A 50,416-nucleotide genomic window follows, 5' to 3' on the forward strand; every position below is an offset into this window, starting at 1 on the left:
GGCAACGTGGCGGGGTGCGGGGGTGCGGCGTGGGGTGCGGGGGTGCGACGCGGGGCGCGGGGGTGCGACACGGGGCGCGTCGGCTTCGCGGCCCGGCCCCCGGAATCGGGCCGGGCCGGCGCTCCCGGACGCCCCGGCCGGACGCCCCGGCCGGACGCACAACCGGCGTGCGGCGGAAGCCGGTACGGGTCCCACGGGCGCCGTCTTGAAGGGAAGTGACGGACCCTGTCGGGCAAATGCGACGAGGCCTTTTCAATATGATCACCAAGGCTCGTATAGTGACCGTCAGTTGAGCAGCACCACGTGTCACCTTGTCACCAGCCAGACCCTGTCCGAGGAACAGACCGAGGGCCGCCCTTCGACCGAACGGCGGCCGCCCGAGGATCCGATTGATGACCGCGCCCACGCCTCGCGGCGAGCGACCCACCGTCCGCACTCTCGCCCCCCTTCCCGCGCTCACCGCCGTCGTGTCCGTCGCCGCGGTCGCGGGCGCGGTCGCGGCGGCGCCCGCCTCGGTGCGCGCCCCGCTCGCCTGGGGCGGCGGCCTCGCGGCCGTCGTCCTGGTCGTCGCCGTCCTGTGGGCCGTACGCGCGGCGCAGTCGGCCCGGATCGCCCGGCGCGCCCTGGACGCGTCGGCACAGGACGCCGGGCTCCGGCTCCAGGAGGCCGACCGGCTGCTGCGCGAAGCGCACCGCGAGCGGCAGCACCTGATCGACGAACTCGCCCGGCAGCGCGCGGAGTTCGCCGCGGCGCTGGCCGAGGAGCGGGCCCGTATCGAGGCCGAGGACGCGGCCGGGCGCGAGCGCCTCACCGCCGAGAACGCCCGCCTGGCCGGGGAGTTGGAGCGCGCCACCCGCGCCCGGGACGCGGCGATCTCGGCGACGGCGAACGCGGCCGGCCGGATGCAGGCGCTGACCACCGCCATGCTCGCCGACCTGCGCGCCATGGAGGAGCGGCACACGGACGAGGAGGTCCTGGCGGACCTGCTCCACCTGGACCACCGCACCGCGCAGGCCGGCCGGCTCGCCGACTCGGTCGCCGTGCTCACCGGCTCGCGTTCGGGCCGCCGTTGGGCGCGCCCCATCGCGATGGAGTCCATCCTGCGCGGCGCGATGGGCCGGATCAGCGCCTACCGCCGGGTGCGGGTGCACGCGACGAGCGAGAGCGCGGTCGCCGGGCACGCCGCCGAGGGCGTGATGCACGCGCTGGCCGAACTCCTGGACAACGCCGCCAACTTCTCGCCGCCCACCTCCGAAGTGCACGTCTACGTCGAGGAGGTGCCGGCCGGCGTCATCGTGTCCGTGGAGGACAGCGGCCTCGTCATGGGCGAGGTGCAGCTGCGCCGCGCCGAGCAGGCCGTCTCCGGCGACATCTCCGAACTCGGCGGTCTCACCGGCACCCGGCTCGGGCTCGCGGTCGTCGGCCGGCTGGCCCGCAAGTACGGTCTGAAGGTGTCCTTCCGGCCGTCCGCGCGGGGCGGCACGGGCGTGCTGATGCTGATCCCGCAGGAGATCCTCACCGCCCCGGCCGCCGCCTCCGCGGGGCCGGCCGGACCGCCTCCGAAGGACGACGACCGCGCCGCGGCGCACCAGGCCCCCGCCCGGGCCGCGCTGCCCGCCGCCGAGCGCGCCGGGTCCGCCGGGGAGGCCCCGCCCGCGCACACGAGCACCCCCGACGGCTCGGACGGCGACACCGCCGAGCGCCCCGCCACCGGGCTGCCCCGGCGGCGCCGGGGCCGCACCCTGGCCCAGGCCGAGCGCTCCCGCGCCGCGGCCCGCACCCCCGAGCCGCGCGAGCCGGCCGGCGCCGACGAGGCGAAGACCCGCGCCGCCCGCTTCGGCAGCTTCCGCCAGGCCGTACGCGCCGCCGGACCCGACCACGCGGCCGCGCCGGACGAGCGGGGCGACGGCCCCGACCGCACGGCGCCGGCCGACCGGGCCGCCCACCGGCCCCCGGCCGGCAGCGGCGGCGACAGCGCGGCCGCCCCGGCCGACCCCCAGCCCCACCCGTACGCGCACCCGGAAGGCGACACCACTTCATGACCGGCCAGACCACCGCCGACGACAAGCTCACCTGGCTCCTGGAGGGCCTGCTGGAGCGGACCCCGGGCGCGCGGCACGCGCTCGTGCTGTCCCGCGACGGACTGAAGCTGTGCCGCACCCCGGAGCTGACCGTCGACCAGGCCGACCAGCTCGCCGCGATCGCCGCCGGCATCCAGTCGCTCTCGCACGGCGCGTCCGCCGAGTTCGGCGACGGCAGCGGCGGGGTGCGCTCGGCGATGACCGAGTTCTACGGCGGCGTGCTGTTCATCGTGGAGGCCGGCCAGGGCGCGCACCTGGCCGTGATCACCACGGAGGACGCGGACGCCGGGCTCGTCGGGCACAACATGAGCGAGCTGGTGGAACAGCTCGGCGAGTATCTGACCGCCCAGCCCCGTACGTCATGAGCCGCCCCGGCAGGGACGATTCCCCCGACCGCCTGTACACCATCACCGGCGGGCGCACCGGAACCGGCCCCGACAACCCGTTCGACCTGGTCACCCTGGTCGTGGCGGAGTCGGAGCCGGCGCCCGGCATGCAGTCGGAGCACGCCGCGATCCTGCGGCTGGCCGCCGCGCCCACGGCCGTGGTGGAGATCGCCGCCGAGCTGCGCCTGCCCGTGAGCATCGTCAAGGTGCTGCTGTGCGACCTGCTCGCGGCCGGCCGGGTCAGCGCCCGCCATCCGCGCAAGGCAGCCGTTTACGACCCCGACATCCTGGAGCAGGTGCTCGTTGGACTCCGCAACCTCTGACGCCCGCACCCCGTTGGGTGCCTCCGCCGACAACGGCCTGAAGATCGTGGTCGTGGGCGGCTTCGGCGTCGGCAAGACCACGCTGGTCCGTTCGGTCAGCGAGATCCGTCCCCTCAACACCGAGGAGACGATGACCCAGGCCGGCGAGGACGTCGACGACGTCAGCGGCGTGCGCGGCAAGACCGCCACGACCGTCGCCTTCGACTTCGGCCGCATCACGCTGGACGCGCACAACGTGCTGTACCTGTTCGGCGCGCCGGGGCAGGAGCGGTTCTGGTTCCTGTGGGACCGGCTGTTCGCCGGCACGCTCGGGGCGGTCGTCCTGGTCGACACGCGCCGGATCGACGACTCCTGGTACGCCATCGACCGGCTGGAGCACCACGGCACGCCGTTCATCGTGGCCCGCAACGACTTCGGCGGCCCGGCGCACACCCACGCCGAGATCCGCGACGCCCTCGACCTGGACCCGCGGGTGCCGCTGGTGGACTGCGACGCCCGCTCGCGCGAGTCCAGCAAGCAGGTCCTGATCACGCTGGTGCGGCATCTGCAGGACCAGTACACCGGCCGCAGTGCCGAAGTGCCCGCGCCCCGACAGGAGTTCGTGTGACCACCGACGCGGTGCCGCTGAGCGGCCCCCGGTTCCAGACCGAACCCGCCGTGCTGTACCGGGAGATGCGGCGCGAGCACGGCGCCGTCACCCCGGTGCTGCTGGACGGGGACGTCCCGGCCTGGCTGGTGCTCGGCTACCGCGAGCTGCACCAGGTCACCGGCGACCCGGTGCTGTTCAGCCGGGACTCGGACCTGTGGAACCAGTGGGAGAACATCCCCGACGACTGGCCGCTGCTGCCCATGATCGGCCGCAAGCAGCCGTCCATCCTCTACACGGTCGGCGAGCGGCACCGCGAGCGGGCCGCGATGATCTCGAACGCCCTGGAGGCGGTCGAGCCGTCCGAACTGCGTCGCCACGCCGAGCGGTTCGCCGACGAGCTGATCGACGCGGTGTGCGGGGAGGGCGCGGCCGACCTGGTCGGCGACTACGCGATGCTGCTGCCGGTGCGGGTGCTGGCCCGGCTCTACGGGGTCCCCGACGAGGAGGGCCCGGCGCTGGTCACCGCCCTCAACGACATGATCGACGGCCGGGAGCGGGCGATCGCGGGCCAGCGGCATCTGGCGTCCGCCATCGCCCAGTTGCTCGCCGAGCGGCGGGCGCGGCCCGCCGACGACGTGGCCTCGCGGATGCTGGCCGACCCGGGCGGCTTCACCGACGAGGAGATCGCCCAGGACCTGATGGTGATGATGGCGGCCGGGCACCAGCCGACCGCCGACTGGATCGGCAACTCGCTGCGGCTGATGCTGACCGACGAGCGGTTCGCGGCCTCCCTGTTCGGCGGACGCAACAGCGTCGCGGACGCCATGAACGAGGTGCTGTGGGAGGACACGCCCACACAGAACGTGGCCGGGCGGTGGGCGTCGCGCGACACCCACCTCGGCGGCCGCCGCATCCGCCAGGGCGACCTGGTGCTGCTCGGCCTGCAGGGCGCCAACTCCGATCCGCAGGTGCGGGTCCACGGCTCGGCCCTGACCGGCGGCAACAACGCCCACTTCTCCTTCGGCCACGGCGAGCACCGCTGCCCGTTCCCCGCGCAGGAGGTCGCCGAGGTGATCGCGCGGACGGGCATCGAGGTGGTGCTGGACCGGCTGCCCGACATCGATCTCGCGGTGCCGGCCGAGTCCCTGACCCGCCGTCCCTCGCCCTGGCTGCGGGGCCTGACCCGGCTGCCCGTCCGGTTCACCCCCGTACCCGCGCTCTGATCGCGCGTCCCGTGAGCCCGGCCCGTCCGCGGGCCGGGCTCCGGGGCGCCCCGGCTCGGCCCCGTATCCCGACCCCCGCCCTGGGAGGCATGTCACGATGACGACCGGCATCGACGAATCGACCGGCACCGAGAGCACCCGTATCGCCCTCGATCCCTTCGTCACCGACCTGGACGGCGAGAGCGCCCGGCTGCGCGCGGCCGGCCCGCTGGCGGCCGTGGAGCTGCCCGGCGGCGTCCCGGTGTGGGCGGTCACCCACCACGCCGAGGCCCGGGCGCTGCTCACGGACCCGCGGCTGGTGAAGGACATCGACGTGTGGGGCGCCTGGCGGCGCGGCGAGATCCCCGCCGACTGGCCGCTGATCGGGCTCGCCAACCCGGGCCGCTCGATGCTCACCGTGGACGGCGCCGAGCACCGCCGGCTGCGCACGCTGGTGGCGCAGGCGCTCACCCCGCGCCGGGTGGAGCGGATGCGCGAGCGCATCGAGGGGCTCACCCAGGACCTGCTGGACGCCCTCCCGGCCGACGGCGGCGTGGTCGATCTGAAGGCGGCCTTCGCCTACCCGCTGCCCATGTACGTCGTCGCCGACCTCATGGGCATCGACACCGGCCGGCTGCCCCGGCTGAAGGTGCTGTTCGAGAAGTTCTTCTCCACCCAGACCCCGCCCGAGGAGGTCGTCGCCACCCTGACGGAGCTGGCGCAGATCATGGGCGAGACGGTGGCCGCCAAGCGGCGGGCGCCCGGCGACGACCTGACCAGCGCGCTGATCCTGGCCTCCGAGGACGGCGACCACCTCACCGACCAGGAGATCGTCTCCACCCTGCAGCTGATGGTCGCCGCCGGCCACGAGACGACGATCTCGCTGATCGTGAACGCGGTGGTCAACCTGTCCACCCACCCCGACCAGCGCGACCTGGTGCTCTCCGGCGCGGCCGACTGGTCGGCGGTGATCGAGGAGACGCTGCGCTTCTCCACGCCGACCTCGCACGTCCTGATCCGGTTCGCCACCGAGGACGTCCCGGTCGGCGACAAGGTGATCCCGGCGGGCGACGCGCTGATCGTCTCCTTTGGCGCGATCGGCCGCGACGAGAACGCGCACGGCCCCACCGCGGGCGACTTCGACATCACCCGCGAGTCGAAGAACCGGCACATCTCCTTCGGGCACGGCCCGCACGTCTGCCCGGGCGCGGCCCTGTCCCGGCTGGAGGCGGGGGTCGCGCTGCCGGCGCTGTACGCCCGCTTCCCCCGGCTGGACCTGGCGGTGCCGGCCGATCAGCTGCGCAACAAGCCGGTGGTGACGCAGAACGACCTGTTCGAACTGCCGGTCCGGCTGGAGCCGTAGCCCATCCGCGGCCGATTCAGAAGCGGCGCCGCTGAATCCGATGGAAGACGGCGGTTGGACTTCGGGATCATGCCGGAGCAAGGTAGGAGCGTCCCGCCGCACCCGGCGGGACGCCCCACCGCACCACCCGGAGAACACCCGATGACCTACGTCGCGGACCCCGCCCGCTACGACGGCGCCATGCGCTACCGGCGCACCGGGCGCTCGGGACTCGACCTGCCCGTCCTGTCCCTGGGCTACTGGCACAACTTCGGCGACGACCGCCCCTTCGAGACCCAGCGCGAGATCGCGCTGCGCGCCTTCGACCTCGGCATCACCCACCACGACCTGGCCAACAACTACGGCCCGCCGTACGGCTCGGCGGAGACCAACTTCGGGCGGCTGATGCGCCAGGACCTGGCGCCGTACCGGGACGAGCTGGTGATCTCCACCAAGGCCGGCTGGGACATGTGGCCCGGCCCCTACGGGCAGGGCGGCGGCTCCCGCAAGTACCTGCTCGCCTCCCTGGACCAGTCGCTGAAGCGGATGGGCCTGGAGTACGTCGACATCTTCTACTCCCACCGGCTGGACGCGTCCACGCCGCTGGAGGAGACGATGGGCGCGCTGGACACGGCGGTGCGCCAGGGCAAGGCCCTCTACGTCGGCATCTCCTCCTACGACGCCGAGCGCACCCGGCGGGCCGCGGCGATCCTGCGCGATCTCGGCACCCCGCTGCTGATCCACCAGCCGTCGTACAGCATGGTCAACCGGTGGATCGAGACCGAGGGCCTGCTGGACGCCGCGCGGGACGAGGGCTTCGGCGTCATCGGCTTCACCGCCTTGGCCCAGGGGCTGCTGACCGGGCGTTATCTGAACGGCGTCCCGCAGGACTCGCGGGCCGCGCGGGGCACGTCGTTCGACGCCTCGTGGCTGACGCCGGACATGCTGGAGCGGCTGCGCGCCCTCGACGCCGTCGCCGGGCGCCGCGGGCAGACCCTCGCGCAGATGGCGCTGGCGTGGGCGCTGCGCGACGAGCGCGTCACCTCGCTGGTGATCGGCGCCTCGCGCGTGGAGCAGCTGGACCAGAACGTGGCCGCGCTGGACAACCTGGAGTTCACGGCCGAGGAGCTGGCCGAGATCGACGCGTACGCCACCGACGGCGGCGTGGACCTGTGGCGCGAGGCGCGCACCGGGAACCTCTGAGCCGCGCAACCCTGACACGCCTCGGCCCCCCACCCGAACGGAAGAAGCCGGGTGGGGGGCCGAGGCGTCGCGAGCGTTGGGCAGGCCTTGCACCTGCATCTCCCCACGGGAAGCGGGGTGTCTTTCCTTGGACCACCAACGCACGGCCGGAGACCGGGAGTTGGCTTCCGGTGCGTCCTGCTGTGCCTCCACCGTAGCCCGCGTGCGGCGCAGCCGCCCGGCGGGACCCGCGCGGTGTCACCCGAACGCCCCGGCGGCGCAGGTCAGGACCGCCGGCGGGGCCGGGCGCCGTCCAGCGTCAGATCGACCAGCCGCTCCGCATAGGCCGGGCCGACGGGGGCGTCGCTGAGCAGGACGCGGCTGAACAGCGGTCCGCTGACCGCCTCCACCAGCAGCCCGGGGTCGGCGTCGGCGGCGAGTTCGCCGCGCTCGATGCCGCGCTGGACCATCGCGGCGGCGCGGTCCAGGCGCTCGCTCCAGTAGGGGCCGCGGCGGTCCTCGAGCGTGTCGTCGCGCTCGACGCTGAGGCGCAGCAGGGCCCGCCCCTGGGCGGTGTCCAGCAGGTGGGCCAGCGCGGTGAAGAAGCGCACCAGGTCCTCGCGGACGCGCCCGGTGTCCGGGATCGGCAGGGCGGTGTCGAGCCGGCTGGTCAGCGCGTCCAGGATCAGGTTCTCGCGGCTGCCCCAGCGCCGGTAGACCGAGGTCTCGTGCACGCCCGCCGCGCGGGCGACGGCGGCGACGGTCGCGCCGGACAGCCCCTCGGCGGACAGCAGGTCCAGCGCCGCGGCGAGCACCGCCTGCCGCATGCGCTCGCCCCGGCGGCGCAGGGGCGGCACGGGATTCTCCTCCGGGCCCGCTGGGGTGGTTTCCGTCATGCCCCGATGCTAATGCAAGTCGCCTTGCGTTGCCCGCCGCGGCGTCGTACGGTGCAAAGCAAGGCGACCTGCGATAAAGCGCGCGGCCGCCGTCACACCGAGGAGGTCGCCCCCATGGACCGGATGCTCGCCGCCCGGCTGCACGTACCCAGCCGCACCCTGCGCCTGGAGGAGGTGCCAAGGCCCCAGCCGGGCCCCGGGGAGGTGCTGGTCAAGGTGGCGGCGGCCGGGGTCTGCCTGTCCGACGTCCATCTGATCGACGGCACCCTGACGCCGCTGCTGCTGGAGGGCGACACGGTCACCCTCGGCCACGAGGTGGCGGGCACGATCGCCGAGGTCGGGGCGGGCGTCACCGCCTGGACCGAGGGACAGCGGGTGGTGCTGTACGCGGGCGAGACGCGCGGCGGCGTCACCTACACGCGCGGCGTCGACTACGACGGCGGCTGGGCCGAGTACGCCCTGTCCTCCGCCGCCGCCCTCACCGCGCTGCCGGACGGGATCCCCTTCGAGCAGGGCTCGATCATCCCGGACGCGGTGTCCACGCCGTGGGGCGCGGTCACCGTCACCGGCGCAGTGCGGCCCGCCGAGGCGGTCGGCGTGTGGGGCGCGGGCGGCCTCGGGGTGCACGCCGTGCAGTTGCTGCGCACGGTGGGCGCCTGCCCGATCGTGGCCGTCGACCCCAACCCGGTGGCCCGGGAACGCGCCCTGGCCGCCGGGGCCGACCTGGCGCTGGACCCGGCCGACCCCGAACTGCGCGCCCGCGTCGGCGCGGCGACCGCGGGGGCCGGACTGGCGGCGGCGTTCGACTTCGCCGGGGTGCCGGCCGTGCGGGCGCAGGCCCTGTCGGTGCTGGCGCCCAAGGGCCGGCTGGTCCTGGTCGGGCTGACCGACCAGCCGCTGAGCGTCGCGGACGGCACCCGCTTCAGCTACCTCCAGCAGCAGATCCTCGGCCACTACGGCTCCGACATGCCGGTGGCCCTGCCGCAGTTGCTGCGACTGATCGAAGGCGGGCGCGTGGACTTCTCCGCCTCCATCAGCGGCGTCCTGCCGCTCGCGGAGGCGGCGCAGGCGGTGGAGCGCCTGGAGAAGAAGGAGGGCAACCCCGTCCGCCTGATCCTGCGCCCCTGATCACCCGCCTGATCCTGCGCCCTCGATCACCCCGCCTGATCCTGCGCCCGCGTCCCTGATCACCCGCGCCGCCCCGGCGTCCGGCCGCCCTAGCGCTTCCCCGGCCAGTGGCCGACCGTCGGGCCGCCGGGCCGGCCGGTCGGGGGCACCAGGACCGGGGAGGCGAGATCGTGGACGGTGTTCAGGGTCGTCGGGACGGGGCCGCCGTCGCCCGGTCCCGCCGGGCCCGTCTCGGCCGCCTGCGCGGGCAGGAGCGGGCCGAGCAGGAGACCGCCTCCCAGCGCCAGAACCGCCACGACCTGCCGGCCGCCGATGCGTCCGATGTGCCCGGACAAACGCCCACCTCCCTGCGCGGGGCGCACCGTGCGCCCGGCACCAGGGAGGCTGGCAGATCCGGGGGCCGCCGCGGCGGCCGTTCGACCGCGATCCCCACGGAAGAGCGAGATCCGGACGGACGGATGACGAACACCCGTTCCGTGGCTCCGGCGCCCACCCAGCCGCTCCGGCGGACGGCGCCGTCGAGCCGAAGGACGCGGGCGAGCAAGGGGCCAGGCACCGGCCTTCTCCGGATCACGACAGCGGTACGGGTTCGAAAGTTTCGGTCCTTTTTCGGGAAGCCGCCGGGGTCACGTTAGGGGTGCCGCGCGAGTGCGTCAACCGAAGCGACCCGGGCTCAACCGGCTTACGCGGCCTGGGGGTCACCCTTTCGGCCATCCGCCCGCCGACTCTGTGCGAACCGTTGACCGGCCCCGCATCCGTTCGTAATCTGCGCGTCACATTCGATCTCGTCAGCGAAACTTTCGAGACAAGGAGCTGACATGCGCACGCTTAAAGGGGCCAGACCGGCGGTGGGGGCGCTGACCTCCGTGCTGCTCGCCGCGGCCACCGTCACGGCCCTCTCGCACAGCGCCTCGGCCGCCGACTCGCTGGCCTCCGCCGCGGCCGGGAAGGGCCGCTACTTCGGTACGGCGGTGGCGGCGAACCACCTCGGCGAAGCCGCCTACGCCACCACGCTGGACCAGGAGTTCGGGGCGGTGACGCCGGAGAACGAGATGAAGTGGGACGCCACCGAACCCACCCGCGGCACCTTCACCTTCTCCGCCGCCGACCAGATCGTCACCCACGCGCAGAGCAAGGCGATGAAGATCCGCGGGCACACGCTGGTGTGGCACTCGCAGCTGCCCTCCTGGGTCTCCGGGCTGGGCGCGGCCGATCTGCGCACGGCCATGAACAACCACATCACCCAGGTCATGCAGCACTACAAGGGCAAGATCTACGCCTGGGACGTGGTCAACGAGGCGTTCCAGGACGGCTCCAGCGGCGCCCGGCGCAGCTCGCCGTTCCAGGACAAGCTCGGCGACGGCTTCATCGAGGAGGCCTTCCGCACCGCCCGGTCCGTCGATCCCGGCGCGAAGCTCTGCTACAACGACTACAACACCGACGGCGTCAACGCGAAGAGCACCGCCGTCTACAACATGGTCAAAGACTTCAAGTCCCGTGGCGTGCCGATCGACTGCGTGGGCTTCCAGTCCCACTTCAACAGCGCCTCCCCGGTCCCGTCCGACTACCAGGCCAACCTCCAGCGCTTCGCCGACCTCGGCGTCGACGTGCAGATCACCGAGCTGGACATCGAGGGCTCCGGCAGCGCGCAGGCCACCAGCTACGGCAACGTCGTCAAGGCCTGCCTCGCGGTCACCCGCTGCACCGGCATGACCGTGTGGGGCATCACCGACAAGTACTCCTGGCGCTCCAGCGGCACCCCGCTGCTGTTCGACTCGAACTACGCCAGGAAGCCCGCCTACGACGCCGTCCTCGCCGCGCTCGGCGGTTCGGCCGGCGGCGGGGACGGTGGCGGTGGCGGCGACAACGGCGGGGGCGGCGGCACCGGCGCCACGTGCACCGTCACCTTCGCCCGGACCGCCGACTGGAACGACGGGTACAACGGCGAGGTCACCGTGAAGGCGGGCTCCTCCCCCATCACCGGCTGGAGCGTGCCGGTCACCTTCCCCGCCCCGCAGAAGGTGACCGCGCTGTGGAACGGCAGCCCGAGCTGGGACGCCGGCGGCACCGTCGCCACGGTGCGGCCGACCTACAACGGCAGCCTGGCGGCCGGCGCCTCGACCAGTTTCGGTTTCACCGTCGCGAAGAACGGCAGCTCCGCCCTGCCGGCCGTCGGGGCCTGCACGGCGTCCTGACGGCACGGACGCGCCGTGCGGACCCGGCCTGGTACCGGGCCTGGTCCGCACGGCTCACCCGCACGGGCGGCGGCTGCGGCGGCGCGCCGTCAGCCGGTCGTGCCGAAGCCCTGCCGGGTGTAGGCGCACTCGGTGTAGACGTAGCCGGAGCGCAGCTTCGCGGTGTCGGACGCCGGCGCCGAGGAGCTGCCGCCCCGCGGCTTGTGCAGGAAGTACGTGGTGCCGGCCGGCAGCGAGATGGTCCGCTGCGGATAGTCCTTGCCGCTGTCACCGCACGGCCGGAAGCCGCTCAGCAGGGTGGACGAGAGGGGGTAGGCGCTGCAGCCGGAACAGGCCTTGACGGTGAGGCTGCCGGTCACCGGGCCGGTGTAGAGGACGGTGATGTCGTCGGGGCTGTCGTTCTTGATCGTCACCGAGATGCTCCCGCCCGTGTCGAGGGTGGGCAGGCGCTTGCCGGCGGCGGGGACCGTCTCGGCGATCTCCGCCGCTATGGCGATCTTCTCGGCGCGCGCCCGGTTGCGGGCGTGCGGGTTCTTCTTGGTGAACTCGTTCATGGTCGCCAGGGCCGCGTCGAAGTCGCCGCCGCGGTACTGCGCGACGCCGCAGTCGTACGTCCCCGAGTCGGCGGCCCCGCTCGCCCGGTCGGCGTCCTTGCCGAGGGCGGTGGTGATCTCGGGGGCGCCGCCCGTGACGCCGGCGATCTGCGTCCCCAGGGCGCGCAGGCGGTTCACCGCCGTGCAGGGGTCGCTGCCGCCCACGTCCTCGACCGCCCGGTCCACGGCGGCCCGGACGTCCGGCTCCACCCGGGGCGCGAGCGCGGAGCCGGGGAAGGAGACGAGCAGTTGGCCGAGGTGCAGCGTCCACTGCGTGTCGCCGCCGGTCAGTTCGCTCGAACCGCAGGCGTACAGGGACTGGGCCAGCCGGTCGTCGGGCCAGGTGGCCAGGGTGCCGAGGTCCTTGGCCGGGATCGTCTTCGGCACCGTGCGCAGATAGGTGAGCGGGGCGACGGCGTCGCAGTACTTCTTCTGCCCGTAGGCGGCGCCGACCGTGGCGTAGTAGGCGGTCAGCCGGTCCGGGACGCGCTCGGCGGCCCGTGAGCCGGGGTGGTCGCGGCGCAGGGCGGCGTAGTCGGCGAGCGCCTTGCGGAACCCCGGCTCGGCGGTGGCGAAGGGCTGGCCCGCGCCCGCCCGCACCAGGTCGTCCGCGTCCTGGAGGCGGTCGAGGAGGAGCCTCTCGGTGGCCTCGTCGCGCGCCCGGTCGTAGAGCACGCCGCCGCCGGCCGGCACGGCGAGCAGGACCAGGCCGAGCAGGGCGGCGAGCGGTGCGCTTCCCGGCCACGCCAGGGGCCGGCGCAGGGCCGCCGCGGCGCCGTGCGCGGCGGCGAGGACGAGGACGACGGCGTAGGCGACGAGGACGCCGCCCGGCACGCCGTCCGGGTCGGGCGGCAGCGCGACGATCAGCAGCAGTGCGGTGGCCGCCCAGCACACGGCGGCGGGCAGCCACCGGCGCAGCAGCGCGTAACCGAGGCCGAGGCCGGTCAGGTTGAGCAGGGCGACCGCGAGCGCCCGCACGGCGTCGGGCGCGGCCTGCGGCGGCGCGGGCGGCGGCCCGGCCTGCGGTGGCCCGGGCGGCATCGCGGGCATCGGCGGTCTGGGCGGCGTCGGCGGCCCGAAGGCTCCCTGACCGCTCCCGTAGGCATCACCGGACATGTCGGCTCCCCCCGTCACCCATGCCCCTGCGCGGATGCTGCGCAGTGTACGGAAAATGACGGCACACGGACAGAGAGTGCACAGCATGCGGACAGCGTGCGGAGCCGGTTCCGGCCGCCCTCGGCGGACGTGCGGGGCGGCGGGCGGCGCGCGGAGACCGGCTCCGTCGGCGGCCAGAGCGACCGGCCGGGACATGCATGCGCCTGGTGCATGGTTGCGGAGCGCGGCAGGCATTGGACGCATGCGTCGTCGCGGCCCGACCATGGAGGGGCGTCCCTCCGGCCTGCCGGGGCACGCGACCAGGAACCCACCACACACCTTCGAGGAGTCGAACTGTTCATGCAGGCAACGCGCGGCGTCCGTCTCACCCCGGTGCCCCTCGCGGCGGCGGCCAGGGGAGCCGTCGCGCTCGCCGTACCGCTGCTGATCGGCGTCCTGACCGGCGCCGTGGTCCCCGCGGTGCTCGCGGGCATCGGCGCGCTGTGGGGGGTGGGCCAGGACGGCTCGGACCCCTACCGGCTGCGGCTGCGACGGCTGGTCCGCATGGGTCTGGCCGCCGCTTGCGGGCTGCTCGCCGGCGGGCTGGCCCTGCGCAGCGGGCACCCGGTGGCGGTGCCGGGCTGTCTGGTCGCCGCCGCCCTGCTCGGCGGCGCGGTCAGCCTGCGCGGCCCGCTGGCCTCCGTGGCCGGCATGCATCTGCTGCTCGGCGCCACCGTCGGCGCCGGCGTCCCCGTACCGGGACCCTGGTGGCAGCCGCCGCTCGCGCTGCTGGCCGGGGTGGCCCTGGTGACCGCTCTGTCCGCGACGCCGTGGCTGTGGCGGCGGCACGCCATCGAACGGGACGCCGTCCTCGCCGTGTACCGGGCCGCCGCCGAGGCCCTGTCGGCGGCGGGCTCGGCCGGGGCGGAGGCGGCGCGCCGGCGGCTGACCGCCGCGCTCGACCACGCCCACCGGGCCATGGGCCGTCATCTGTCCCGGCGCGTCCGCTCCGGTACGGAGCTGAGCGCGCTGCGCGACGCCTTCGACACGGCGCTGCGGCTGGGCGAGGTGACCTCCGCGCTGGTGTGGGAGGGGCGGGTGCTGCCCGCGCACGTACGGGACGTGCCGCTGACGCTGGCCGCGCGCCTGCTGCCGGCCGCGGGCGCTGCCGCCGCGGCGGGGCCGAACGCGCCCACGGCCGGTACCTCGTCCAAGGCCACCGCGCGCCCCGTGCCCGGGCGCACCGCTCCCCCGGCCGCCGGGACCGCCGGCGCGCCGGACCCCGCAGCCGCCGCCGGAACCGCCCCGCCCCCGGCGGGCACGCCCGCCGCCCCCGGTACGGCCGCATCCGACGGCGACCCGGCCGAAGCGCCCGCCACTCCGCACTCCGTGTCCACCCCGCAGACCGTCACGCCCCCGGCAGGCACACCCACCGCCCCCGGCGTCGCCCCGGCCGAAACGCCCGCCACTCCTGATCCCGCGCCCGCCGCCGGGGCCGCCCCGCGCCCGGCGGGCGCTCCCGCCGCCTCCGGTGCGCCCGCGCCCGGCGCCGTACCGGCCGAGTGGCCCGCCGCTCCGGACTCCCCCGCCCTGCGGGCGCTCGCCGAGCTGGCCGGCCGGTCCGGGCGGGTGCGGCCGGACGAGGCGGCGGTGCGGCTGCCCGCGCTGCCCTGGCACGGCCGGGCGGCGCAGGTGCGCTACGCCGTGCTGCTCGCGGCCTGTGTGCTGGTCGCGCAGCTGTGCGCCGGACTGCTGCACGGCCCGCGCGGCTACTGGCTGCCCATGACGGTGGCCTTCGTCTACAAGCCCGACTTCGGTCCGGTGCTGCGCCGCGCCCTGCACCGCTGCGCCGGCACGCTCGTGGGGGTGGCCGCGATCGGCGCGGTGACCCTGCTGACGACCGACGCCTACGTCCTGATCGGCGCCGTCGCCGCGTTCGGCGCGGTGATGGCCGTGGGCGTGCGCCACCACTACGCGCTGGCCACGACGGGTCTGACGGCTGTCGTGTTCGTCCTGGTGGACATGCTCGGCGACCACCGGGCGCTGTACTCGGCGCGCATCCTGGACACCGCGCTGGCCGCAGCGATCGTGCTCGTCGCGCACTTCGCGCTGTGGCCGGCCTCGGCGGCCGAGCGGGCCGCCGCGCAGACCGGGGCGGCGCTCGCCGCCGCCCGCCGCTACCGGGACCTGCCGGCGGATGCCGCGCCGGGCCGTCGGCACGCGCTGCGCCGGACCGCCTACCACCGGCTCGCCGAGGCCCGCCGGGCCGTCGCCCACGCCGACGCCGAGCCGGGCCGTCCCGGCCGGGACCTGGCGGCGCTGGAGGCCGCCGTCACCGCCACGGAACGGCTCTGCGACGCCGTCAGCGCGCGCAACCTGGGCGGCGGCGCGGCACCGGCCTCCCCCGGCCCGCAACCGGCCGACGGACCGGACTCCCCCGCCTCCCCGGGCTCCTCGAACTCCCCCGCCTTCCCGGCCTCCCCGGCCTCCCCGGGCACCCCGACCTCCCCGGGCGCCCCTGGCCCCGCGCACCCAGGCCCGGGGTCCCCGGCCGCCCGGTGCGACGGGTTCTGTCCGGTGGGAGGATGAGCGCGATGGATCTTCAGGTGCTGCGCTCCTTCCAGGCGGTCGCCGAGGGCATGACGGTGACGGAGGCCGCCGCTCAGGCCCGCATCACCCAGCCCGCCCTGTCGCGCGCGCTGCGCCGGCTGGAGGAGGAGGTGGGCGCGGAGCTGCTCCAGCGGGTCGGCCGCCTGCTGCGCCCCACCCCGGCGGGACGGGTGTTCAAGGAGTACGTCGACGCGGCCCTCGACAGCTACGACCGCGGGCGGCGGGCGGTCGCCGAGGTCGTCGACCCGGAGGCGGGCGTGGTGTCGCTGGCCTTCCTGCACACGCTCGGCACCTGGCTCGTCCCCAAGCTGGTGACCGGCTTCCGCCGAACGCTGCCGCACGTGCGGTTCGAGCTGCACCAGCACGAGGAGAACGGCCTGGTGCAGCACCTGCTGGACGCCACCGCGGACCTGGTGATCACCAGTGGCGATCCCGGCCATCCGCTGATCACCTGGCGGCGGCTGCTGGTGGAGCCGTTGTGGCTGGCGGTGCCGACCGGGCACCGGCTGGCCGGGCGCGGCCGGGTCCGGCTGGCCGAGGTCGCCGAGGAGCCGTTCATCCTGCTCAAGCCCGGCTACGGGCTGCGCAGCGTCACCGAGACGCTGTGCCGCGAGGCCGGGTTCACGCCGCTGGTCGGCTTCGAGGGCGAGGAGGTGCACACGCTGCGCGGCCTGGTCGCGGCCGGTCTGGGCGTCTCCCTGATCCCGTCGTCGCCGGACACCGCGGCCACCCCCGACTTCCCCATCCGCTATCTGGAGATCACCGATGTGCGCGGCGCCCGGGACATCGGCATCGCCCGGCTCACCGGGCGCACCCTGCCGCCGGTCTCCCGGCGCTTCATGGACCACGCGCTCAGGGCGACGGCCGCGCCGGCGGCGGAGCCGGGGTGACGGCCGTCCACGGCGGCGGGGCGGCGCCGTCGCTCCACGCCCGCAGGTCCTCGCCGTCGACGCAGACGATGCCGCACTGCGCGGCGTACTCGACGGCCGGCGCGGTGAAGTCGCTGGTGGTGACGAAGAGCGCGACGTCGGCCTCGTGCACGGTGTAGCAGGTGCCGCCGAAGCGCTGGAGGTCCTCGGAGCCGACCCGGTTGGTGGCGCAGTAGCGCTTGCACTGGACGACCACGCGCCGCCCGTCCGGGGCGACGGCCAGCACGTCCGCGCCGAGGTCCCCGGCCCCGCCCGCGACCTCCACGTCCGTGCAGCCGTCCCGCTCGCACAGCGCCGCCACCGCCTGCTCGAACTCGTCCGGGTCGAGCAGGTCGTAGTCGACCGCCGGCTCCGCCAGGACCACGGTGTCCTCGGCGAGCGGCGCACTGCGGCCGCCGGGACCGGCCTGGGCCGGCACGACGACGGCCGGGGCCCGCTCGGGCGGCGTCTCCAGGGCGTCCAGCGCCGTCCGCGTCCCCTCCCGCAGCGCGGCGGCGGCCCGGTGCGCGGTGCGCTGCGCGAGATGCCCGCGGCGGCGCCGGCGGCGTACGGCGAGGACGGCGGCGGCTGTGCCGGACAGGCACAGCACGGCGGTCCAGGCCGGGCGCCGTTCGGCGGCGTCGAGCGCCGCGCGGGCGGTGTACGCCCCGGCGACCAGCAGGATCGCCAGCAGTGCGAAGAACAGCGCGGTGGCCCGCAGGTCGAAGGCGCGCCTGCGGCCGCCGCGGCGTAGGCTGCGTTGGGGCACGGTCACGACGGCGGGTCCCCCTCCTCGGTGACGGTCGAAGATCACTCCCGCCGTATGCCCGGGATCGCCTGCTTCACCGGCCGGGCGGACATGCCCTTGCCTGGAGCAATGAAGCGGTCGCGGCGGCGGGCCGCCGCAGGCTGGAGGTCTGATCAAGTCCGCCGGGAGTTCCTGTGAACAGGCCGCCTGAGTGTTTCCGCCGCGACGACCGTCGCACCGAGCCGGTCCGCACGCCCCCGTCTCCGTCCCGCCCGTGGCCGGCGACGGCGCGCCGGACGGCGGCCGGGCGCGGCCGGAGCGAGCGATGAGGCGGGCGGCGCCGCACGCGGACGGCAGGCCGCCCGCGGCGGCGGGGATCCCCTCGTCCCGGGTGCCCGCCCCGCCGAAGTGGCTGCGCTGGCTGCCCTTCCTGTACGTGGCCGGGGTCCTGGCCCTGGAGCCGCTGACCCCGGTGGCCTGGCCGGTCAGCTTCCTGCTCATCGCGCTGCCGCTGGTCGCCGCCTACGCCTACGGTCCGGTGGCGGTGGCCGCCTTCACCGTGTTCGCCATCGTGTTCGAGGGGGTGCTGGCGGGCACCCCGTGCTGCGCGGGGCGTTCCGTCGGCTACCTCTGGGACCGCCACTACGTCGCCAACTACGTGTGCACCAGCCTGGTCGGGATCCTCGGCACGATCCTGGCCGTGCACCGGATCCGCCGGGAGCGCACGCTCGCCACCGTGCGGTCCGTCGCCGAGACCGCGCAGCGGGTTTTACTGCGCCCGGTGCCCCGCCGGCTCGGCCAGGTCTCGGTGGAGACGCTGTACCTCTCCGCCGCCGCGGAGGCCCGGATCGGCGGCGACCTGTACGAGGCGGTGCCGACGGCCTACGGCGTACGGCTGCTCGTCGGCGACGTGCGCGGCAAGGGGCTGGTGGCCGTGGAGACCGCCGCGACGATACTGGGGGCGTTCCGGGAGGCCGCCCACGACGAGCCCGATCTGACCGGTGTGGCGCGCCGCATGGAGCGGAGCATGAGCCGTCATGCCGCGCAGTTGCCCGGCGGCGAGGCGGCGGAGCGGTTCGTCACGGCGGTGTTCGCGGAGATCCCCGACGACGAGCACATGGTGCGCATCGTCAACTGCGGTCATCCGCCGCCCCTGCTCATCCACTCCGGCCGGGTCACCGAGCTGCACGCGAGCGCCCCCTCGCCGCCGATCAACCTGGGGGCGCTGGTCGGCAACGGCTACCACGTGGACGTGGTGTCCTTCCGGCCGGGCGACCAGCTGCTGCTGTACACCGACGGCGTCACCGAGACCCGGGGCCCCGGCGGGATCTTCTATCCGCTGGCCGAGCGGATGGGGCCGTTGGCGCTGCTGCCGCCGCGCGAGCTGCTGGACCGGCTGCACGAGGACCTGCTCGACTACAGCGGCGGGCAACTGGACGACGACATCGCCGCGCTCGCCGCGTACCGGATGCCCGGCCGTCCCGGCGAGGACCGGGCCTGACGGGATCGCCCCGGTGCGGCCTGGTTCGCGCGTACGGGCCTGACGGGACCGCCCCCGTGCGGCCTGCTTCGCGTACGGCCCTGGTACGGCTCCCGGCGGCCGTACACCCACCGGTCCCGGCGGTCAGCGGCCCGGTGTCCCGGTGCTCAGCGGTCCGGCGGTCCCGGCGGTCAGCGCCCCGCCCGTGTACGGCGGACCAGCGGCTCGGCGGCGGTGTGCGGCGGGTCAGCGGTCCGGTGTGCGGCGGCCCGTGCGGTCGCGGGCGGCCAGGGCCCGCTGGGCCCGGTGCAGGCCGGGCGGCAGCCGGCGGCGCAGCGCGGCGCGGGCCGCGTTGGCGCCGGGCGCGCCGTGCACGCCGCCGCCCGGGTGGGCGCCCGCGGAGGCCAGGAAGAGACCGGCGACCGGGGTCTCGGGGCGGCCGGTGCCGGGGACCGGGCGGAACACGAGCTGCTGGTGGACGGCCGTGGTGCCGCCGTTGATGGCCCCGGTGTCGAGGTTGCGGTCCAGCGACTGGAGGGTGCCGGGGGCGAGGACGCGCCGGGCGAGGATACGGCCGCGGAAGCCGGGGGCGAACCGTTCGACCTGCCGTTCCATCCGGTCGGCCATGATCTCCTGCTCGCCGGGGCTCCAGGCGCCGGTCAGGCCCTCCTCGCCCGCGTCGCCGGTGATCTCGCGGGGGACGTGGGTGTAGGCCCAGGCCGATTCCGTGCCGAGCGGCGAGCGGGTGGCGTCGGCCGTGGTCATCTGGCCGAACACGGTGAAGGGGCGGTCGGGCACCTGGCGCATGGCGATCTGCGCGGTGAAGCGGGTGAGCTCGTCGAAGCCGTCGGCGAGGTGGACGGTGCCCGCCCCGACAGGGCCCTCGGTGCGCCAGGGCACGGGTCCGTCCAGCGCCCAGTCCACCTTGAAGGTGGCGAAGTCCCACTGGAAGCGGCGCAGATCGGCCAGGAGCTGGTCGGGCAGCTCGGCCGGGTCCACGAGGCGGCCGTACAGGTCGGGCGCCGAGACGTCGGCGAGGACGGCGCGCCGGGCGGGCACCAGGGTGCCGCCGGCCGTCCGGACGCCGACGGCCCGCCCGTCGCGCACGACGACCTGGTCGACGCGCTCGCCGCAGCGCAGGACGCCGCCGCGGCCACGCAGCCGCCGGGTCAGGGCGGCGGTGAGGGCGCCGGAGCCGCCGACCGGCACGGGGAAGCCGTGGCTCTGGCCGAGCATGGACATCAGCCAGCCGAAGCCGCCGCTGCCGGCGGACTCGGGCGCAAGGTCGGCGTGCAGGGCGTTGCCGGCCAGCAGGAGCCGGCCGCCCTCGCCGTGGAACTCCTCCTCGCCCATGCGGCGCACCGGCAGCAGCATGGTGCGGGCCACCCGCAGCCCGCCGGCCCCGCGCAGCCGGGCGAGCAGCCGGACCCCCGCCCTGACGGGCGGGAACGGTGCGAACAGGGCGTCCATGAGGTCCCCGCCGAGGCGTTCCCACAGCTCGTGCAGCCGGCGCCAGGCGGCGCCGTCGCCGGCCGCGAAGGCGTCGAGCGAGGCGGCGGTGATGTCGACGCCGCGGTCCAGGACGGCGCACCGGCCGTCGGTGAGGGGGTGGGCCAGCACGTGCGGGGCGTGGCTCCAGCGCAGGCCGTGGTCCTGGAGGCGCAGGGCGGCCAGGACGGGCGAGGCGACGGCGAGGGGGTAGAACGAGCTGAACAGGTCGTTGACGTAGTCGGGGTGCACGCCCCGGTCGTGGCGGACGGCGCCGCCGGGTTCGGGCTGTTCCTCCAGGACCTCCACGCTCCAGCCGGCGTCGGCGAGCAGGTTGGCCGCCACCAGGCCGTTGGGGCCGGCGCCGATCACCACGGCGTCAGGCATGTCCGCCTCCCGGCTGCGGCGTACCGGCGCCCTGCCGGGCCCGCTCCTCGCGGCGGCCGCCCTCGGCGTCGGTCTCGCAGACCTTGGCGAGCCGGGCGAGCATGGCGCGGTGGCGGAGCTGGATCAGCGTCTCCACGGCCATGTTGTGGACCACGCCGCCCGCCCCCTGGAGGGGGTGCTCGTCCACGATGACCAGGCAGAATTCGCCCCAGGGGCGTACCTCGATGGCGATGCGCGCGGTGCCGAGAACGCCCGCGTGGGCCTCCAGTTCGAGGAGCGAGCCCTCCTCGCAGTTGCGCACGATGGTCTGGTTGGTGAGCCGTACGGGGCCGAGGCGGACCTGGTACTCGATGGCCGAGTCCAGGTGCGGCCACTGTCCGCGCACCGGGTGCGACTCGGCGGTGCCGACCACCCATTCGGCGTAGCGGCTGCCGTCGGCCAGAACGGTCCACACCGCCTCGGGGCTGGTCCTGATCAGCCGGTGACGTACTGCCACGGGTGCCTCCGCGGGTCGGTGGGGCGCGAGGGGCGATGCGCTTACCAGGCTCTCCGGTCGGCCGGGGGGCTGCAATTCGTGCCCGGCGCGCGGGCGGGGTCAGCGGGCGCGGCCCTCGGTGTGCTCGGGTGCGGCGCGGTCCTCGCCGTGGTCCGGTGCGGCGCGGTCCTCGCCGTGGTCCGGTGCGCCGTCGGGCGCGGGCGGCAGCGCCAGATGGGCGAGGTCCCCGGGCCTCGGGCTGCTCACCGGCCACAGCGGCGCGGGGGTGCCGTCGGCGACGGCGGCCGGGGCGTCGGTGAGATTCATGCGCTCGCGCAGCCGGCCGTAGAAGTCCATCGGGCCGAGCCGGGCGGCCCGCAGCCGGCGCGGGGCGGCGTAGACGCCGATCCAGTCGCCCGGGTCGAGGACGCCGCGCAACTGGCCGTCGATGCTGACGGCGGCCTGGCCGGAGCGGTCGAGCAGGCGCAGGGCGACGGGTTCGTCGGGGGCGGCCACGACCGAGCGGTTGAACGCCATGTGCGGGGCGACGGGGGTGAACACCAGGGCGTCGGCGCGCGGGGAGACGACGGGGCCGCCGGCGGCGAAGCTGTAGGCGGTCGAGCCGGTCGGCGTGGCGACGAGCAGCGCGTCGGCGGAGTAGGAGGCGAGCAGCCGGCCGGCGAGGTAGACGCCGGCCGACACCTGCCGGTCGCGGGCGAGTTTCTCGACGGCGATCTCGTTGAGGGCGGTGACGTTGAGGGCCACGCCCCAGTCGCCGCCGGACTCGCAGTCGCCGCGCACCCGGGGCGGGGGCAGCATGGGGCGGCGGCCGTAGCGCATCAGTTCCTCGATGCCGGCGGGGATCTCCAGGCGGCGGGAGGCGCGCAGGGTCAGCAGCATGCGGCTCTCGACCGTGAGCCGGTCCTCCAGTACGGCGTCGAGCGCGGTGCGCACCCGGGTGACGGGGACTTCGGTGAGGAAGCCGACGCGGCCGAGGTCGACGCCGAGAAGGAGGGCGTCGTTCTCGGCGGCGAGCCGGGCGCCGCGCAGGAAGGTGCCGTCGCCGCCGAGGGTGACGATGAGGTCGGGGTCGCCGGCGGCCTCGACCTCCGCGCGGGCGTTGCGCCGTCCGCCGTCGTGCCACACGTCGATGTCGGTGCACCGCACGGCGCGCTCGTCGCACCAGGCGTGCACGACCCGCTGAGCGGCCTGGGCCTCCGGGCGTCCGCCGTGGACGACCAGGCCGATCCGGCGCACCGTCACAGCGCCCTCGGGTTCCCCTCACAGCCTCTTGGAAACATCGAAGAGTGTGCGCGTTTTCCTGGGAATCGAGGGCATTCGGTGGAGCGGAGGTTGATAATCATGGTTCCTTTGCTGCTCGTTCTGCTGCTCGCCCTGATCCTCTTCGGCGCCGGCTTCGCGCTGAAGATCCTGTGGTGGGTCGCGCTCATCGTGATCGTGCTGTGGCTGCTCGGCTTCATCGTGCGGCCGGCCGGCGGTGGCGGCCGGAGGGGTCGCTGGTACCGCTGGTGACGGCCGCCGCCGGCGGGACGGCGGTCGCCGTCCGCGGCAGTGCCCGTAGACGTACGCCCGGCTCCGTGCCGGGCGTACGGCGTTTTCCGAGGGGGAATCAGGAGGCCGGGCGGACCGGGCAGTTGCCCGGCAAGGCCTGAGTTCAAGGTAAAGGGATCGCATGGTCTAGTCCAAAGAATCACCTGGTCCAGACCAATCCATTGACGTGCTCGCAACAGGGTCAGGAAGCTTGGGGCCACTTCCCCACCCCCACCCCTGGAGGCACGCAGTGAGACGTCTTCGCGCATGTCTGGGCGCGGCCGCCGCCGTCGCCGTCGCCGCCGGCACCACCGCCCTGGTCGCCGGCAGCGCCTCGGGCGCGACCAGCACGGCGGACGCGCTGAGCAACCGCTGGTACGCCGCGGCCCCGTATCTGATGCCGCTCGACAACGACCCGCCGAGCGCGAGCGCCATCATGGACGCCACCGGCCTCAAGGCCTTCCAGCTCGCGTTCATCCTCGCGCCCAACGGCGGCGGGTGCTCGCCCACTTGGGACGGCACGGCCGCGGTCTCCTCGGACACCGCCGTGAAGTCGGTGATCGACGCGATCCGCGCCAAGGGCGGCGACGTCTCCGTCTCCATCGGCGGCTACGGCGGCACCAAGCTCGGCCAGGCCTGCTCGGACGCGGCCTCCACCGCGGCGGCCTACCAGCAGGTCATCACCAAGTACGGCCTGCACGCCATCGACTTCGACCTGGAGGAGCCGGAGTACGAGAACACGGCCGCCATCAAGAACGAGATCGGCGCCGCCAGGATCCTCCAGCAGAACAACCCCGGCCTCTACGTCTCCGTCACCACCGCGGGAACCGCCGACGGCACCGGCTGGTTCGGCAAGCAGATGCTGCTGGAGGCCAAGGCGCAGGGCTTCACCCCGAACAACTTCTCCATCATGCCCTTCGACGGCGGCTTCAACGGGGCGGCCTCGCAGACCAGCGCGCTGACCAACTTCAACAAGATCCTGCAGTCCACCTTCGGCTGGAGCGAGGCCACCGCCTACGCCCACGAGGGCTTCTCCGGGATGAACGGCCGCAGCGACACCGGCGAGATCTTCACCCAGGCCGACTTCCAGACCGTGCTGGACTACGCCACGAGCCACAACATGGACCGCTTCACGTTCTGGTCGCTCAACCGGGACCGGCAGTGCACCCCGGCCGACAACGGCGGCCGTACGTCGGGCACGTGCTCCAGCGTGGCGCAGAACTCCTGGGACTTCGCCAAGTACTCGGTGAAGTTCGCCGGCGTCACCCCGCCCACCACTCCCCCGACCTCCCCGCCGCCCAGCAGCCCCACCCCGCCGCCGAGCACCCAGTGCAAGACGGCCTGGAGCGCGAGCACCGCGTACACCGGGGGCAGCGAGGTGTCGTACAACGGCCACAACTGGAAGGCCAAGTGGTGGACCCAGAACGAGACGCCCGGCGCCTCGCAGTGGGGTCCGTGGGAGGACGAGGGCGCCTGCTGACGCCCGCGCTCCCTCCCCGCTAGCCGGAGGACTCGTCCCGGCCGGGCCGGCGCACCACCGTGAGGAGGTCGTCGTGCCCGGCCAGCGCGTCGAGGGACAGGGTGCGGTAGCCGGCCTCCTCGAACAGGACGGTGATGCGGTCGCCGTCCTGGCTGAGCACCGTGCCCGCGCCCCACTGCCCGTGCCGCACCTCGGCGCCCACCGGATAGCGCCCCGCAGCGGGATGGGCGGGCCGCCGGCCGGCGGCGGCCGCCTCCGGGTCGGCCTCCGCCGCCGTGCAGCGGTCGCAGTTCCCGCACGGCGGCTCGTAGGCCTCGCCGAAGTAGCCGAGCAGGAAGTGCCGCCGGCAGCCGATGGTCTCGGCGTAGGCGCGGGCCATCTCGACACGGGAGCGGTCGGTGCGGCGGTGCGCCTCGGCGGTGCGCTCCGCCTCCTGCGCCGCCTCGCCGGGCGCAGTGCCGGGGACGGGGCGCACCTCGCCCTCCTCGCCGGTGGTGACGGCGCCGGCCTCCTCCAGCAGGTTCACGGCCGTGGTCACCCGGGGGCGGGACAGGCCGGTGTCCTCCCGGAGTCCGGCCAGGTCGGCGGGGTCGTCGCGGTGGTCGTGCACGGCGTCGGCGACCTCGTCCAGGGTGTCCCGGCCGGTGGTGCGGGAGGCGAAGTAGGCCTGCATCCCGGTGTCCTCGGGCCGGTAGTGCAGCACGGCGAGGGCCGCCTCGCCGTCCCGGCCCGCGCGGCCGATCTCCTGGTAGTAGGCGTCCAGCGAGCCGGGCAGCGCCGCGTGCAGCACGAACCGCACGTCCTCCTTGTCGATGCCCATGCCGAAGGCGGAGGTCGCGACGACGACGTCGGCCGCCCCGGAGTGGAACGCCGCGTGGATACGGCGGCGTTCGGCGGCGCGCAGTCCCGCGTGGTAGGCCTCGGCGGCCAGTCCGAGGTCGGCCAGTTCCCGCGCGCACCGCTCGGTGTCCTTGCGGGTGGCCGCGTAGACGAGGCCGGGTTTCGGTTCGGCTGCGGCCCGTTCGACCACGGCGCGCCGCCGCTCGTCCTCGTCCTGGAAACGGCGCGCCTCCAGCCGGATGTTCGGCCGGTCGAACCCGGTGACCAGGACCCGGGGCCGCTCCAAGCCGAGCCGTTCGACGATCTCCCGGCGCACCGGCGGGGCCGCGGTGGCGGTCAGCGCCAGCAGCGGCGGGCGGCCCAGCCGGCGTACGGCCTGCGCCAGGCGGAGGTAGTCGGGGCGGAAGTCGTGGCCCCAGGAGGAGACGCACTGCGCCTCGTCCACCGCGAACAGGGCGGGCCGCGCCCCGGCCAGCCGCTCCACGACCTCGTCCTTGGCCAGTTGCTCGGGGGCGAGGTAGAGGAAGCGGGCGGCGCCCTCCTCCACCGCCCGCCAGGCGGCCTGTTCCCCGGCGGCGGTGAGGGCGGAGTTCAGGGCGACGGCCCGCGGCGCCTGCTCGGGCAGCCCGGCGATCTGGTCGCGCTGCAGGGCGATGAGCGGCGAGACCACCACGACCGGTCCGGGCAGCAGCAGGGCGGGGACCTGGAAGATCGCGGACTTGCCGGAGCCGGTCGGCATCACCACCAGGGCGTCGTCGCCGGCGAGCACCCACTCCATGGCGGTCAGCTGCCCGGGTCTGAGCGTGTCCCAGCCGAACACGTCGGCGGCGGCCGCGCGCAGCCGCCGGGCCGGTTCGCCTCGCTCGTCCCGTCGGTCCGTGTCGGTCATGTCCGGCTCCCGGCCGCTTCCGGCATCGCCGTCAGGGCTTCTTGGCGACGGTGAGCAGGGCCGCGGCGTCCTCGACGGCCTCCAGGCTGTGCCGGGCCTCGGGGACGACGAGCAGGTCGCCGGCCCGGCCGTCCCAGGAGTCCTCGCCGCTCAGCAGCCGGACCCGGCCGCGCAGCACGAGGACGGTGGCCTCGCCGGGGTTCTCGTGCTCGGTGAGGGAGGTGCCGGCGCGCAGGGTGATGAGGGTCTGGCGCAGGACGTGCTCGTGGCCGCCGTAGACGGTCTCGGCGCTGCGGCCGGTGCTCGCCGCCGCGGCGCGTTCCAGGTGCTCACGGGCCCGGGCGTCGAGGGAGATCTTCTGCATGGCTTCGGCTCCTCGGTCGGTGCGGTGGCGACGGCGTCAGTAGCGGACGCCGATACGGCGCCAGCGGCGTCCGCTGGTGCCCGGCTCGGCGGGGTGGGCGGGGACCCTGCTGCGGTAGAGGACGTAGGGACGCCACAGGTACCACAGCGGCACGCTCCAGGCGTGCACGAGCCGGGTGAAGGGCCAGACGGCGAGGATGGCCCAGGCGGCGGTGGCGTGGACCTGGTAGATCAGCGGCGCGTGCGAGATCGCGGCGACGTCCGGGTTCCCGGCGAACAGGCCCCGGAACCACAGGGAGACGCTGCGCCGGTAGTCGTAGCCCTCGCCGAGGAGGTTGACGCCGATGGTCGGGGTGATGCCGAGCACGATCACGATCGCGAGCAGGATCAGGGCGAGCCAGTCGACGGGGCTGGTGGCGGCGCGCACCCGGGGCACGGTGGTGCGGCGGAAGGCGAGCACGGCGACTCCGGCGATCACCGCGAGCGCGGCGACGGTGCCGCCGACGGAGGAGAACCAGCGGTAGACGTCCTCCGGGATGCCGAGCCAACGGGTGAAAGACTCCGGGACGAGGATGCCGAGGACGTGTCCGGCGATGGCGGCGAAGGCGCCGTAGTGGAAGAGGGGTCCGCCCCATTTGAGCAGGCGGCCCTCCTGGAGCTGGGTGGAGCGGCTGGTCCAGCCGAACTGGTCGTACCGCCAGCGCCAGATGTGGCCGACGACGAAAATGACGAGGGCGAGGTAGGGCAGGATGACCCACCACCACAGGTCCCAGGAGCTCATCGGTCCTCCCCGGAAGCGGTCGCGGCGGGCGGCGTCGGTACGGGCGTCATGAGCACGGGTGCCGACGGTGCGGGTCCCGTGGGTACGGGTGCCGTCCGTTCGGGCGTCATCTGCGCGGAGGTCAGGTATTCCGGCGGGGCGAAGGGCTCGGTGCCCGCGCGCTGCGCGCCCACGTGTTCGCTCGGGGGTCCTTCGGCGGCCAGCCGCCGCCAGGTGTCGCGTTCGCGGCGGCCCGGCCGGGGCAGGCGTCCGCAGACCGCGTCCAGCACGGGCGCGTACGGGTCGCGGCGCTCGGCCAGCGACTGCCGCAGGAGTTCGAGCCCGGCCCGGCACTGGAGCAGGACGCGGTGGCCGGGTTCGGGGGCGAGCGCGGCGAACTCCAGGACCAGCGGCAGGAAGTCGGGCAGTTCGTCCTCGGGGGGCTCGTGTCCGGCCTGCCGGTAGGTGTGTTTGAGGGCGAGCAGCGCCATGCCGCGGGCGCGGGTGTCGCCGTGCCGGTAGTAGGTCAGGTGCAGGCAGTGGCGGCGGGTGTGGTCGAAGACGGCGACGTAGCGTTCGGCGGCCTCCCCCGGCGGCAGGGCGCGCAGGTGTGCCGTGACGGCGGCGAGCCGGGCCCGGTCGGCGGCGTCGCGGACGGCGGGCAGCGCGGCGGTCACGTCGTCGAGGGCGGCGAGCACCGCCGCATCGGGGTAGCGCAGCAGGACGGCGGCGATGCGGTGCAGGGCGGGGGTGTCGGGGGCGGGGCGGCGGTTCACGGGGCGCTCCCCTCGGCGCCGAAGAGGCCGGGGGCGTCTTCGCTGCCGTTCCAGCCGAGGAGGTTGAAGCGGACCTGTCCGTCGCTGTCGCGGAAGTGGCTGCCGCCGCCCGGTGCGGTCAGGCCCGGCAACGCGGGCGGCGCGGGGTCCACCGCGTCGTGGGAGGCGAGGTCGGCGACCCCGCCGGGGCGGTCCAGGGAGCAGTGCTGGGCCATCAGGGCGCCGGAGCCCTCGGCGTGCGCCTTGGGGACGACGTAACGCTCGTCGTACTTGGCGACGGCGAGCAGCCGGTAGAGGTCCTCGACGCCGTCGGCGGTCGTGCCGGCCCGCTCCAGCAGGTGCGGGTCGACCGGGTCGCCGAGCTGTTTCGCCCGCATGTGGCCGCGCATCGCGGTGAGCGTGCGCAGGACGCGCTCGACCACGGCGGTGTCGCCCGCGGTGAACAGGTTCGCCAGGTACTCCACGGGGATGCGCAGCGCGTCGATGGCGGCGAAGATCCGGTCGGGGTCGTCGTCGTGGTAGCCGGTGGCGTGCACGGCGTCGGCGACCGGGGAGAGCGGCGGCACGTACCAGACCATGGGCAGGGTGCGGTACTCCGGGTGCAGGGGCAGCGCCACCCGGTGCTCCTTGATCAGGGCGTACACGGGCGAGCGGCGGGCGGCCTCGATCCAGTCGTGGGCGATGCCGTCGCGGGCGGCGGCCTCGCGCACCCCTTCCTCGTGCGGGTCGAGGAAGACGGACAGCTGGGCCTCGTAGAGGTCCTTGTCGTCCTTGACGGAGGCGGCGTCGAGGACGGCGTCGGCGTCGTAGAGCATGACGCCGAGGTGGCGCAGCCGACCGACGCAGGTCTCCGAGCAGATGGTGGGCTGGCCGGCCTCGATGCGCGGGTAGCAGAAGGTGCACTTCTCGGCCTTGCCGGTGCGGTGGTTGAAGTAGACCTTCTTGTACGGGCAGCCGGAGACGCAGAACCGCCAGCCGCGGCAGCGGTCCTCGTCGACGAGGACGATGCCGTCCTCCTCCCGCTTGTACATCGCGCCCGAGGGGCAGGAGGCGACGCAGGACGGGTTGAGGCAGTGCTCGCAGATGCGCGGCAGATAGAACATGAAGGTGTGCTCGAACTCCAGGCGCACCCGCTCGGCCAGGCCCTTGAGATTGGGGTCCGTGGCGGCGTACTCGGCGGCCCCGGCGAGGTCGTCGTCCCAGTTGGGGCCGTGCACGGGCCGCATGTCCCGGCCGGTGAGCTGCGACTTGGGGCGGGCGCTGGGGAAGGTGTCGGACAGCGGGGCCGTGGTCAGGCTCTGGTAGTCGTACGTCCACGGCTCGTAGAAGTCGTCCAGCGAGGGCAGGTCGGGGTTGTGGAAGAGGGTGAGGAGTTTGCGCAGCCGGCCGCCGGCCCTCAGCTTGAGCCGGCCCCGGCGGTCGAGGGTCCAGCCGCCCTTCCACGTGTCCTGGTCCTCGTAGCGGCGCGGGTAGCCGGCGCCGGGTTTCGTCTCGACGTTGTTGAACCACACGTATTCCGTGCCGGGCCGGTTGGTCCAGGTCTGTTTGCAGGTCACCGAGCAGGTGTGGCACCCGATGCACTTGTCGAGGTTCATCACCATGGCCACCTGGGCCATCACCTTCACTGGAAGTCGACCTCCTGTGCGCGGCGGCGGACGACGGTGATCTCGTCGCGTTGGTTGCCGGTGGGACCGATGTAGTTGAAGGCGTAGCTGAACTGGGCGTAGCCGCCGATGAGATGGGTGGGCTTGATCAGCAGGCGGGTCAGGGAGTTGTCGCCGCCGCCGTGCAGTCCGGAGGTCTCGGTGCGCGGCACGTTCAGGTGCCGGTCCATGGTGTGGTACATGAACACGGTGCCCTCGGGCATGCGGTGGGTGACCACGGCCCGGCAGGCGACCACGCCGTTGCGGTTGTACGCCTCGATCCAGTCGTTGTCGGCGACCCCGATCTTCTCCGCGTCCAGCGGGCTCATCCAGATGCCGGGCCCGCCGCGGAAGAGGGTGAGCATGTGCAGGTTCTCCTGGTACTCGGAGTGGATGGACCACTTCGAGTGCGGGGTGAGGTAGCGCACCACCAGCTCGGGGTGTCCGGCCGGGTTGCGGCGGGGGTCGCCGACATGGGCGAGCATGTTCAACGGCGGCCGGTAGACGGGGAGTTGTTCGCCGAACTCGGCCATCCAGTCATGGTCGAGGAAGAAGTGCTGGCGGCCGGTGAGGGTGTGCCAGGGTTTGAGGCGTTCGACGTTGACGGTGAACGGCGAGTAGCGGCGACCGCCGGACTCGGTACCGGACCACTCGGCCGAGGTGATCACGGCGCGGGGCTGGGTGCGGGTGTCCTCGAAGGTGATGCGGTCGCCGGAGCGTTCCTCGGCGAGGTCGGCGAGGCGAAGGCCGGTGCGTTTCTCCAGAGCGCGCAGCGACTCGACGGCCAGGCGGCCGTTGGTGGTGCCGGACAGGGCGAGGACGGCCTCGCAGAACTGGTCGTCACGGGCGATGGAGGGCCGCCCGTCGGCGACGCCGCCGCGCACGACGCCGTTGCGGGCGCGCAGGTCGTCGATCTCCTCGCCCGGGTGCCAGGAGACGCCCTTGGTGGCGGTGCCGAGGGTGTCGAGCAGCGGTCCGACGGCGGCCATCTTCTCGGCGACCTTGGTGTAGTCGCGTTCCACGACGGTCAGTCTGGGCATGGTGCGGCCGGGGACGGGCTCGCACTCGCCGGCCTTCCAGTCGCGTACGACGCCGTGCGGCTGGGCGAGTTCGTCGGGTGTGTCGTGGGCGAGCGGGGCGGCGATGACGTCGCGGCGCACCCCGAGGCGGCCGGCGGCCAGGCGGGAGAACTCGGCGGCGAGGGTGTGGAAGACGTCGAAGTCGCTGCGGGTCTGCCAGGGCGGTGCGATGGCCGGGTTGAAGGCGTGCACGAAGGGGTGCATGTCGGTGGAGGACAGGTCGAACTTCTCGTACCAGGTGGCGGCGGGCAGCACCACGTCGGAGAACAGGCAGGTGCTGGTCATCCGGAAGTCGACGGCGACGGAGAGGTCGAGCTTGCCGACGGGCGCCGGGTCGCGCCAGGTGACATCCTTCGGCCGCAGGTGGGGCGGGGTCTCGGGGGCGGTCGTCGCGTCGTCGGTGCCGAGCAGGTGCCGGAGCATGTACTCGTGGCCCTTCATCGACGACGCGAACAGGTTGGCGCGCCAGATGAGCAGCACCCGGGGGAAGTTGGCCGGGTCGTCGGGGTCCTCGGCGGCGAACCGCAGACGCCCCGCCTTGAGTTCGTCCACGATGTGGTCGGCGACGTCCTTGCCGGCCCGCTGCGCGTCGTCGCAGATGTCCAGCGGGTTGCGGTCGAAGGTCGGGTGGGAGGGCATCCAGCCCAGGCGCGCGGCGAGCGCGTTGAGGTCGGGCAGGGTGCGCCCGGCGAGCCGGCCCCGGCCGAGCGGGCTGGCGAGCACGTCGGCGGGGAACGCCTCGTAGCGCCACTGGTCGGTGGCGAGCCAGAACAGCGGGGTGCCCACCATGTGCCGGGTGGGCCGCTGCCAGTCCAGGCCGAAGGCGAGGTGGAACCAGCCGGTGATGGGGCGCACCTTCTCCTGGCCGACGTAGTGCGCCCAGCCGCCGCCGTTGACGCCCTGGCTGCCGGTGAGCATGGTCAGGGAGAGGAAGGCGCGGTAGATCTGGTCGGAGTGGAACCAGTGGTTGGTGCCCGCGCCCATCGCGATCATGGAGCGGCCGTCGGTGCGTTCGGCGTTGCGCGCGAACTCGCGGGCGACCCGGGCGGCGGCCCGCGCGGGCACCGAGGTGACGGCCTCCTGCCAGGCGGGTGTGCAGGGCTCGTCCGCGTCGTCGTAGCCGGTGGGCCACCGGCCGGGCAGGCCTTCGCGGCCCACCGCGTACTGGGCCATGACCAGGTCGAACACCGTCGTCACCAGGTGGCCGCCGATCCGGGTGGCCGGCACGCCGCGCCGCACGGCGCCGCCGGACTCCTCCGGTCCGGCGTCGAAGCGCGGCAGGTCCACCGCCACGGCCTCGCCGCCCGGGCGGCCGTACAGGCTCAGCAGCGGGTCGACGCCGTCCAGCCTCAGGTTCCAGCGGGGGCCGTCCTCGGGCTCGGTCCAGCGGAAACCGAGCGAGCCGCCGGGGACGACCGGTTCGCCGGTGGCCGCGTCCAGCAGCACCGTCTTGAACTCGGCCGCCTCCTCGGCGGCGCCGGGCAGGTCGGCGGCGGTGAGGAACTTGTCCGGCACGTACGCCCCGTCGCCTCCGTCCCGCTCGCGCAGCCGGACCAGGAACGGCAGGTCGGTGTAGGTCTTGGCGTACTCGGTGAAGCGGGGCACCTGCCGGTCGCGGTAGAACTCGGTGAGGATGACGTGGCCCATGGCCATGGCGAGCGCGCCGTCGGTGCCGGGGGCGGCGGCGAGCCAGTCGTCGGCGAACTTGGTGTGGTCGCCGTAGTCCGGGGAGACCACGACGACCTTCTGTCCCCGGTAGCGGGCCTCGGTCATGAAGTGGGCGTCGGGGGTGCGGGTGATGGGCAGGTTGGTGCCCCACACGATGAGATACCCGGCGTTCCACCAGTCGGCGGACTCCGGTACGTCGGTCTGGTCGCCGAACACCTGCGGGGAGGCCATCGGCAGGTCGGCGTACCAGTCGTAGAAGGAGGAGATGGTCCCGCCGATCATCGACAGGTAGCGGGTGCCCGCCGAGTACGAGGCGATCGACATCGCCGGGATCGGGGAGAAGCCGACGATGCGGTCGGGGCCGTACCGCTCGACCGTGTCCACCTGGGCGGCCGCGATCAGCTCCATGACCTCCTGCCAGGTGGAGCGCACGAAGCCGCCCTTGCCGCGGGCCCGCTTGTAGGCGGCGCACCGCTCCGGGTCGGAGGTCAGCCACCGCCAGGCCTCGACCGGGTCGTCGGTGCGGGCGCGGGCCTGCCGCCACAGCTGGAGCAGGGGGCGGCGGACGTAGGGGTAGCGGATGCGGGTGGGCGAGTAGGTGTACCAGGAGAACGACGCGCCGCGCGGGCAGCCCCGGGGCTCGTACTCGGGCGAGTCGGGGCCCACGCTCGGGTAGTCGGTCGCCTGGGTCTCCCAGGTGATGATGCCGTCCTTGACGAACACCCGCCAGGAGCAGGAGCCGGTGCAGTTCACTCCGTGGGTGGAGCGGACCTCGCGGTCGTGCCGCCACCGCTCCCGGTAGAACTCCTCCGCCGCCCGGCCACCCTCCCGGTACAGCACCCGCCGGTCGGGCGACTGCTCGCCGGGGAAGAAGTACTGGGCCGCGCGCATCAGCCGGTCCAGGGCCTCACCGGAGCGGTCGGTGCTCGTGCTCACACCCTCGCCTCTCTTGCGCGTGAGACGCGCGGTGCCGCAGCGGATGGACGGAACGGTTGTTCGGGACGCGGTCGCGGAAGGGGCAGCCCCCGCCCGGGGGACCGTCCCGGCGCGGGGGACCGTCCCGGCGCGGGGGACGGCCGGGTCCGGCGTGCTCGCGGGAGGCCGGGGGCGGAAACGACCATGGCCAGTCTTGGCCGCGGGGCGGAGGGCCGCAAGGGGCCAATCGTGCGAATCGGGCGGCGGCCGAGTTGCGGACGTCCGGGGGCGGGACGGTTCGGGGGCGGGACGGTCCGGGTGCGGGCGGTCGAGTGCGGACAGGCAGGTATGGGGGGTCAGGTGCGGGCGGTCGAGCGCGGGCGGGCAGGTGCGGGCGGTCAGGTGCGGGTTCGCCTGCTGTGGGTCAGCCATTCGGCGAGGACCGCGGCCTGGCTGTGGTCCACGTCCTTGGTGGCGGTGAGCAGGGTGAGGCGGTCGTGGTCGGCGAGGTCGCGCAGGTGGCCGACCGCCTCGCGGTGGCCGGCGTCGCGCAGTTCGGCGAGGTAGCGGCGGCGGAACTCGTCGAACCGGCTCGGCTCGTGGCCGTACCAGTGGCGCAGGTCGGTGGAGGGGGCCACGTCGCGCAGCCACTCGTCCAGGTGGGCGTCCTCCTTGCGCATCCCGCGCGGCCACACCCGGTCCACGAGCACGCGCTTGCCGTCCTCGGGCGAGGTGTCCTCGTAGACGCGCCGGTAGGTGATGTGCTCGGCCATGGGTTCCTCCGTTCGGCGGGTCTCCGTGAGCCGGTGGAGTCTGGGGTCGGTGGGTCGGTGCAGCTGGTGGGTCGGTGCAGCCGGTGGGTCGGTGGGGCCGGGTGTCAGGCGGGCGGGCAGCCGGGGCCGCCCGGGTCGGCGGGGCCCGGTCCGTCACCGGCGGCGGGGGCCGGTCCCTCGCCCGGGTCCGCGTGCGGCGGCGGGTCGAAGTGGACGGTGACCTTCTGAAAGCCCTTGAAGGCCTCCGTGGCGGCGTAGGACCGGTAGGCCCGCTGGTCGCCGGGGGTCAGGTGGACGCGGTCGGTGAACGGGGTCAGCAGGCTGCGCGGCCACAGCCGCATGCACCGTACCGCGCTGACCTCCGCCGTGAACACGTACACCAGCGCCCCCAGATAGATCCACGCCAGCAGGCCGAGGACGATGCCGAACAGGCCGTACGTCGCGGTGGCGCCCTGCAGCACGTGGTCGACGTAGTACGTGCCGACCCACAGCAGCCCCTGCCAGGCACAGGCGGCGCCCAGCGCCGGGCCGTACATGATGCGCAGCGGCAGCTTGCGGCGGGTCAGCACGCGGTAGCTGCCCACCAGCAGGGCGGCGTTCAGCAGCACGGACAGCAGTTCGGCGGCGATCCGCACCCCGGTCTGGAGCCGGGCGCCGAACACCCCGGAGGCCCACTCGGCGGCGGTGGACAGCCCCGTCGTCACCAGCAACCCGGCCGCGAGCAGCGTGAGGAACTTCAGCCCCTTGAGCCGGGAGCGGAACGGGTCGGGGCGGGCGTGCCGGGGCACCGCGAAGATCTTGTTCAGGGCGTGCTGCGCGGCCTGGGCGACGTTCAGCGCGCCGTAGGCGCTGCCGAGCACACCGACCGTGACGGCGACGGTGTTGCCGTGGAAGGAGTGGATGTTGTGGCCGATCTGGTCGCCGATCACCGGGAACTCGCTCAGGGCCGAGTTCAGCACCGACTGCTGGAGTCGGGGATTGCCGCTGAGGACGGCGCTGAGCACCGCGACGAGGAACAGCAGCAGCGGGAACAGCGCCAGAAACCCGTAGTACGTCAGCAGCGCGGCCAGATAGGCGGCCTGGTCGTCGTAGAACTTGTAGATCACGGCCAGCGGCAGCCCCGCCCAGCGATGCCGTCGCTGGTAGGCATCCAGTCGGGCCAGCACGTCCATGCGCTCTCCCACACTGTCGGCCGTGGCGCCGCTCGTACCGGTCGCCACCGCTTCCAGGTGCCCTGGCCAGGGCGTTCCATGCGTGGAGCCGGTGCCGCGCCCCGCCCGGCCCGGTGGGTTGGACGCGGGCTGCGCGGTTACTCCGTCCCCATGGACGCCAACGACGACAGCAAGCCGCTCGCCCTGGTGACCGGGGCCTCCAGCGGCATCGGATACGAACTGGCCCGGCAGTTCGCCGAGCACGGCTACGACCTTCTCGTCAACGCCGAGGACGACCGTCTCGACCATGCCGCGCAGCGGCTGCGGGAGACCGGCGCCGAGGTGCGGGCGGTGCGCGCGGACCTCCGGGACCCGGCGGGCGTGGACCATCTGGTGGCCGCCACGACGGGGCTGACGGTGGACGTGGCCGCGCTGAACGCGGGGGTCGGGCAGGGCGGGGCCTTCGCCGACACCGATCTGGCCGACGACCTCTCCGTGATCGACCTGAACGTGACCTCCACGGTCCGCCTCGCCAAGCCGCTGCTGCGGGACATGGTGGCGCGCGGCGAGGGCAGCCTGGTGTTCACGTCCTCCATCGCCGCCACCATGCCGGGCCCCTTCCAGTCGGTGTACAACGCCTCGAAGTCGTTCGTGCAGTCCTTCGCGCAGGCTCTCCAGGACGAGGTGAAGGACACCGGGGTGAGCGTGACCGCGTTCATGCCGGGGCCGACCGACACGGACTTCTTCCGGCGGGCCGACATGGGCGACACCAGGATCGGCGCCGGTCCGAAGGACGACCCGGCGCAGGTCGCCGCGCAGGCGTACGAGGCGGTGGCCAAGGGGCGGACGAAGGTCGTCACCGGCTCGCTGAAGACGAAGGCGCAGGGCGCCGCGAACAAGATCCTGCCGGACAGCGCGAAGGCCGCGGCGCACCGGAAGATGGCGGAGCCGGGCTCGGGGGACGGGGGCGGCGACGATCAGGGGTAGTGCGCGCTCGCCCCGACCGGCCGGCCGCGGCCGTCGGGGGACGCCTCCCCCACTTCGACGCATCGCGGGCGGTGATCCATGCAGACCTTCCTGCCGTATCCCGGCTTCACCGAGTCCGCGCTGGTGCTGGACCGGCGGCGGCTGGGCAAGCAGCGGGTGGAGGCGTTGCAGGTGCTGCGGGGGCTGACCGTGCCGGGGTACGGGTGGCGCCGGCATCCGGCGGTGCGGATGTGGGCCGGTTACGAGGAGGCGCTGGTGCGGTACGGGCTGGACGTGTGCCGCGTCTGGCGCGACCACGGCCACCAGGACAGTTGCGCGGCCACCCTCGTCGCCGATCTCGCCGCCGCCCGCCCCGGCACGCAGGTGCGGGCGCAGCCGGAGCTGGCGGAGGCGGGCGAGCTGCCGCCCTGGCTCGGCGACGAGGCCCTGCACCTCAGCCACCGGTCGGCGCTGGTGCGCAAGGACCCGGAGCGGTACGCGCCGCTCTTCCCCGGGGTGCCCGACGACCTGCCGTACGTGTGGCCGGCGTCGGACCGCGCGTCGCTCACCACCGGGGACTGAGCCGACGCCGGCCGCCTGGGGGCCGGGACGGCCCTCGCGGCGCGCCGCACACCCGTCGACCGGGCCGGTGCCTGACAGCCGTCGACCGAGCCGAGCCGGTGCCTGGCGCCCGCCGACCGGGCCGAGCCGGTGCCTCTCACCCGGGGCGTAGCTGAGGCGCGCGCCCGAGAGCCGTGAGGCGGACGCCTCGCGACCGGAGTGGGGCGAGCCCGGTCCCGCAACCTCCGGCCGCCGTCGTTGCGCCGCCCGGTCGAACCCGCTGCCCCAAGGGGGGCGGGGCGCGTGAGCGGTGCCGCGGTGGTGGAAGGGATGGCGCACACGCCTACCCCGAGGAGGGCCGGATGCCCGATGCCGTGGCCGAGGACGACGTCGCCCGCGCCGCCACCGCCGCCACCGCCGAGGACAGCGCCCTCCCGGCCGGGCCCGCCCCGGGAAGCGGCCCGGGTCCCGCGGGGTTCGAGCAGCTGAGCGCGGTCGCCGACGCCGTCCTCTACGAGGGCTATCTCCTCTACCCCTACCGCCGCTCGTCGCCCAAGAACCGGGTGCGCTGGCAGTTCGGGGTCCTGCTGCCGCGCGACTGGGTGGAGCGGGACGGGCCCGTCGCCGTCGGGGTGTCCGGCTCGGCGGACTCCTGGTACCAGCAGACCGAGTGCCTGCTGCGTACGCGGCGGCCGGACGCCGCCGTACGGGTGCGGGTGCGGTACCTCCAGACGCAGCACAAGCAGGTGGAGGCGGCCGGACCGGATGGCGGCCACCGCCCGGTGCCGTCGCTGCGCGCGGACGACGGCACCGCGTGGCTGACCTTCGACGAGGCGGTGCCCCGCGAGACGGACCTCGCCGCCGCCCTGGCCGATCTGCTCGACGGCCGGGAGCACACCGCCTCGGTGGGTGCGCCGGGCGGCGAGGCGACCGAGCCGCTGCCCTCGGGCGCAGGCCGGGTGGTCCGGAGGCGCGAGGAGGTCCGCGCGCGCACGACGCTGACGGCGGTGCGGCTCGCGGACGACCTGGTCCGGCTGCGGGTGCGCACCGAGAACACCGGGCGGTCGGCGAACCCGGGCGCCCCGCGCGAGGAGGCGCTGCGCCGGGCTCTCATCGCCACGCACACCCTCGTCGGCGGCGACGGAGTGGAGTTCGTGTCCCTGATCGACCCGCCAGGAGAGCTGGCGCGGCCGGCGGGCGAGTGCCGCAGCGAGTTCACGTTCCCGGTGCTGGGCGGCGCGCCGCTTGCGCGGACCGACGGAACGTCGCCGTACGGAGGGCACAAGGCGTCCGGCGGGAGCACGGGGCCGCTGCTGCTGTCCGCGCCGATCATCCTCCCGGACCGTCCGCAGATCGCCCCGGAGAGCCCCGGCGACCTGCACGACGCCGGGGAGATCGACGAGATCCTGACGCTGCGCACGATGCTCCTGACCGACGAGGAGAAGGCCGAGGCCCGCGCCACCGACCCGCGCGCCGCCGACATCATCGACCGCGTCGACAGCATGCCCCCGGAGGTGTTCGCCCGGCTGCACGGCGCGATCCGCTCACTGAGCCCGGCCGGATCGCCCGCCCCCTCCGGACCCCCCACACCCGCTGGGCCTCCCACACCTGCCGGACCTTCCACGCCTGGCGGATCTTCCACGCCTGGCGGGCCTTTCGCCTCCGACGGGCCTTTTGCCCCCGGCGGATCGAGCGACGCCGAGCGGCCCGCCTGGTGGCAGGAAGGCGGCGACGAGGGGCTCTCCCCCACGACCGACACCGTGCTCGTGGACGGGGTGCCGGTGGGCGGCGGCAGCCGGGTCCTGCTGCGGCCGCGGGGCCGGGGCGCCGACGCCCAGGACATGTTTCTGGCAGGGCGCGCCGCGCGGGTCGCCGCCGTCTTCCACGACGTGGACGGCAGTACGCACCTGGCCGTGACGCTGGAGGACGACCCGGCGGCCGAACTGCACACCTGGTACGGCCGTTTCCACTACTTCCGCCCGGAGGAACTCGAACCGCTCACGGCAGCCGAGGGACCGGAGACACCCGCACCGTCCGCACCGCCCGGTCCGCCCGGAGCACACGCAGCACCCGAACCGCCCGAGGCGCCGGCCCCCGCCCCCTGACCCGGCGAGCACCGCGGCCCGTTCGCGGCGACGGCGAGCGCCGCGCACCCCCACCCATCCGTGACCCACCCACCCGTGACACACCCACAGCAAGGGACGAGAAGCAGATGACGGCGACCGAGGCTCGTGCGGCGGGACGCAAACCCGCTCAGATCGTGGACATGTCCTGGGATCCGATCACCCGGATCATCGGCAACCTGGGCATCTACACCAAAATCGACTTCGCCAACCAGGAAGTCGTCGACTGCCGCTCCACCTCCTCCCTCTTCCGCGGCTACTCCGTCTTCATGAAGGGCAAGGACCCCCGCGACGCGGGCTTCATCACCTCGCGCATCTGCGGCATCTGCGGCGACAACCACACCACCTGCTCCAACTACGCCCAGCAGATGGCCTACGGCGTCAAGCCCCCGCCGCTCGCCGAGCACATCACCAACCTCGGCGAAGCCGCGGAGTACATGTTCGACCACACCATCTTCCAGGACAACCTGGTCTTCGTGGACTTCTGCGAGGCCATGGTGAAGGCGACCAACCCGGGCGTCCTGGCCCGCGCCGAACGCACCCAGGCCCCGCGCGGCGACGTGCACGGCTACCGCACCGTCGCGGACATCATGCGCGCCTTCAACCCCTTCGAGGGCGAGGTCTACAAGCAGGCCCTGAAGGTGTCGCGGGTGACGCGGGAGATGTTCTGTCTGATGGAGGGCCGCCATGTGCACCCCTCCACCCTGTATCCGGGCGGCGTGGGCACCATGCCCACTCCGTCGCTGTTCACCGACTACCTCTCCCGCCTCCTGCACGTGGTCGACTTCGTCAAGAAGGCCGTCGCCATGAACGACGACGTCTTCGACTTCTTCTACGAGGCGCTCCCCGGCTACGAGCAGGTCGGTCTGCGCCGCACCCTCCTGGCCTGCTGGGGCGCCTGGCAGAACCCGGACGTCGTGGACTACCGCTACGACACGATGAACACCTGGGGCAAGGCCATGTACGTCACCCCGGGCATCATCGTGGACGGCCGGCTGCGCACCAACAACCTGATCGACATCAACCTCGGTCTGCGCATCCTCCTCGGCTCCTCCTACTACGAGGACTGGACCGCCGAGGAGCCCTTCGTCACCCACGACCCGCTCGGCAACCCCGTCGACATCCGCCACCCCTGGAACCAGACCACGCTCCCCCACCCCCAGAAGCGCGACTTCGACGGCAACTACTCCTGGGTCATGAGCCCGCGCTGGTACGACCAGGAGAGCGGCGACCACCTCGCCCTGGACACGGGCGGCGGCCCGCTCGCCCGCCTGTGGTCCACCGCCCTGAGCAACATCGTGGACACCCCGTACATCAAGACCACCGGCCACAGCGTGCGGATCACCCTGCCCAAGGGCGAGTCGCTGCCGGAGACCACGCTGGAGTGGAACATCCCGAAGTGGTCCAACACCATCGAACGCGACCGCGCCCGCCCGTACTTCATCGCCTACGCCGCCGCGATGGCCTTCCAGTTCCTGGAGGAGGCCACCTCCCTCGTCCGGGCCGGAAACACCCAGGTCTTCACCAACTTCGAGGTGCCCGACGAGGCGATCGGCTGCGGCTTCCACGAGGCCGTCCGCGGCGTCCTCTCGCACCACCTCGTCATCCGGGACAAGAAGATCGCCAACTACCACCCCTACCCGCCCACCCCCTGGAACGCCAGCCCCCGCGACCACTACGGAACCCCCGGCCCGTACGAGGACGCCGTGCAGGGGCAGCCGATCTTCGAGGAGAACGGGCCCGACGACTTCAAGGGCGTCGACATCATGCGCACCGTCCGCAGTTTCGATCCCTGTCTGCCGTGCGGCGTGCACATGTATCTCGGCAACGGCAAGACCCTCACCACCACCCACACGCCCACCTACGGCAGCCAGTCGTGACCGAGCCGGGACACACCTCACCCGAGCCGGGACACACCTCGCCCGGCGGCCGGCTCGGGGACCCGGAGGTCGAGGCGCGGCTCGCGAGGATCGACGAGGTGCTCGCCGGTCTGGAGGCCGCGCCCGGTCCCACCGTGCGCTCCGCGCTGGAGGCGGTGGGCCTGCTCACCGAGGTCTACGGCGAGGCGCTGACCCGCATCCTGGAGCACGCGGACCCGGCCCTGGCCGAACAGCTCGCCGAGGACGAGCTGTTGGGGCATCTTCTGGTCCTGCACGGAATCCACCCGGAGCCCCCGGAGCAGCGGGCCGCGCGGGCGGTGGAGCGGCTGCGCCCGGCCGTGCGCGAGCGCGGCGGCGACGTGGAGTGGGCCGGTCTGGACGGGCAGGTGGCCCGGGTGCGGCTGAGCACGGGCGGCGGGTGCGGCGGGGGCTGCGGCAGCGGCGCGGCGGACGTCACGGAGGCGGTGCGCGAGGCGGTCCTCGCCGCCGCTCCCGAACTGACGGCGGTGGAACCGGTGCCCGAGGTGCGGCGGGCGGCGCCCGCGTTCGTGCCGCTGGGTTCCCTGACGCGCCGGGACGGCGGCGCGACCCGGGCGCGGGAGACCACGTGAGCGGGGACGGTGCGCTGGCCCGGCTGATCCGCTCCTCGGCCGACCGTTCGGCGGCAGCGGCGGCGCAGGCGTGCGAACTGTGCGCCGCCCCGGTGCCGGACGAGCATCCGCACCTGTACGACATGGAGCAGGCGGAGGTGCGGTGCGCCTGCCGCCCGTGCTCGGTGCTGTTCGCCGGGGACACGGCGGGCGGCGGCCGGTTCCGGTGCGTCCCCCGGCGGCGGCTGAGGCTGCGCCGGGTGGACACCGAGGCGCTGGGTGTGCCGGTCGGGCTGGTGTTCTTCGTGCCGCACGACGACGGCGCGGTCACCGCCCAGGGGCCGAGCCCGGCGGGGTCCATGCGGTGGGAGGTGGACGCGGCGGCCTGGCGGCGGGCCGGCGAGCGGTGTCCCGAACTCGCCTCGATGGAGCCGGAGGTGGAGGCGCTGCTCGTGAACACCGTGCACGGGCTGGACCATCACTGGATCGTGCCGGTGGACGACTGCTTCCGGATGGTGGCGGTCGTCCGCCGGGAGTGGCGCGGGCTGTCCGGCGGCGGCCGGGTGTGGCCCGCCGTCACGGAGTTCTTCGAGCAGCTGACCGAGCAGCATTGAGGCGAGCGGCGGCTGTCCGGCGCCGCCGACCGGGCCGAGTCACAGGGAGTCGCCGTGCACGAGTTGTCGATCGCGTCCGCGATCGTGGAGCGGGCCGGGGAACTCGCCCTGGCGGACGGCGTGGAGACCGTCTCGGCGGTGACCGTGCGGGTGGGCGAGCTGTCCGGAGTGGTGCCGGACGCGCTGGACTTCGCCTTCGAGGCGGTCCGGGAGGGCACCGCGCTGGCGGGCGCCCGGCTCGTCGTGGAACAGGTGCCGGCGCGGGCGTACTGCGATGCGTGCGCGGCCGAGTTCGCGGTGGGCATGCCGCCCTTCTTCTGGTGCCCGCACTGCGACCGCCCCTCGCGGGATCTGCGCACGGGACGGGAGTTGGAGATCGTCCGCGTCGACCCGGAGCCGCTGCCGACGAGTTGACTTGGCGTCAGATGAAAGCGGCCCCGTCGGCGTCCGAGGCGCCGGCGGGGCCGCTGCTCGTGGGTTCCCTCGTGGGATCAGCAGATGCGCGGGAGTTGCTCCCCCAGAGGCAGGTCCACGACGCGGGTGCCGCCGAGGCTGGTGGCGACGACGACCATGCCGGGGTGTTCGGCGACGCACTCGCCGATCAGCGCGGCGCCCGCGCCCTGCGGATGGGCGCGCATGGCGTCGAGGACCTCGTCGGCGTCGGCGGGCGGCACGAACGCGACGAGCCGGCCCTCGTTGGCGACGTAGAGCGGGTCCAGGCCGAGGAAGCCGCAGGCGTTGACGACGGCGTCCGGGACGGGGATCGCCCGCTCGGTGAGCCGGACGCCGGTGCCGGAGGCGCGGGCGATCTCGTTGAGGGAGGCGGCCAGTCCGCCGCGGGTGGGGTCGCGCAGGACGTGGACGTCCGGGGTGACGGCGAGCATCGCTGCCACCAGATCGGCCAGCGGCGCGGTGTCGCTGGCGACCTCGACGCCGAATTCCAGGCCCTCCCGGACGCTCATCACGGCCACGCCGTGCAGGCCGATGGGGCCGCTGACGATGACGGCGTCGCCCGGCCGGGCCCGCTGCGGGCGGATGTCCACCCCTTCGGGGACCAGGCCCACGCCGGCGGTGGTGACGTAGATCCCGTCGCCGTGGCCGGCCTCCACCACCTTGGTGTCGCCGGTGGCGACGGTGACGCCGGCCGCCTCGGCCGCCGCGCCCATGGCGCGGGCGATCCGGTCCACGACGGCCAGCTCCACGCCCTCCTCCAGGACGAAGGCCGCCGACAGGTAGGCGGGGCGGGCGCCGCTCATCGCCAGGTCGTTGACGGTGCCGTTGACCGCGAGGTCGCCGAGGCTGCCGCCGGGGAAGAACAGCGGCCGTACGACGTAGGAGTCGGTGGAGAACGCCAGCCGGGCGCCGCCCAGGTGGAGGACGGCGGAGTCGCCCATGGCGGCCAGGACGGGGTTGCCGTAGGCCGGGGCGAAGACGTCCTGGATCAGTTCGGCGGACAGGGCGCCGCCTCCGCCGTGGCCCATGACCACGACCGGCTGGTCGCGCAGCGGGGCGGGGCAGGTCCAGTTCGCGGGGTCGACGGGGGCTTCGGCCGCCGCGGGAGCCAGTTCAGCCAACGGGGTTCATCTCCTCCTGCGCGGCGCGGGTGCCCTGGGGCGTGCTCACCGGCACGGGCGCGCTCGGGACGGCGGGTCCGGTCATCCGGCGGTAGAGGTAGTAGGCGGCGCAGGCGCCCTCGCTGGAGACCATGGTGGCCCCGAGCGGGGTGCGCGGCGTGCAGGTCGTGCCGAAGGCGGAGCACTTGGTGGGTTTGATCAGTCCTTGCAGGACCTCGCCGGCGCGGCACACCGCGGGTTCCTCGGTGCGGATGCCGGTGACGTCGAAGCGGTGCTCGGCGTCGTAGGCGCGGTAGGCCTCCGACAGCCGCCAGCCGCTGCCCGGGATGCGTCCGATGCCGCGCCAGGCCCGGTCGGTGACCTCGAAGACCTCCTCCAGCATGCGCAGGGCGGCCGGGTTGCCGCTCTCGCGCACCGCGCGCGGGTAGGCGTTCTCCACCCGGTGCTCGCCGCGCTCCAGCTGGTGGACGGCGCGGCGGATGCCCTCCAGGATGTCCAGCGGTTCGAAGCCGGTGACCACGATGGGGACGCGGTGCCGCTCGGCGAGTCGCGGGTACTCGGCGGTGCCCATGACGCTGCACACGTGCCCGGCGGCCAGGAAGGCCTGCACCCGGCAGGCGGGGGCGGTCATGATGGCCTCGACGGCCGGGGGAACCCGCACATGGGAGACCAGCAGGCTGAAGTTGTCGAGGCCGAGACGGCGGGCCTGGTGGACGGCCATGGCGTTGGCGGGCGCGGTCGTCTCGAAGCCGATGGCGAAGAACACCACCTGCCGGTCGGGGTGGCGGCGGGCCAGCTGGAGGGCGTCGAGCGGCGAGTACACCACCCGTACGTCGCCTCCCTCGCCCTTGACCCGGAACAGGTCCCGGTCGGTGCCCGGCACCCGCAGCATGTCGCCGAAGGAGCAGAAGATCACGTCGGGGCGCGCGGCGATCTCCAGGGCCTTGTCGATGACCTCCAGCGGCGTCACGCACACCGGGCAGCCGGGGCCGTGGATCAACTCGACATTCTCGGGAAGCAGTTGGTCGATGCCGTGGCGGATGATGGAGTGGGTCTGGCCGCCGCAGACCTCCATCAGCGCCCAGGGCCGGGTGGCCGTCGCGTGGATCTCGTCCAGCAGCCGCCGGGCCAGGTCGGGGTCGTTGAACTCGTCGATGTACTTCATCGGGCCTCACTCCCGTTCCGCTCGGCCGCGACGGCGCCCGCCGCCCGCGGCGCCGTGGCCTCGGCCTGCCGTTCGGTGTCCTCCGCCTGCTGTGCCGCCTGCGCCCAGGGGTCGCCGAACTCCTCCTCCAGCAGTCCCAGTTGCTCGAACAGCTCCAGGGAGGCGCGGGCCGACTCCTCGTCCAGCCGTTGCAGGGCGAAGCCGACGTGGACGATGACGTACTCGCCCACCCGCAGGTCGGGCAGGTACTCCAGGCACGCCTGTTTTCGCACCCCGCCGAAGTCGATCAGCCCGGTGAGCGGGTCGGCGCGGTGGTCGATGGACACGACCTTGCCGGGCACTGCCAAGCACATGGGTCACTCCGTCTCGTCGCTGTCTGAGTCCGCCGGCCGGGCCGGCTCGTACGGTCGGGTCGGCCCGCTCCATCGGGCCGGCTCATGCGGCCCGGCCCGCTCATCCGTCCGGCAGGGTCGTACGCCGGCCCGGGCGCGGCCGGGCCGGTCACTCGCGCCGCCGTTCGTGCGCCGCCACGACCAGTTGCCCGAGGGCCAGGCCGCCGTCGCCCGGCGGGACTTCGCCGTGGCGCAGCACGGTGAGGCCGGCCGCCGTCAGCCGTGCGGCGCACTCCTCCTCCAGCAGACCGTTGGCGAAGACGCCGCCGGTGAGGACGACGGTGGTCAGGCCGGTGGCGGCGCGGGCGCGCCGGCAGATCTCCGCGACCGCCCGCGCCACGCCCCGGTGGAATCGGGCCGCGAGGACGGGCGCGGGTGTGCCGCGCCGCCGGTCGGCGAGGAGGGCGCGCAGCAGGGGCGCGGGGTCGCAGCGCAGCGGACCGGGGCCGTCGGTGTATCCGAAGGGGTACGCGACCGTGTCCGCGTCCCGGGCCTCGCCGGCCGCCGCCTCCAGCTCCAGGGCGGCCTGCGCTTCGTAGTGGGCGCGGTGGCAGACGCCGGTGAGGGAGGCGACGGCGTCGAAGAGGCGGCCCATGCTGGAGGTCGGCACACAGGCGAGCCCGCGTTCCAACTGCCTTCTGAGCACTACCAGTTCCTCGGGTGAGCAGGCGGCGACGCTGGGCAGGCGGGGGTCCCAGTCCAGTCCGGCGGCCCACAGCCGGGCGAGCGCGAGCCGGCACGGGTTGGCCACTGCGGCGTCGCCGCCGGGCAGCGGGGCGGGGGCGAGGTGGGCGAAGCGGCGGTGGCCGGCGTAGTCGGCGAGCAGGAACTCCCCGCCCCAGACGGTGCCGTCGTCGCCGTAGCCGGTGCCGTCGAAGGCGACGCCGATCACCGGCCGGGCGCCGTCGAGTCCGTGCTCGGCCATCGCCGAGGCGATGTGCGCGTGGTGGTGCTGGACCGACACCGGTTCGGGCAGGCCGAGTTCGTCCGCCCTGCGGCGGGCGAGGCGGGCCGAGTGGTAGCCGGGGTGGCGGTCGGCGGCGACCAGAGTCGGGGTCACTCCGGTGAGCCGCAGCAGGTGCCGTTCGGCGCGTCCGGCGGCCTCCAGTCCGGCCAGGTCGCCCAGGTCGCCGATGTGCGGCCCGAGCCAGGCGTGTTCGCCGTCGCCGACGCCGAGCGCGTTCTTCAGGTCGCCGCCCACCGCGAGGGCGGGGCGCACCGGGACCGGGAGGCGCAGCGGACGCGGCACATGGCCGCGGGAGCGGCGCAGTACCTGTTCGGTGCCGTCGGGGCGCACCCGCAGCAGTGAGTCGTCGCACGGGGAGGCGATGGGGCGGTCGTGGGCGAGCCAGGCGTCGGCCAGCCCGGCGAGCCGGGTCAGCGCGTCCTCGTCGTCCGTGACGATGGGCTCGCCCGAGCGGTTGCCGCTGGTCATGACGAGCACCCGGGGGCCGGGCGGGTCGCCGGGCAGGCCGAACAGCAGGGTGTGCACGGGGGTGTAGGGCAGCAGCACGCCGATGTGCGGGCTGCCGGGGCACACCTCGTCCGCGATGCGCGGCCCGCCGGGCCGGGTGCGGCGGCGCAGCAGCACGATGGGGCGGCGGGGGCCGGTCAGCGCGGTCCGCTCGGCCTCGGTCAGGTCGGCGATCTGCTCGGCGGTGGCCGGGTCGGCGCACATCACCGCGAACGCCTTGCCGCCGCGTTCCTTGCGGGCGCGCAGGGCGGCGACGGCGCGGGAGTCGGTGGCGTCGCAGGCCAGGTGGTAGCCGCCGACGCCCTTGACGGCGACGATCCGCCCCGCGGCGAGCAGGTTCCGGGCCGCCGCGAGCGCCTCGGCGTCCCGGGCGGGGCGCAGGCCGCTGCCCTCGGCGGGCACCAGGCGGAGCCGGGGGCCGCAGTCGGGGCAGGCGACGGGCTGGGCGTGGAAGCGCCGGTCGGCGGGGTCGGCGTACTCCCGGGCGCAGGCGGGGCACAGGGGGAAGCCGGCCATGGTGGTGGCGGGGCGGTCGTAGGGCATCGCGGTGGCGACGGTGAAGCGGGGGCCGCAGTGGGTGCAGGTGATGAAGGGGTGGCGGTGCCGGCGGTCGGCGGGGTCGGCCAGTTCGCGCAGGCAGTCGGGGCAGGTGGCGGTGTCGGGTGGGAGGTGGGTGCGGCCGGTGGAGTTCTCGGTGGGCCGGATGGTGAAGGGTCCGGCGGTCCCGGTGGCGGGCACCTCCTCGGCGCCGACGCCGGTGACGGCGGCCAGCGGCGGCGGCTGCCGGATCAGCCGGTCGCAGAAGCTCGCGACGCCGTCCGGCGGTCCCTCCACCTCGATCAGCACGCCGTTCGCGGTGTTGCTCACGAAGCCGGCCAGCGCCAGGTCGGCGGCGAGCCGGTGCACGTACGGCCGGAAGCCCACGCCCTGCACGGTGCCCCGCACGGTGAGCCGGCGGCGCACCGGGCCGGTGGCCGCAGCGGTCATGAGGCGGGGGCGGGTGTGACGGCCGGCGCCGGGTGGGAGTGGTCGTGGCCGCCGTCGTGCGCGGGGTCGCCGTCGCCGGGGTGGGGGCGGGCCTCGTCGTGCGGGTGGGGGTGGTCGTGGGGGTGGACGTGATCGCCGGGGTGGGTGTGTTCCCGGCCGTGGGTGTGGGCGTGGTCGTCGTCGTGGGTGTGACCGTGCGGGTCGTCGTGGGTGTGACGGTGACCGTCGTCGTGGGTGTGACGGTGACCGTCGTCGTGCGGGTCGTCGTGGGTGTGGCCGTGGTCGTGGGGGCGGGGGGCCAGGGGCGGGCGGTGCGGTGGGGCCGCGTGGCGGGTGGCGAGCGCCCGGTCCAGGACGGTGTCCACGCCCTCGCCGGTGCGGGCGCAGCTCCGTACGATCTCCACCCCGGGGTTGACCCGGTGCACGTTCGCGCGGAAGGCGGCCTCGTCGAATCCGGCGGGTGCGGCGAGGTCGGTCTTGGTGGTCACGACGAGGTGGGCGGAGCCGAAGGCGGTGGGGTACTTCAGCGGTTTGTCCTCGCCCTCGGTGACGGCCATCAGCACGATCCGCAGCGTCTCGCCGAGGTCGTAGGAGGCGGGGCAGACGAGGTTGCCGACGTTCTCCACGAACAGCACGGCGGTGTCGTCGGGGAGCCAGCCCTCCAAGCGGCGGCGCACCTGACGGGCCTCCAGATGGCACAGGCCGTCGGTGAGGACCTGCTGCACCGGGGCGCCCGAACGGGCCAGCCGGCGCGCGTCGTTCTCGGTGGCCAGGTCCGCGGTGAGCGCGGCGACCGGGACGCCCCGCCCGACGGCGCGGGCCAGCACCCGGCCGAGGAGTTCGGTCTTGCCGCTGCCGGGGCTGGACAGCAGGTTGACCACGGTGACGCCGCGCCGGGCCAGGTCGTCGCGCAGGGTGTGGGCCAGGTCGTCGTTCTTGGCGAGCACGGCCTGCTTGACGTCGACGGACCGGCACATGGCGCATCTCCTCGGGGTCGGCTGGGGAGGGCCGGTCCGCGGTGCGCCGCCCGGGGTGGGCGCCGCGGGGACCGGGTCCCTCACCGATCCTGGGGCGCTCCGGCCGCCAGGTGCGGCAGCGCAGCCGTGTGCGGGGGCGCGGATTCGTCCGGGCGGCGCAACGGCGGGGTGGCCGCGGGGTCGGCGAGGAGCACCGGGATCATGGTGTGCAGGGCCGTGACGGCGTGTTCGACGGCCGCGCGGACCGGGGCGCTGAGGCCCGGCATGATGTCCTCGTCGCCGCGCGGCACCGTCTCGGGTTCGCAGGCCAGCACGAGGACGCGGGGCAGCGGCCCGTCGCCGAGCCGGGCGGCCAGGGCCAGCACCTTGGCCGGGTCCATGCCGTGCGCCTCCGGCGGGGCGCAGTCGGCGCCGGCCGGGAGGTCGGGCTCGATCAGGGAGAGGGTGCCGGGCCGGTGGCCGCGCGGGGCGGCGTCGACGAGGACGGCGGCTGCGTAGCCGGTGAGGAGTTCGTAGGCGAGGTCGAGGCCGCGGATGCCGAAGTCGCGCACCCGGACCTCGGGGGGCAGCGGGCGGTCCTGGAGGGCGCGCAGCACCTCGGGGCCGAAGGCGTCGTCGGCGAGGAAGATGTTGCCGACGCCGGCGACGAGCAGCCGGGCGGTCGGTGCGGCGTCGCCCGTCATCGGACGCCCCCGGGGAGCGGGGCGGGAAACGCGTCGGCTGCGGGCCGGGCGCCCGTGACGGGGAGCGGGGTGTCCGTGGCGGGGAGCGGGGGCGTGGCGGTGGCGAGGGGGGTGTCCGTGTCCATGACGCGGAATGTTCGCCGTCCGGCGCGGTGGCGCGAAGGACCGGCGCGGCGTTTCGCGCGGCCGGGGCGCTGTCGTCCGCCATCCGGATCGAATCCCGTCGGCGGTCCGCGCGGGGGCCCCGGGGAGTCGGCGTGTCGCGGTGCTACTTTCCGTTCATGTGATGTAACAGTCTGCGCATGATCTGGCAACAGAACATCGACAGAGCCTCCGCCCCGCTCGCCGAGGCCCCCGCCCGCCCCTCCCGTCGCACGCTGCGCGGCGCCCTGCTGGCCGCGGCGACCACCGCCGCCCTGGCCGGCGGCCCGACGGCGGCCGCGGCTCCCGCCGAGGCCCGCACGGCCGACTGGGACGCCATCGCCGCCTGCGAGTCCGGCGGCGACTGGAAGGCCAACACCGGCAACGGGTACTTCGGCGGGCTGCAGTTCAGGCAGTCCAGCTGGATCGCGGCCGGCGGTCTGAAGTACGCGCCCCGGGCCGATCTCGCCACCCGCGAGGAGCAGATCATCGTGGCCAAGCGGCTGGCCGTCCTCCAGGGGATGTCGGCCTGGGGCTGCGCGTAGGCCGCCGGTGTGCGGCCCGGCGGTCGCACCTCTCCCGGCCCGCCGGGCCGCACACCGACTCCGGCCCGACGACCGTCAGCCGTACCTGACCTGACGGGCCGTAGACCTCCGTGAGCTCCGCCCCCTGAGCTCCGCCCCCAGTCCCGTCAGCACAGCATCGACAGGGCGCCGGGCAGGACGCGGGCCGTGACGGGCAGGACGGCGTCGACCTCGCCGTCGGCGCCGTACGGTATCTCCCGGTCGGCGGCGACGCTGATCTCCCGGCCGCGCAGGACCCGCACCTCGGGGCGGTCCACGTGGCCGCCCGTCCTCAGCTCGTTCATCAGGGTGAAGAACAGCCGGCGCGGGGCGGCGCGGATCAGCACCACGTCGAGCAGGCCGTCGTCCACCCGGGCCCCGGGCGCGATCATCCGGCCCGAGCCGTAGTACGCCGAGTTGGCGGCCACCACGGTGTAGCCGCGGTGGGTGTGCTCCTCGCCGTCGACGGTGACGCGGTACGTCGCCGCCCGCCAGGTGGCGACGGCGCGCAGTCCGCCGGCGTAGTACGAGGCGGCGCCGCGCAGCAGCCTGGCGTGGTTGGCGTGCCGGTTGGCGAGCGCGTCGACGCCCGCGTACACGCTGCCGAGGACGACGGTGCGGGGGTGGACGGCGGACTCCACCTCGATGGTGTCCACGGGGCGCGGGGCGTGGTGCAGCAGGACGCGGGCCAGTTCGTCCGGGTCGGCGGGCAGGCCGAGCGCGCGGGCGA

General features: G+C 74.5%; 43 protein-coding genes and 1 pseudogene. 22 read left to right on the forward strand and 22 right to left on the reverse strand.

The genetic code is table 11. The features are described from left to right. The first annotated feature begins 392 nt into the window (after positions 1 to 392). From K7787_RS24360 to mgrA, 7 genes are all read left to right on the forward strand, one after another. Entirely contained in the window at positions 393 to 2,042 is a 1,650-nt protein-coding gene (locus K7787_RS24360; protein WP_223002950.1) for a sensor histidine kinase, read from the forward strand. Continuing rightward, positions 2,039 to 2,446 (forward strand): roadblock/LC7 domain-containing protein, encoded by a 408-nt coding sequence (locus tag K7787_RS24365; protein WP_009193038.1) that lies wholly within the window; start codon positions 2,039 to 2,041, stop codon positions 2,444 to 2,446. The genes K7787_RS24360 and K7787_RS24365 overlap by 4 nt, the downstream gene beginning before the upstream one ends. Next, positions 2,443 to 2,790, forward strand: coding sequence for a DUF742 domain-containing protein (locus K7787_RS24370; protein ID WP_009193037.1), 348 nt, complete (start codon positions 2,443 to 2,445; stop codon positions 2,788 to 2,790). The genes K7787_RS24365 and K7787_RS24370 overlap by 4 nt, the downstream gene beginning before the upstream one ends. After that, entirely contained in the window at positions 2,771 to 3,397 is a 627-nt protein-coding gene (locus K7787_RS24375; protein ID WP_231574252.1) for a GTP-binding protein, read from the forward strand. Before K7787_RS24370 ends, K7787_RS24375 begins: the two co-directional genes overlap by 20 nt. Continuing rightward, positions 3,394 to 4,602 (forward strand): cytochrome P450, encoded by a 1,209-nt coding sequence (locus K7787_RS24380; protein WP_009193035.1) that lies wholly within the window; start codon positions 3,394 to 3,396, stop codon positions 4,600 to 4,602. The genes K7787_RS24375 and K7787_RS24380 overlap by 4 nt, the downstream gene beginning before the upstream one ends. 97 nt (positions 4,603 to 4,699) lie before the next feature. Continuing rightward, a complete protein-coding gene (locus K7787_RS24385; RefSeq protein ID WP_223002951.1) occupies positions 4,700 to 5,944 on the forward strand; it encodes a cytochrome P450 family protein in 1,245 nt (414 codons plus the stop codon). Between the two features lie 141 nt (positions 5,945 to 6,085). Further along, the gene (mgrA, locus tag K7787_RS24390) at positions 6,086 to 7,126 is read left to right on the forward strand and encodes an L-glyceraldehyde 3-phosphate reductase (RefSeq protein WP_223002952.1); all 1,041 of its coding nucleotides are present in this window, start codon (positions 6,086 to 6,088) and stop codon (positions 7,124 to 7,126) included. A 263-nt stretch (positions 7,127 to 7,389) separates the two neighbouring features. Here mgrA and K7787_RS24395 read toward each other — a convergent pair whose 3' ends face one another. Beyond that, positions 7,390 to 7,932 (reverse strand): TetR-like C-terminal domain-containing protein, encoded by a 543-nt coding sequence (locus K7787_RS24395; RefSeq protein ID WP_106962083.1) that lies wholly within the window; start codon positions 7,930 to 7,932, stop codon positions 7,390 to 7,392. A gap of 183 nt (positions 7,933 to 8,115) precedes the next feature. On the opposite strand from K7787_RS24395, the gene K7787_RS24400 reads away from it, so the two are divergent. Then, positions 8,116 to 9,129 (forward strand): zinc-binding dehydrogenase, encoded by a 1,014-nt coding sequence (locus K7787_RS24400; protein WP_223002953.1) that lies wholly within the window; start codon positions 8,116 to 8,118, stop codon positions 9,127 to 9,129. Positions 9,130 to 9,218: 89 nt separating this feature from the next. Here K7787_RS24400 and K7787_RS24405 read toward each other — a convergent pair whose 3' ends face one another. Next, positions 9,219 to 9,464 carry a hypothetical protein gene (locus K7787_RS24405; protein WP_223002954.1) on the reverse strand — a complete coding sequence of 82 codons (246 nt, stop codon included), beginning with the start codon at positions 9,462 to 9,464 and terminating at the stop codon, positions 9,219 to 9,221. Positions 9,465 to 9,947: 483 nt separating this feature from the next. Between K7787_RS24405 and K7787_RS24410 the strand changes: the two genes are divergently transcribed. Next, positions 9,948 to 11,324: a glycoside hydrolase family 10 protein gene (locus tag K7787_RS24410; protein WP_169438654.1), complete on the forward strand. Its 1,377-nt coding sequence runs from the start codon at positions 9,948 to 9,950 to the stop codon at positions 11,322 to 11,324. 89 nt (positions 11,325 to 11,413) lie between these two features. Here K7787_RS24410 and K7787_RS24415 read toward each other — a convergent pair whose 3' ends face one another. Further along, positions 11,414 to 13,033, reverse strand: coding sequence for a hypothetical protein (locus K7787_RS24415; protein ID WP_372456686.1), 1,620 nt, complete (start codon positions 13,031 to 13,033; stop codon positions 11,414 to 11,416). 339 nt (positions 13,034 to 13,372) lie between these two features. On the opposite strand from K7787_RS24415, the gene K7787_RS24420 reads away from it, so the two are divergent. Both K7787_RS24420 and K7787_RS24425 read left to right on the forward strand, forming a co-directional pair. Beyond that, on the forward strand, positions 13,373 to 15,601 hold the full coding sequence (locus K7787_RS24420) for an FUSC family protein (RefSeq protein ID WP_223002955.1): 2,229 nt from the start codon (positions 13,373 to 13,375) through the stop codon (positions 15,599 to 15,601). 5 nt (positions 15,602 to 15,606) lie between these two features. Next, the gene (locus K7787_RS24425; RefSeq protein WP_223002956.1) at positions 15,607 to 16,512 is read left to right on the forward strand and encodes a LysR family transcriptional regulator; all 906 of its coding nucleotides are present in this window, start codon (positions 15,607 to 15,609) and stop codon (positions 16,510 to 16,512) included. Here the strand turns inward: K7787_RS24425 and K7787_RS24430 are convergent. Continuing rightward, on the reverse strand, positions 16,475 to 17,305 hold the full coding sequence (locus tag K7787_RS24430; protein WP_223002957.1) for a restriction endonuclease: 831 nt from the start codon (positions 17,303 to 17,305) through the stop codon (positions 16,475 to 16,477). The genes K7787_RS24425 and K7787_RS24430 overlap by 38 nt on opposite strands. Before the next feature lie 298 nt (positions 17,306 to 17,603). Here K7787_RS24430 and K7787_RS24435 point away from each other — a divergent pair, with 298 nt between their 5' ends. Beyond that, positions 17,604 to 18,779: a PP2C family protein-serine/threonine phosphatase gene (locus K7787_RS24435; protein ID WP_247721250.1), complete on the forward strand. Its 1,176-nt coding sequence runs from the start codon at positions 17,604 to 17,606 to the stop codon at positions 18,777 to 18,779. Between the two features lie 225 nt (positions 18,780 to 19,004). On the opposite strand, the gene K7787_RS24440 is transcribed toward K7787_RS24435, so the two are convergent. From K7787_RS24440 to K7787_RS24450, 3 genes are all read right to left on the reverse strand, one after another. Next, positions 19,005 to 20,633: a phytoene desaturase family protein gene (locus K7787_RS24440; RefSeq protein WP_169438946.1), complete on the reverse strand. Its 1,629-nt coding sequence runs from the start codon at positions 20,631 to 20,633 to the stop codon at positions 19,005 to 19,007. Further along, positions 20,626 to 21,129 carry an SRPBCC family protein gene (locus K7787_RS24445; RefSeq protein WP_164394310.1) on the reverse strand — a complete coding sequence of 168 codons (504 nt, stop codon included), beginning with the start codon at positions 21,127 to 21,129 and terminating at the stop codon, positions 20,626 to 20,628. Before K7787_RS24445 ends, K7787_RS24440 begins: the two co-directional genes overlap by 8 nt. A gap of 99 nt (positions 21,130 to 21,228) precedes the next feature. Further along, positions 21,229 to 22,371: an NAD(+)/NADH kinase gene (locus tag K7787_RS24450; RefSeq protein WP_223002958.1), complete on the reverse strand. Its 1,143-nt coding sequence runs from the start codon at positions 22,369 to 22,371 to the stop codon at positions 21,229 to 21,231. Between the two features lie 99 nt (positions 22,372 to 22,470). Here K7787_RS24450 and K7787_RS24455 point away from each other — a divergent pair, with 99 nt between their 5' ends. Then, positions 22,471 to 22,641, forward strand: coding sequence for a hydrophobic protein (locus K7787_RS24455; protein ID WP_169438943.1), 171 nt, complete (start codon positions 22,471 to 22,473; stop codon positions 22,639 to 22,641). Between the two features lie 268 nt (positions 22,642 to 22,909). Further along, positions 22,910 to 24,139, forward strand: a complete 1,230-nt coding sequence (locus K7787_RS24460; RefSeq protein ID WP_164394306.1) for a chitinase — start codon at positions 22,910 to 22,912, stop codon at positions 24,137 to 24,139. A gap of 19 nt (positions 24,140 to 24,158) precedes the next feature. On the opposite strand, the gene K7787_RS24465 is transcribed toward K7787_RS24460, so the two are convergent. The 8 genes from K7787_RS24465 to K7787_RS24500 all read right to left on the reverse strand — a co-directional run bounded on the left by K7787_RS24465 (position 24,159) and on the right by K7787_RS24500 (position 35,017). Then, positions 24,159 to 25,868, reverse strand: a complete 1,710-nt coding sequence (locus tag K7787_RS24465) for a RecQ family ATP-dependent DNA helicase (protein WP_223002959.1) — start codon at positions 25,866 to 25,868, stop codon at positions 24,159 to 24,161. 31 nt (positions 25,869 to 25,899) lie between these two features. Further along, complete coding sequence (locus K7787_RS24470) at positions 25,900 to 26,232, reverse strand: cupin domain-containing protein (protein WP_009193370.1); 333 nt, start codon at positions 26,230 to 26,232, stop codon at positions 25,900 to 25,902. 36 nt (positions 26,233 to 26,268) lie between these two features. Further along, positions 26,269 to 27,012, reverse strand: coding sequence for a respiratory nitrate reductase subunit gamma (narI, locus tag K7787_RS24475; RefSeq protein WP_223002960.1), 744 nt, complete (start codon positions 27,010 to 27,012; stop codon positions 26,269 to 26,271). Further along, entirely contained in the window at positions 27,009 to 27,767 is a 759-nt protein-coding gene (gene narJ, locus K7787_RS24480) for a nitrate reductase molybdenum cofactor assembly chaperone (RefSeq protein ID WP_223002961.1), read from the reverse strand. Before narJ ends, narI begins: the two co-directional genes overlap by 4 nt. Beyond that, positions 27,764 to 29,392: a nitrate reductase subunit beta gene (gene narH, locus K7787_RS24485; RefSeq protein WP_223002962.1), complete on the reverse strand. Its 1,629-nt coding sequence runs from the start codon at positions 29,390 to 29,392 to the stop codon at positions 27,764 to 27,766. The genes narJ and narH overlap by 4 nt, the downstream gene beginning before the upstream one ends. Then, positions 29,389 to 33,048 carry a nitrate reductase subunit alpha gene (locus K7787_RS24490; protein ID WP_223002975.1) on the reverse strand — a complete coding sequence of 1,220 codons (3,660 nt, stop codon included), beginning with the start codon at positions 33,046 to 33,048 and terminating at the stop codon, positions 29,389 to 29,391. The genes narH and K7787_RS24490 overlap by 4 nt, the downstream gene beginning before the upstream one ends. A 422-nt stretch (positions 33,049 to 33,470) precedes the next feature. Further along, entirely contained in the window at positions 33,471 to 33,845 is a 375-nt protein-coding gene (locus K7787_RS24495) for a DUF488 domain-containing protein (RefSeq protein WP_009193365.1), read from the reverse strand. 104 nt (positions 33,846 to 33,949) lie between these two features. After that, the gene (locus K7787_RS24500; protein ID WP_223002963.1) at positions 33,950 to 35,017 is read right to left on the reverse strand and encodes a YihY/virulence factor BrkB family protein; all 1,068 of its coding nucleotides are present in this window, start codon (positions 35,015 to 35,017) and stop codon (positions 33,950 to 33,952) included. A gap of 150 nt (positions 35,018 to 35,167) precedes the next feature. Between K7787_RS24500 and K7787_RS24505 the strand changes: the two genes are divergently transcribed. The 7 genes from K7787_RS24505 to hypA all read left to right on the forward strand — a co-directional run bounded on the left by K7787_RS24505 (position 35,168) and on the right by hypA (position 42,144). Further along, positions 35,168 to 35,983, forward strand: coding sequence for an SDR family NAD(P)-dependent oxidoreductase (locus K7787_RS24505; protein WP_164394297.1), 816 nt, complete (start codon positions 35,168 to 35,170; stop codon positions 35,981 to 35,983). A gap of 78 nt (positions 35,984 to 36,061) precedes the next feature. Beyond that, positions 36,062 to 36,544 carry an MSMEG_6728 family protein gene (locus K7787_RS24510; protein ID WP_164394295.1) on the forward strand — a complete coding sequence of 161 codons (483 nt, stop codon included), beginning with the start codon at positions 36,062 to 36,064 and terminating at the stop codon, positions 36,542 to 36,544. Positions 36,545 to 36,885: 341 nt separating this feature from the next. Then, positions 36,886 to 38,628: a hypothetical protein gene (locus K7787_RS24515; RefSeq protein ID WP_223002964.1), complete on the forward strand. Its 1,743-nt coding sequence runs from the start codon at positions 36,886 to 36,888 to the stop codon at positions 38,626 to 38,628. Positions 38,629 to 38,735: 107 nt separating this feature from the next. Beyond that, a complete protein-coding gene (locus K7787_RS24520) occupies positions 38,736 to 40,526 on the forward strand; it encodes a nickel-dependent hydrogenase large subunit (RefSeq protein WP_223002965.1) in 1,791 nt (596 codons plus the stop codon). Beyond that, positions 40,523 to 41,137: a NifU-related iron-sulfur-binding protein gene (locus K7787_RS24525; protein ID WP_223002966.1), complete on the forward strand. Its 615-nt coding sequence runs from the start codon at positions 40,523 to 40,525 to the stop codon at positions 41,135 to 41,137. Before K7787_RS24520 ends, K7787_RS24525 begins: the two co-directional genes overlap by 4 nt. Continuing rightward, positions 41,134 to 41,730 (forward strand): DUF5947 family protein, encoded by a 597-nt coding sequence (locus K7787_RS24530; RefSeq protein ID WP_019983586.1) that lies wholly within the window; start codon positions 41,134 to 41,136, stop codon positions 41,728 to 41,730. Before K7787_RS24525 ends, K7787_RS24530 begins: the two co-directional genes overlap by 4 nt. 54 nt (positions 41,731 to 41,784) lie before the next feature. Continuing rightward, positions 41,785 to 42,144, forward strand: a complete 360-nt coding sequence (hypA, locus tag K7787_RS24535) for a hydrogenase maturation nickel metallochaperone HypA (protein WP_223002967.1) — start codon at positions 41,785 to 41,787, stop codon at positions 42,142 to 42,144. 77 nt (positions 42,145 to 42,221) lie between these two features. Here hypA and hypE read toward each other — a convergent pair whose 3' ends face one another. From hypE to K7787_RS24565, 6 genes and pseudogenes are all read right to left on the reverse strand, one after another. Further along, positions 42,222 to 43,304: a hydrogenase expression/formation protein HypE gene (gene hypE / locus K7787_RS24540; protein ID WP_282107283.1), complete on the reverse strand. Its 1,083-nt coding sequence runs from the start codon at positions 43,302 to 43,304 to the stop codon at positions 42,222 to 42,224. Next, positions 43,297 to 44,469 carry a hydrogenase formation protein HypD gene (gene hypD / locus K7787_RS24545; protein ID WP_223002968.1) on the reverse strand — a complete coding sequence of 391 codons (1,173 nt, stop codon included), beginning with the start codon at positions 44,467 to 44,469 and terminating at the stop codon, positions 43,297 to 43,299. The genes hypE and hypD overlap by 8 nt, the downstream gene beginning before the upstream one ends. Next, on the reverse strand, positions 44,466 to 44,822 hold the full coding sequence (locus K7787_RS24550; protein ID WP_199294066.1) for a HypC/HybG/HupF family hydrogenase formation chaperone: 357 nt from the start codon (positions 44,820 to 44,822) through the stop codon (positions 44,466 to 44,468). Before K7787_RS24550 ends, hypD begins: the two co-directional genes overlap by 4 nt. 148 nt (positions 44,823 to 44,970) lie before the next feature. After that, on the reverse strand, positions 44,971 to 47,322 hold the full coding sequence (gene hypF, locus K7787_RS24555) for a carbamoyltransferase HypF (protein ID WP_223002969.1): 2,352 nt from the start codon (positions 47,320 to 47,322) through the stop codon (positions 44,971 to 44,973). Positions 47,323 to 47,594: 272 nt separating this feature from the next. Continuing rightward, positions 47,595 to 48,299 (reverse strand): annotated as a pseudogene (gene hypB, locus K7787_RS24560) (hydrogenase nickel incorporation protein HypB); the annotation flags it as partial. Between the two features lie 80 nt (positions 48,300 to 48,379). Further along, entirely contained in the window at positions 48,380 to 48,982 is a 603-nt protein-coding gene (locus K7787_RS24565; protein ID WP_223002971.1) for a hydrogenase maturation protease, read from the reverse strand. A gap of 302 nt (positions 48,983 to 49,284) precedes the next feature. Between K7787_RS24565 and K7787_RS24570 the strand changes: the two genes are divergently transcribed. Next, entirely contained in the window at positions 49,285 to 49,668 is a 384-nt protein-coding gene (locus K7787_RS24570; RefSeq protein ID WP_019983577.1) for a transglycosylase family protein, read from the forward strand. Between the two features lie 146 nt (positions 49,669 to 49,814). Here K7787_RS24570 and K7787_RS24575 read toward each other — a convergent pair. Continuing rightward, positions 49,815 to 50,416: diacylglycerol kinase family lipid kinase (locus tag K7787_RS24575; protein ID WP_223002972.1), on the reverse strand; the 602-nt coding region annotated here is incomplete at its 5' end.

Origin of the sequence: Streptomyces sennicomposti, assembly GCF_019890635.1 — a bacterium.
Lineage (GTDB): Bacteria > Actinomycetota > Actinomycetes > Streptomycetales > Streptomycetaceae > Streptomyces > Streptomyces sennicomposti.

Coding starts and splice junctions, on each gene's coding strand:
- K7787_RS24435 (WP_247721250.1), top strand. CDS start 17,604: ATGAGGCGGGCGGCGCCGCACGCGGACGGCAGGCCGCCCGCGGCGGCG.
- K7787_RS24410 (WP_169438654.1), top strand. CDS start 9,948: ATGCGCACGCTTAAAGGGGCCAGACCGGCGGTGGGGGCGCTGACCTCC.
- K7787_RS24395 (WP_106962083.1), bottom strand. CDS start 7,932: ATGCGGCAGGCGGTGCTCGCCGCGGCGCTGGACCTGCTGTCCGCCGAG.
- K7787_RS24365 (WP_009193038.1), top strand. CDS start 2,039: ATGACCGGCCAGACCACCGCCGACGACAAGCTCACCTGGCTCCTGGAG.
- mgrA (WP_223002952.1), top strand. CDS start 6,086: ATGACCTACGTCGCGGACCCCGCCCGCTACGACGGCGCCATGCGCTAC.
- K7787_RS24370 (WP_009193037.1), top strand. CDS start 2,443: ATGAGCCGCCCCGGCAGGGACGATTCCCCCGACCGCCTGTACACCATC.
- K7787_RS24440 (WP_169438946.1), bottom strand. CDS start 20,633: ATGCCTGACGCCGTGGTGATCGGCGCCGGCCCCAACGGCCTGGTGGCG.
- K7787_RS24465 (WP_223002959.1), bottom strand. CDS start 25,868: ATGACCGACACGGACCGACGGGACGAGCGAGGCGAACCGGCCCGGCGG.
- K7787_RS24505 (WP_164394297.1), top strand. CDS start 35,168: ATGGACGCCAACGACGACAGCAAGCCGCTCGCCCTGGTGACCGGGGCC.
- K7787_RS24415 (WP_372456686.1), bottom strand. CDS start 13,033: ATGTCCGGTGATGCCTACGGGAGCGGTCAGGGAGCCTTCGGGCCGCCG.
- hypD (WP_223002968.1), bottom strand. CDS start 44,469: ATGAAGTACATCGACGAGTTCAACGACCCCGACCTGGCCCGGCGGCTG.
- K7787_RS24565 (WP_223002971.1), bottom strand. CDS start 48,982: ATGACGGGCGACGCCGCACCGACCGCCCGGCTGCTCGTCGCCGGCGTC.
- K7787_RS24425 (WP_223002956.1), top strand. CDS start 15,607: ATGGATCTTCAGGTGCTGCGCTCCTTCCAGGCGGTCGCCGAGGGCATG.
- K7787_RS24520 (WP_223002965.1), top strand. CDS start 38,736: ATGACGGCGACCGAGGCTCGTGCGGCGGGACGCAAACCCGCTCAGATC.
- K7787_RS24420 (WP_223002955.1), top strand. CDS start 13,373: ATGCAGGCAACGCGCGGCGTCCGTCTCACCCCGGTGCCCCTCGCGGCG.
- K7787_RS24360 (WP_223002950.1), top strand. CDS start 393: ATGACCGCGCCCACGCCTCGCGGCGAGCGACCCACCGTCCGCACTCTC.
- K7787_RS24470 (WP_009193370.1), bottom strand. CDS start 26,232: ATGCAGAAGATCTCCCTCGACGCCCGGGCCCGTGAGCACCTGGAACGC.
- K7787_RS24570 (WP_019983577.1), top strand. CDS start 49,285: ATGATCTGGCAACAGAACATCGACAGAGCCTCCGCCCCGCTCGCCGAG.
- K7787_RS24455 (WP_169438943.1), top strand. CDS start 22,471: ATGGTTCCTTTGCTGCTCGTTCTGCTGCTCGCCCTGATCCTCTTCGGC.
- K7787_RS24385 (WP_223002951.1), top strand. CDS start 4,700: ATGACGACCGGCATCGACGAATCGACCGGCACCGAGAGCACCCGTATC.
- K7787_RS24550 (WP_199294066.1), bottom strand. CDS start 44,822: ATGTGCTTGGCAGTGCCCGGCAAGGTCGTGTCCATCGACCACCGCGCC.
- K7787_RS24515 (WP_223002964.1), top strand. CDS start 36,886: ATGCCCGATGCCGTGGCCGAGGACGACGTCGCCCGCGCCGCCACCGCC.
- narI (WP_223002960.1), bottom strand. CDS start 27,012: ATGAGCTCCTGGGACCTGTGGTGGTGGGTCATCCTGCCCTACCTCGCC.
- K7787_RS24500 (WP_223002963.1), bottom strand. CDS start 35,017: ATGGACGTGCTGGCCCGACTGGATGCCTACCAGCGACGGCATCGCTGG.
- K7787_RS24495 (WP_009193365.1), bottom strand. CDS start 33,845: ATGGCCGAGCACATCACCTACCGGCGCGTCTACGAGGACACCTCGCCC.
- K7787_RS24490 (WP_223002975.1), bottom strand. CDS start 33,048: ATGCGCGCGGCCCAGTACTTCTTCCCCGGCGAGCAGTCGCCCGACCGG.
- K7787_RS24510 (WP_164394295.1), top strand. CDS start 36,062: ATGCAGACCTTCCTGCCGTATCCCGGCTTCACCGAGTCCGCGCTGGTG.
- K7787_RS24400 (WP_223002953.1), top strand. CDS start 8,116: ATGGACCGGATGCTCGCCGCCCGGCTGCACGTACCCAGCCGCACCCTG.
- hypF (WP_223002969.1), bottom strand. CDS start 47,322: ATGACCGCTGCGGCCACCGGCCCGGTGCGCCGCCGGCTCACCGTGCGG.